The sequence below is a fragment of the Actinoplanes sp. NPDC051470 genome, assembly GCF_040682035.1.
Taxonomy (GTDB): domain Bacteria; phylum Actinomycetota; class Actinomycetes; order Mycobacteriales; family Micromonosporaceae; genus Actinoplanes.
The window spans coordinates 171,498-227,575 of record NZ_JBFBAA010000010.1 but is presented as its reverse complement, the minus strand read 5'-3'; the positions used below and the strand labels follow the sequence as shown (position 1 = coordinate 227,575).

The 56,078-nt window shown below is 71.8% G+C and carries 55 protein-coding genes (1 of these 55 only partly in view); 33 read left to right on the top strand and 22 right to left on the bottom strand.

Translation table 11 applies throughout. The features are described 5' to 3' along the window. Positions 1 to 281, top strand: the end of a protein-coding gene (locus tag AB0M54_RS19935) for a LacI family DNA-binding transcriptional regulator (protein ID WP_364319508.1). 712 nt of this gene lie to the left of the window's left edge; 281 of the gene's 993 nt are visible here — the last part of the coding sequence; its start codon lies off the left edge, out of view; it ends in the stop codon at positions 279 to 281. Between the two features lie 65 nt (positions 282 to 346). On the opposite strand, the gene AB0M54_RS19930 is transcribed toward AB0M54_RS19935, so the two are convergent. Then, entirely contained in the window at positions 347 to 628 is a 282-nt protein-coding gene (locus AB0M54_RS19930; RefSeq protein WP_364319506.1) for a hypothetical protein, read from the bottom strand. A 132-nt stretch (positions 629 to 760) separates the two neighbouring features. Here AB0M54_RS19930 and AB0M54_RS19925 point away from each other — a divergent pair, with 132 nt between their 5' ends. After that, the gene (locus AB0M54_RS19925; protein WP_364319504.1) at positions 761 to 1,486 is read left to right on the top strand and encodes a dienelactone hydrolase family protein; all 726 of its coding nucleotides are present in this window, start codon (positions 761 to 763) and stop codon (positions 1,484 to 1,486) included. A 68-nt stretch (positions 1,487 to 1,554) separates the two neighbouring features. Here AB0M54_RS19925 and AB0M54_RS19920 read toward each other — a convergent pair whose 3' ends face one another. From AB0M54_RS19920 to AB0M54_RS19910, 3 genes are read right to left on the bottom strand one after another with little or no spacing between them, the layout of a single operon-like run. Further along, the gene (locus tag AB0M54_RS19920; protein WP_364319502.1) at positions 1,555 to 2,124 is read right to left on the bottom strand and encodes a TetR family transcriptional regulator; all 570 of its coding nucleotides are present in this window, start codon (positions 2,122 to 2,124) and stop codon (positions 1,555 to 1,557) included. A gap of 4 nt (positions 2,125 to 2,128) precedes the next feature. Then, positions 2,129 to 4,438, bottom strand: coding sequence for a PEP/pyruvate-binding domain-containing protein (locus tag AB0M54_RS19915; RefSeq protein WP_364472943.1), 2,310 nt, complete (start codon positions 4,436 to 4,438; stop codon positions 2,129 to 2,131). 20 nt (positions 4,439 to 4,458) lie between these two features. Next, the gene (locus AB0M54_RS19910; RefSeq protein ID WP_364472941.1) at positions 4,459 to 5,022 is read right to left on the bottom strand and encodes a helix-turn-helix domain-containing protein; all 564 of its coding nucleotides are present in this window, start codon (positions 5,020 to 5,022) and stop codon (positions 4,459 to 4,461) included. Positions 5,023 to 5,111: 89 nt separating this feature from the next. On the opposite strand from AB0M54_RS19910, the gene AB0M54_RS19905 reads away from it, so the two are divergent. Together AB0M54_RS19905 and AB0M54_RS19900 are read left to right on the top strand one after the other, a co-directional pair. Next, positions 5,112 to 5,990 carry an SDR family oxidoreductase gene (locus AB0M54_RS19905; RefSeq protein ID WP_364319496.1) on the top strand — a complete coding sequence of 293 codons (879 nt, stop codon included), beginning with the start codon at positions 5,112 to 5,114 and terminating at the stop codon, positions 5,988 to 5,990. 68 nt (positions 5,991 to 6,058) lie between these two features. Further along, positions 6,059 to 6,295: a DUF6232 family protein gene (locus AB0M54_RS19900; protein WP_364319494.1), complete on the top strand. Its 237-nt coding sequence runs from the start codon at positions 6,059 to 6,061 to the stop codon at positions 6,293 to 6,295. A gap of 25 nt (positions 6,296 to 6,320) precedes the next feature. Here AB0M54_RS19900 and AB0M54_RS19895 read toward each other — a convergent pair whose 3' ends face one another. Next, positions 6,321 to 9,683: a CARDB domain-containing protein gene (locus AB0M54_RS19895; protein ID WP_364472939.1), complete on the bottom strand. Its 3,363-nt coding sequence runs from the start codon at positions 9,681 to 9,683 to the stop codon at positions 6,321 to 6,323. Between the two features lie 159 nt (positions 9,684 to 9,842). Between AB0M54_RS19895 and AB0M54_RS19890 the strand changes: the two genes are divergently transcribed. After that, positions 9,843 to 11,669 carry a Xaa-Pro dipeptidyl-peptidase gene (locus AB0M54_RS19890; RefSeq protein ID WP_364472937.1) on the top strand — a complete coding sequence of 609 codons (1,827 nt, stop codon included), beginning with the start codon at positions 9,843 to 9,845 and terminating at the stop codon, positions 11,667 to 11,669. A 7-nt stretch (positions 11,670 to 11,676) separates the two neighbouring features. Here the strand turns inward: AB0M54_RS19890 and AB0M54_RS19885 are convergent, their stop codons facing one another. Then, positions 11,677 to 12,930 (bottom strand): S8/S53 family peptidase, encoded by a 1,254-nt coding sequence (locus AB0M54_RS19885; RefSeq protein WP_364319488.1) that lies wholly within the window; start codon positions 12,928 to 12,930, stop codon positions 11,677 to 11,679. A gap of 21 nt (positions 12,931 to 12,951) precedes the next feature. On the opposite strand from AB0M54_RS19885, the gene AB0M54_RS19880 reads away from it, so the two are divergent. Continuing rightward, positions 12,952 to 15,570: a CHAT domain-containing tetratricopeptide repeat protein gene (locus AB0M54_RS19880; protein ID WP_364472935.1), complete on the top strand. Its 2,619-nt coding sequence runs from the start codon at positions 12,952 to 12,954 to the stop codon at positions 15,568 to 15,570. A gap of 95 nt (positions 15,571 to 15,665) precedes the next feature. On the opposite strand, the gene AB0M54_RS19875 is transcribed toward AB0M54_RS19880, so the two are convergent. Continuing rightward, positions 15,666 to 16,124 (bottom strand): hypothetical protein, encoded by a 459-nt coding sequence (locus AB0M54_RS19875; RefSeq protein ID WP_364472933.1) that lies wholly within the window; start codon positions 16,122 to 16,124, stop codon positions 15,666 to 15,668. Further along, the gene (locus AB0M54_RS19870; RefSeq protein WP_364319483.1) at positions 16,121 to 16,729 is read right to left on the bottom strand and encodes a sigma-70 family RNA polymerase sigma factor; all 609 of its coding nucleotides are present in this window, start codon (positions 16,727 to 16,729) and stop codon (positions 16,121 to 16,123) included. Before AB0M54_RS19870 ends, AB0M54_RS19875 begins: the two co-directional genes overlap by 4 nt. A gap of 94 nt (positions 16,730 to 16,823) precedes the next feature. On the opposite strand from AB0M54_RS19870, the gene AB0M54_RS19865 reads away from it, so the two are divergent. From AB0M54_RS19865 to AB0M54_RS19855, 3 genes are read left to right on the top strand one after another with little or no spacing between them, the layout of a single operon-like run. After that, on the top strand, positions 16,824 to 17,660 hold the full coding sequence (locus tag AB0M54_RS19865) for a P1 family peptidase (RefSeq protein WP_364319481.1): 837 nt from the start codon (positions 16,824 to 16,826) through the stop codon (positions 17,658 to 17,660). Next, a complete protein-coding gene (locus tag AB0M54_RS19860; protein ID WP_364472931.1) occupies positions 17,657 to 18,487 on the top strand; it encodes a M15 family metallopeptidase in 831 nt (276 codons plus the stop codon). Before AB0M54_RS19865 ends, AB0M54_RS19860 begins: the two co-directional genes overlap by 4 nt. 39 nt (positions 18,488 to 18,526) lie before the next feature. Continuing rightward, complete coding sequence (locus tag AB0M54_RS19855; protein ID WP_364472929.1) at positions 18,527 to 19,858, top strand: discoidin domain-containing protein; 1,332 nt, start codon at positions 18,527 to 18,529, stop codon at positions 19,856 to 19,858. Here the strand turns inward: AB0M54_RS19855 and AB0M54_RS19850 are convergent. Beyond that, on the bottom strand, positions 19,834 to 20,370 hold the full coding sequence (locus AB0M54_RS19850; RefSeq protein ID WP_364319475.1) for a GNAT family N-acetyltransferase: 537 nt from the start codon (positions 20,368 to 20,370) through the stop codon (positions 19,834 to 19,836). The genes AB0M54_RS19855 and AB0M54_RS19850 overlap by 25 nt on opposite strands. A gap of 68 nt (positions 20,371 to 20,438) precedes the next feature. On the opposite strand from AB0M54_RS19850, the gene AB0M54_RS19845 reads away from it, so the two are divergent. Further along, a complete protein-coding gene (locus AB0M54_RS19845; protein WP_364472927.1) occupies positions 20,439 to 21,377 on the top strand; it encodes an SMP-30/gluconolactonase/LRE family protein in 939 nt (312 codons plus the stop codon). Between the two features lie 22 nt (positions 21,378 to 21,399). Continuing rightward, positions 21,400 to 22,608 (top strand): serpin family protein, encoded by a 1,209-nt coding sequence (locus AB0M54_RS19840; protein WP_364472925.1) that lies wholly within the window; start codon positions 21,400 to 21,402, stop codon positions 22,606 to 22,608. A gap of 4 nt (positions 22,609 to 22,612) precedes the next feature. Here the strand turns inward: AB0M54_RS19840 and AB0M54_RS19835 are convergent, their stop codons facing one another. Continuing rightward, positions 22,613 to 23,443 (bottom strand): aminoglycoside phosphotransferase family protein, encoded by an 831-nt coding sequence (locus AB0M54_RS19835; protein WP_364472923.1) that lies wholly within the window; start codon positions 23,441 to 23,443, stop codon positions 22,613 to 22,615. 34 nt (positions 23,444 to 23,477) lie between these two features. Between AB0M54_RS19835 and AB0M54_RS19830 the strand changes: the two genes are divergently transcribed. Beyond that, complete coding sequence (locus tag AB0M54_RS19830) at positions 23,478 to 24,494, top strand: alpha/beta fold hydrolase (RefSeq protein WP_364472921.1); 1,017 nt, start codon at positions 23,478 to 23,480, stop codon at positions 24,492 to 24,494. Between the two features lie 44 nt (positions 24,495 to 24,538). After that, positions 24,539 to 25,186 carry a methyltransferase domain-containing protein gene (locus tag AB0M54_RS19825; RefSeq protein ID WP_364472919.1) on the top strand — a complete coding sequence of 216 codons (648 nt, stop codon included), beginning with the start codon at positions 24,539 to 24,541 and terminating at the stop codon, positions 25,184 to 25,186. Between the two features lie 224 nt (positions 25,187 to 25,410). On the opposite strand, the gene AB0M54_RS19820 is transcribed toward AB0M54_RS19825, so the two are convergent. Beyond that, complete coding sequence (locus AB0M54_RS19820) at positions 25,411 to 26,229, bottom strand: helix-turn-helix transcriptional regulator (protein ID WP_364319463.1); 819 nt, start codon at positions 26,227 to 26,229, stop codon at positions 25,411 to 25,413. A gap of 52 nt (positions 26,230 to 26,281) precedes the next feature. Next, entirely contained in the window at positions 26,282 to 27,202 is a 921-nt protein-coding gene (locus tag AB0M54_RS19815) for a sigma-70 family RNA polymerase sigma factor (protein WP_364319461.1), read from the bottom strand. Positions 27,203 to 27,223: 21 nt separating this feature from the next. Here AB0M54_RS19815 and AB0M54_RS19810 point away from each other — a divergent pair, with 21 nt between their 5' ends. From AB0M54_RS19810 to AB0M54_RS19800, 3 genes are read left to right on the top strand one after another with little or no spacing between them, the layout of a single operon-like run. Further along, complete coding sequence (locus AB0M54_RS19810; protein ID WP_364472917.1) at positions 27,224 to 28,336, top strand: hypothetical protein; 1,113 nt, start codon at positions 27,224 to 27,226, stop codon at positions 28,334 to 28,336. Further along, on the top strand, positions 28,333 to 29,235 hold the full coding sequence (locus AB0M54_RS19805) for an ABC transporter ATP-binding protein (RefSeq protein WP_364472915.1): 903 nt from the start codon (positions 28,333 to 28,335) through the stop codon (positions 29,233 to 29,235). Before AB0M54_RS19810 ends, AB0M54_RS19805 begins: the two co-directional genes overlap by 4 nt. Beyond that, positions 29,232 to 30,062, top strand: a complete 831-nt coding sequence (locus AB0M54_RS19800; RefSeq protein WP_364472913.1) for an ABC transporter permease — start codon at positions 29,232 to 29,234, stop codon at positions 30,060 to 30,062. The genes AB0M54_RS19805 and AB0M54_RS19800 overlap by 4 nt, the downstream gene beginning before the upstream one ends. Here the strand turns inward: AB0M54_RS19800 and AB0M54_RS19795 are convergent. Beyond that, positions 30,059 to 30,712, bottom strand: a complete 654-nt coding sequence (locus AB0M54_RS19795) for a GNAT family protein (protein WP_364319453.1) — start codon at positions 30,710 to 30,712, stop codon at positions 30,059 to 30,061. The genes AB0M54_RS19800 and AB0M54_RS19795 overlap by 4 nt on opposite strands. Before the next feature lie 89 nt (positions 30,713 to 30,801). Further along, positions 30,802 to 31,581, bottom strand: a complete 780-nt coding sequence (locus AB0M54_RS19790; RefSeq protein WP_364319451.1) for a phytanoyl-CoA dioxygenase family protein — start codon at positions 31,579 to 31,581, stop codon at positions 30,802 to 30,804. A gap of 369 nt (positions 31,582 to 31,950) precedes the next feature. Between AB0M54_RS19790 and AB0M54_RS19785 the strand changes: the two genes are divergently transcribed. Continuing rightward, positions 31,951 to 32,730 (top strand): SAM-dependent methyltransferase, encoded by a 780-nt coding sequence (locus AB0M54_RS19785; RefSeq protein ID WP_364319449.1) that lies wholly within the window; start codon positions 31,951 to 31,953, stop codon positions 32,728 to 32,730. 108 nt (positions 32,731 to 32,838) lie between these two features. Here the strand turns inward: AB0M54_RS19785 and AB0M54_RS19780 are convergent, their stop codons facing one another. Further along, positions 32,839 to 33,609 (bottom strand): lipase, encoded by a 771-nt coding sequence (locus AB0M54_RS19780; RefSeq protein WP_364319447.1) that lies wholly within the window; start codon positions 33,607 to 33,609, stop codon positions 32,839 to 32,841. Positions 33,610 to 33,865: 256 nt separating this feature from the next. Here AB0M54_RS19780 and AB0M54_RS19775 point away from each other — a divergent pair, with 256 nt between their 5' ends. The 3 genes from AB0M54_RS19775 to AB0M54_RS19765 all read left to right on the top strand — a co-directional run bounded on the left by AB0M54_RS19775 (position 33,866) and on the right by AB0M54_RS19765 (position 36,797). Further along, positions 33,866 to 34,786, top strand: a complete 921-nt coding sequence (locus AB0M54_RS19775) for a hypothetical protein (protein WP_364472911.1) — start codon at positions 33,866 to 33,868, stop codon at positions 34,784 to 34,786. Between the two features lie 117 nt (positions 34,787 to 34,903). Continuing rightward, positions 34,904 to 35,833 carry a hypothetical protein gene (locus AB0M54_RS19770; protein WP_364472909.1) on the top strand — a complete coding sequence of 310 codons (930 nt, stop codon included), beginning with the start codon at positions 34,904 to 34,906 and terminating at the stop codon, positions 35,831 to 35,833. Between the two features lie 64 nt (positions 35,834 to 35,897). After that, the gene (locus tag AB0M54_RS19765) at positions 35,898 to 36,797 is read left to right on the top strand and encodes a hypothetical protein (RefSeq protein ID WP_364472907.1); all 900 of its coding nucleotides are present in this window, start codon (positions 35,898 to 35,900) and stop codon (positions 36,795 to 36,797) included. Between the two features lie 306 nt (positions 36,798 to 37,103). Here AB0M54_RS19765 and AB0M54_RS19760 read toward each other — a convergent pair whose 3' ends face one another. Further along, the gene (locus tag AB0M54_RS19760; protein WP_364319440.1) at positions 37,104 to 38,123 is read right to left on the bottom strand and encodes a LacI family DNA-binding transcriptional regulator; all 1,020 of its coding nucleotides are present in this window, start codon (positions 38,121 to 38,123) and stop codon (positions 37,104 to 37,106) included. Positions 38,124 to 38,259: 136 nt separating this feature from the next. Between AB0M54_RS19760 and AB0M54_RS19755 the strand changes: the two genes are divergently transcribed. The 3 genes from AB0M54_RS19755 to AB0M54_RS19745 are packed head-to-tail and all read left to right on the top strand — an operon-like array spanning position 38,260 to position 41,341. After that, positions 38,260 to 39,408 (top strand): Gfo/Idh/MocA family oxidoreductase, encoded by a 1,149-nt coding sequence (locus AB0M54_RS19755; protein ID WP_364472905.1) that lies wholly within the window; start codon positions 38,260 to 38,262, stop codon positions 39,406 to 39,408. After that, positions 39,405 to 40,538: a DUF993 family protein gene (locus AB0M54_RS19750; RefSeq protein WP_364472904.1), complete on the top strand. Its 1,134-nt coding sequence runs from the start codon at positions 39,405 to 39,407 to the stop codon at positions 40,536 to 40,538. The genes AB0M54_RS19755 and AB0M54_RS19750 overlap by 4 nt, the downstream gene beginning before the upstream one ends. Next, the gene (locus tag AB0M54_RS19745) at positions 40,535 to 41,341 is read left to right on the top strand and encodes a sugar phosphate isomerase/epimerase family protein (protein WP_364319434.1); all 807 of its coding nucleotides are present in this window, start codon (positions 40,535 to 40,537) and stop codon (positions 41,339 to 41,341) included. The genes AB0M54_RS19750 and AB0M54_RS19745 overlap by 4 nt, the downstream gene beginning before the upstream one ends. 30 nt (positions 41,342 to 41,371) lie before the next feature. On the opposite strand, the gene AB0M54_RS19740 is transcribed toward AB0M54_RS19745, so the two are convergent. The 5 genes from AB0M54_RS19740 to AB0M54_RS19720 all read right to left on the bottom strand — a co-directional run bounded on the left by AB0M54_RS19740 (position 41,372) and on the right by AB0M54_RS19720 (position 45,209). Beyond that, positions 41,372 to 41,815, bottom strand: coding sequence for a DUF1877 family protein (locus AB0M54_RS19740; protein ID WP_364472902.1), 444 nt, complete (start codon positions 41,813 to 41,815; stop codon positions 41,372 to 41,374). Positions 41,816 to 41,833: 18 nt separating this feature from the next. Beyond that, the gene (locus AB0M54_RS19735; protein WP_364472900.1) at positions 41,834 to 42,898 is read right to left on the bottom strand and encodes an amidoligase family protein; all 1,065 of its coding nucleotides are present in this window, start codon (positions 42,896 to 42,898) and stop codon (positions 41,834 to 41,836) included. Further along, on the bottom strand, positions 42,895 to 43,563 hold the full coding sequence (locus tag AB0M54_RS19730) for a hypothetical protein (RefSeq protein WP_364472898.1): 669 nt from the start codon (positions 43,561 to 43,563) through the stop codon (positions 42,895 to 42,897). Before AB0M54_RS19730 ends, AB0M54_RS19735 begins: the two co-directional genes overlap by 4 nt. After that, on the bottom strand, positions 43,560 to 44,078 hold the full coding sequence (locus AB0M54_RS19725) for a SigE family RNA polymerase sigma factor (RefSeq protein ID WP_364319427.1): 519 nt from the start codon (positions 44,076 to 44,078) through the stop codon (positions 43,560 to 43,562). Before AB0M54_RS19725 ends, AB0M54_RS19730 begins: the two co-directional genes overlap by 4 nt. A 102-nt stretch (positions 44,079 to 44,180) precedes the next feature. Further along, positions 44,181 to 45,209 carry a LacI family DNA-binding transcriptional regulator gene (locus AB0M54_RS19720; RefSeq protein WP_364319425.1) on the bottom strand — a complete coding sequence of 343 codons (1,029 nt, stop codon included), beginning with the start codon at positions 45,207 to 45,209 and terminating at the stop codon, positions 44,181 to 44,183. Between the two features lie 116 nt (positions 45,210 to 45,325). On the opposite strand from AB0M54_RS19720, the gene AB0M54_RS19715 reads away from it, so the two are divergent. From AB0M54_RS19715 to AB0M54_RS19670, 10 genes are all read left to right on the top strand, one after another. Then, on the top strand, positions 45,326 to 46,540 hold the full coding sequence (locus AB0M54_RS19715) for an amino acid ABC transporter substrate-binding protein (protein ID WP_364472896.1): 1,215 nt from the start codon (positions 45,326 to 45,328) through the stop codon (positions 46,538 to 46,540). Between the two features lie 7 nt (positions 46,541 to 46,547). Next, a complete protein-coding gene (locus AB0M54_RS19710) occupies positions 46,548 to 47,432 on the top strand; it encodes a branched-chain amino acid ABC transporter permease (RefSeq protein WP_364319423.1) in 885 nt (294 codons plus the stop codon). Between the two features lies 1 nt (position 47,433). Continuing rightward, a complete protein-coding gene (locus tag AB0M54_RS19705) occupies positions 47,434 to 48,459 on the top strand; it encodes a branched-chain amino acid ABC transporter permease (protein ID WP_364319421.1) in 1,026 nt (341 codons plus the stop codon). Continuing rightward, positions 48,456 to 49,190, top strand: a complete 735-nt coding sequence (locus AB0M54_RS19700; RefSeq protein ID WP_364319419.1) for an ABC transporter ATP-binding protein — start codon at positions 48,456 to 48,458, stop codon at positions 49,188 to 49,190. Before AB0M54_RS19705 ends, AB0M54_RS19700 begins: the two co-directional genes overlap by 4 nt. Further along, a complete protein-coding gene (locus AB0M54_RS19695) occupies positions 49,183 to 49,926 on the top strand; it encodes an ABC transporter ATP-binding protein (RefSeq protein ID WP_364319418.1) in 744 nt (247 codons plus the stop codon). The genes AB0M54_RS19700 and AB0M54_RS19695 overlap by 8 nt, the downstream gene beginning before the upstream one ends. Next, positions 49,923 to 50,837 carry a LamG-like jellyroll fold domain-containing protein gene (locus tag AB0M54_RS19690; RefSeq protein WP_364472894.1) on the top strand — a complete coding sequence of 305 codons (915 nt, stop codon included), beginning with the start codon at positions 49,923 to 49,925 and terminating at the stop codon, positions 50,835 to 50,837. Before AB0M54_RS19695 ends, AB0M54_RS19690 begins: the two co-directional genes overlap by 4 nt. 51 nt (positions 50,838 to 50,888) lie before the next feature. Next, complete coding sequence (locus AB0M54_RS19685; protein ID WP_364472892.1) at positions 50,889 to 52,904, top strand: PQQ-dependent sugar dehydrogenase; 2,016 nt, start codon at positions 50,889 to 50,891, stop codon at positions 52,902 to 52,904. 57 nt (positions 52,905 to 52,961) lie between these two features. Continuing rightward, positions 52,962 to 53,462, top strand: coding sequence for a DUF402 domain-containing protein (locus AB0M54_RS19680; protein ID WP_364473006.1), 501 nt, complete (start codon positions 52,962 to 52,964; stop codon positions 53,460 to 53,462). 249 nt (positions 53,463 to 53,711) lie between these two features. Next, positions 53,712 to 54,542, top strand: a complete 831-nt coding sequence (locus AB0M54_RS19675) for a helix-turn-helix transcriptional regulator (RefSeq protein ID WP_364319743.1) — start codon at positions 53,712 to 53,714, stop codon at positions 54,540 to 54,542. A gap of 53 nt (positions 54,543 to 54,595) precedes the next feature. Beyond that, on the top strand, positions 54,596 to 54,985 hold the full coding sequence (locus tag AB0M54_RS19670) for an SRPBCC family protein (RefSeq protein WP_364319412.1): 390 nt from the start codon (positions 54,596 to 54,598) through the stop codon (positions 54,983 to 54,985). Between the two features lie 44 nt (positions 54,986 to 55,029). On the opposite strand, the gene AB0M54_RS19665 is transcribed toward AB0M54_RS19670, so the two are convergent. Further along, on the bottom strand, positions 55,030 to 56,070 hold the full coding sequence (locus AB0M54_RS19665; protein WP_364472890.1) for a hypothetical protein: 1,041 nt from the start codon (positions 56,068 to 56,070) through the stop codon (positions 55,030 to 55,032). Positions 56,071 to 56,078: the final 8 nt, after the last annotated feature.

Genomic DNA, 56,078 nt, shown 5'->3' with positions numbered 1-56,078 from the left:
ACGACGACGGCGAGGCCCGCACGGTCATGCGAAGCCTGCTCGCCGCCGCCCCCGACATCGACGCGGTGGCCGCCATGGGCGACCGCCTGGCCCTGGCCGCCCGGCCGCTGCGCGTCAGCGGCTGGGACGACTCGGCCATCGCCCGCGACCACGACCTGACCACGGTCGCCCAGTCCTTGCGGGAGCAGGGCGCGGCGTGCGCGTTGGCCGCCCTGGGCGAACCCGCCCCCGACCACCGCGACTCCTGGAGCGTCGTCCGCCGCGCCTCGACCGCGATCTGACGCCTGTGCCGGCTGCCCCGACCAGGCCCCGACCGCGGCTCGCTCATCCAGTCAGGCCGGCGGCCTTAGATCAGCTCGTCGGCCGGCCGGGCGTCATCGGCCTGCTCCGGCCGCAGCTCGACCCACCCGAGATCACGGCCGACCAGCGCGGCCGCCAGCCGGGTCAGCACCGGCGGGAACGGCCCCGCGTCATCGTCGACCTCGACGTCGAGATGCCAGCCGCCCGGCCACGTGCCCGCCCCCGTCACCGCTCCGTCCGGTCCGAGCGCCTCGGCCAGCAGCTCCTCGACGTCATCCCGATCGATGTCGTCCGGCAGCGCCCGTTTCCCGATCACCTCGACCAGCATCAGGTGATCTTAGGTTGGGCTGTCGACCGTGGACGGCTTGCCGGTGGTGGCGAGAACGCTGCCCCGGCGTCCGGCCACCCCGACGGCGCGCGGGTCCGCGGCCGGGTCGCTTCTTGCCGGTAGGGTCGCCGCGTGAAGCTGCAATCGTCGTCGGTGCGGATCGCCGACTACCTCAACGCGGTCGTGATCAAGCCGGTCGGTGACGGGCCGTGGCCCGGGGTGGTGCTCTACACGGACATCTTCCAGCTGACCGAGTCGACCTTGCGCACGGCGCGGCGGCTGGCCGCGTACGGCTTCGTGGTCGTTGTTCCGGAGATCTACCCCCGCACCTCGCTGGCCGGGGTCGCGCTGGAGTTCGACGACGAGGGCAAGCGGCGGGGGATGGCCGGCGCCGCCGAGACGACGGCGGCCTCGTTCGACGCCGACCGGGTGGCCGCGCTCGACTACCTGGAGAACCGGGACGACACGACCGCCCTGTACGCCACCGGCTTCTGCATCGGCGGGCATCTGGCGTTCCGGGCCGCCTTCGACCCGCGGGTCCGGGCGACCGTCTGCTTCTATCCGACCGGCCTGCAGAACGGCGCGCTGGGCCAGGATGCCGACGCCGGGTCGCTGGGCCGCGCGGCCGACATCCGCGGGCGGCTGCTGGTCGTCTTCGGTTCGCAGGACCCGCACGTGCCCGCCGACGCCCGCCTCAAGATCCTGTCCGAGCTGTACGCGGCCGGCCTCGACGACGTGGAACTGCACGTCTACCAGGGCGGCGAGCACGCCTTCATGCGCGACATCGGTCCGCGCCACGACCCCGTGCTCACCGACCTGGCCCTGACCGAGGCGGTGTCCTTCTTCACCGGTCGCTGAGCCGGTCGCTGAGCCGGTCGCTTCAGCTCGCTGAGCCGGTCGTTGAGCCGGTCGTTGAGCCGGTCGCTTCAGCGGTCGCTGAACAGCAGGTCGAGCTGCGCGTCCAACGCCTGGGTGGCCTGCTCGGGGGTGAGCTGGCCGCCGAGCAGGTAGAGGCCCAGCCCCTCCATCATCGCGACGAGCCCGGCCGCGCCCTCCCCGTTCCGGCCGGGCAGCAGCCCGGCGAAATGCTCGGTGAGCTGGGCGGTTTCGGCCCGCAGGGGAGTGCGCAGGCTGGGCCGCACCGCCGTGTAGGCCAGGAAGGCCAGCGCCACCCGTCCGAGGTCACGGGCGTCGTCGTCGAGGGGCAGAAGCGCCGCGATCGTCGTACGCAGAAGATCTCGAGCCGCCGGATCGTCACCCAGCGCAACCACCGCCGCGCTCACCCGCGCCTGGGTGCGGTCGCGCACCACCTCCATCGCGAACGTCATCATCTCGTCCCGGGTGCGGAAGTAGTGCTGCACCATGCCGGCCGACACCCCCGCCTCGGCCGCGACGTGCCGCAGGCTGACCGCCTCCAGCCCCTGCTCGGCGGCCAGCCGGGTGAGGGCGTCGGCGATCAGCGTCCGCCGCTCCTGATGATCGACTTTCCTGGGCATGCGGTCACAGTACGGTGACCACACCGCGGCCGCCGTCAACCTCCACCAGCTGGCCGGTGACGATCCGCTCGGTGGCGCCGGGCACGCTGATGACGGCGGGAATCCCGTACTCGCGGGCCACCGTCGGCCCGTGCGCCATGACCGCCCCGGTCTCGGTGACGAGCGCGGCCGCGGTCAGGAACAGCGGCGTCCAGCCCGGATCGGTGGTGGCCGTGACCAGCACCTCGCCGGGCTCGATGTGGGCCGTGGCCGGATCGTGCACGACCCGTGCCGGTCCGCGCGCCCGGCCGGCCGAGGCGCCGACGCCGCGCAGCTCACCGTCGCTGCCGGTGACGGGGAGCAGCGTCTCCACATCGGTCCCGTCCGAGAGCAGCGCCACCGGCACGTGGCGGCGCCGGGACTCGGCTTCGTAGGTGGCCCGTCGTTCCGCCACGCGCTGTCTGAGACATTGATGATCTTCGCTTGGCGCGCCGCCCCCACCCCCACCCCGGCACTGGGTGGGCGTCAACGTAGCGGCCGGGTGCGACGAAAATGACGGGTTATCCACAGGAATCTCGGCCATCTCGTCGAGAGTCAGGAACATCACGTCGTCCGGCTTGTCGAGCAGCCCGGCCGCGACCAGCTCCGCGCCGGCCCGAAGCAACCGCGCCCGTTCCGCCGCCAGCGGATACAACCCGGCGAACTTCCCCGCCTCCCGCAACCCGGCCAGCTCCCGGGCCCGCCCCAGCAACCACACCGCCAGCCGCCCCCGCACCGACCACCACCGCACCCGCCCGCCCAGCACCTCCAGCGCCGCCACGCCACGCGCCCCGGCTCGCGCGAACCGCACATCCGGCGACTGCTCCGGATCCGTCACCCGCAGCAGGTTGGCCAGCGCCGCGAACACCGGCGCCGGATCCTCGGCCCACCGCGGCACCCCGAGATCGGCCTCGGCCACGCCCCGGTGCCCGTAGGCGTCCAGGAAGGAAGCCAGGAGAGAGGCCGGGAGAGCAGCCGGCGGCGTCGACAGCACCAGCGCCCGCTCCGCCGAGGAGAGCGAGGTCGCGACCTTCCACAACGCCAGGTCCATCTCGATCGTCACGTTGTGCGGCACGCCGGCCAGCACGGCCCGGATCTCGTCCTCGGTGGCCAGACCTTTCAGCAGGGGTACGGGCAGAGCCGACGCGATCATGCCGGCCACGATGGGCCAGGTGATCGCCTCGCCCACCCGGGTCGCGTCGCCCTGGTCGCGGATCCGTGCGATGGCCGCGAAGACCCGTTGTCGCGCCGCGGCCGGCCGGATCAGCGCCCGCGCGACGCCGGCCGCCGCGGACAGCCCGGCGGTGAGCACCGGCCGCGGCGCCCGCCGGCCGTCGGGCGCGAAGCGTGGATCGGCCAGCACGTGCTCCATGGCGGCCTGGGCCCGCGGCCCGAAGTCCACCGCCATCAGCCGGACCAGCCGTTTCCGGGCGCGTGCGTCCCGCGCGTAGTCGGTCAGGTCGCCGTACAGCCGCCCGCCGATGTCCACGATCTCGGCCCGCATGCCGAGCGCGGCGACCATGTCGGCCACGGTCCGCCGGAGCGTGGACATCCCCATCGGCGTGACCGGCCGCAGCATGCCTTGCACGTGCCCGAACTCGAGATAGACCCGCAGGCCGGGCGTCGGTGGCGGCAGGGGGAACAGGGTGGTGATCGGCCGTGCCTGGAGGAGCCAGAGGGTCCCGTCGCGGTCCCGGGCCCATTCGATGTCCTGCGGCGCCCCGAAGTGCCGTTGCACCCGCTCGCCGACGGCGGCCAGGTCGGCGGGCGCGGCGGCACGGTCCACCGTGGTGGTCCCGTCGACGACCCCGGTTCCGCCGGCCGCTTCCGCCAGCATCGCGTCCCGCCGCCCGGTGACCGGGTCGGCCGTGAACAGCACGCCCGCCACCTCGGCATCGACCATGCGTTGCACCACGACGGCCATGTGTACGTCGTCGGCCGGCACGCCCCGCGTCGACCGGTAGGGGACGGCCCGCGAGCCGTGCAGTGAGGCCCGGCATGCCTCGACGGCGGCGAGCAGCGCATCGTCCCCGTCGACGCCGAGCACCGAGTCGTACTGCCCGGCGAAGCTGGCGTCGGCCCGATCCTCGGCCGTGGCGCTCGACCGCACCGCCACCGTGCCGCCGCCCAGCCGCGCGTAGGCGTCGAGGACGTCCGAGGAGGACGCCGATGGTGTGATCACGAAGCCGTCGGGCACCCGTTCGCCCAGCCGGATCAGCTCACCGAGCCCGGCCGCCTTACCGCCGACGACCGTGACGTCACGTGCTTCGGTCAGCGCAATGCAATACGACTGCATTGCAAAAGGCTAGCCGGGTTTCAATGCGACTGCAATGCAATGAGGCGGTCGAGGGCCGAGCGCATCTCGGCGGCCAGGTCGGTCTCGACCGGGGACTCGATCCAGCGGCCGAACGCGACCTGCAGAACGACGATCCCGGCCTGGGCGGCCAGGGAGGCGTCCGGTTCCGGTACGCCACGCTCCCGCAGCCCGGCCGCCATCGCCGAGCCCAGCGTCGCCATCTTGATCAGCTCGCGTTCCATCAGCTCGGGGTTGGCCGAGATGATCGCCTGCCGCCGGCGCGAGTGCTGGTGGTCGCGTCCGAGGAACGTCGTCGACACTTCCAGGGCAAGGCCCACCGCGGCCATCGGCGAGGCCGGCCCGGGCGCGTCCTTCAACGCGCCGACCAGGGCGTCGGCCAGGTCCGACGAGCCGGCGAAGAGCACCTCGCGCTTGTCGGCGAAGTGCCGGAAGAAGGTGCGCGCGGTGAGCCCGGCCCGCTCGGCGATCTCGGCCACCGTCGTCTGCTCGTACCCCCGCTCGGCATAGAGATCCATCGCCGCCGACCGCAACCGTCCCGCCGCGTCGCCCTCCCACCTCGCCATAGCGAGTGATTGTAGTCATGTCACACGATGACATCGCCGTGTTAGCGTGGTGATGTCATCACGTGACATCACCGGAAGAGGGAAAAGCCATGCGCATCTTCGTCACCGGAGCGTCCGGCTGGATCGGCTCGGGCACGGTCAAGGAGCTGGTCGGGGCCGGTCACAGCGTGCTCGGCCTGGCCCGGTCGGACGCGGCGGCCGAACGGGTCACGGCCCTGGGCGCCGACGTGCACCGCGGCGACCTGAACGACCTGGACAGCCTGCGGGCCGGCGCGGCCGCCGCCGACGGGGTGGTCCACCTCGGCTACCACCACGACTTCTCGCAGATCCCGGAGGCCGCCCGGATCGACCGCGAGGCCATGGCGGCGCTGGGCGCGGAGCTCAAGGAGGGTTCGCCGTTCGTCATCGCGGCCGGCGTGGTCGGGCTGTCCCGGGACGGCAGCGTCGCGACCGAGGAGGTCGAGGCCGACGCGTCCACGCACCCGCGCGTCGCGAACAGCCTGATCGTCCGCGACCTGGCCGAGCGCGGCGTACGGTCGGCCGCGGTCCGCTTCGCGCCCACCGTGCACGGCCGCGGCGATCACGGTTTCATCGCCGTGCTGGTCGCCATCGCCCGGCAGACCGGTGTCTCCGGCTACGTCGGTGACGGGGCCGGCCGCTGGTCCGCCGTTCACCGCGACGACGCCGCGACGCTGGTCCGGCTGGCCGTCGAACGGGCCACCCCGGGCGAGACCCTGCACGCCATCGCCGAGGAGGGCGTGCCCACCCGCGACATCGCCGAGGCCATCGGCCGCGGCCTGGGCCTGCCGGTCGAGTCGCGCCCGGCCGAGCATTTCGACTGGCTGGGCCGCTTCTTCGGGATGGACGCCGCCGCCTCCAGCGAGATCACCAGGAAGCGGTACGACTGGAACCCGAGCCGCCCGGGACTGATCGCCGACCTCGACGAAGGTCACTACTTCGAGCAGTAGTCCGATACGCTCCGCATGCGCAAACTTACTATCGCGGACCGGACGCGTTCGTCAGCAGCGTCCACTTCGTGTGGCGGACCGATCCGCCGCGCCAGTTCGTCCTGCATGACCTTCGAGGGTTCGAGGTGGTCGAGCTTTCCCGGGCGTTCTGGCGGCGGGGCCGGCGCTGGGAGATCACGGCCGTCCACCGGGGAAGCCGGACGACGATCTACTCGACCAAGGACAGGGTGACCTTCAACCAGGTTCGCCGGGCTCTGCTCCGGGCGACCGAGGGCCGCCCCAAAGGGCGGCCGGGCCGCTCCTGACAAGGGAGCGGCCCGACGCCGGTGTTCAGTTGCCGGTGATGGTGAACTGGGTGCCGGGCTCCCGTTCGATGTCGCCGTCGCGCGAGTTGGTGATCGTCACGTTGGACAACGTGGCGTTCCCTCGCGCGCCGCCCATCGCCAGGATGCCGGCGCCGTTGTTCGACCTGTCGATCCGGACATTCGTGATCGCGACGTTGGGCATGTTGCCGCCGCCGGTCTTGAACTGGATGCCGTCGTACGTGGAGTCGGAGATCTCGGTGTCCCGGATGGTCACGCCCACGATGTCCTTGGTGGACGGGAACAACGTGATCGCGCCGAACTCCTGATCCTCGTTCCAGAAGGCGCCACCGGTGCGGAACAGCCCGTTGCCCGAGATCGTGGTGGTGCCCGAGAACGGTAGCGGGCTGTGGTCGGTGGCCAGCATGATGCCCGGGTAGTTCGCGGTGTCGGCGATCAGGTTGTTCTCGATCACGTTGCCGTACCCGCCGTAGATCGCCGCGCCGTTGGCCCGCCACGGCAGCTGGATCGTGTTGTTGGTGAACCGGTTGTCGTGCCCGATGTCGACGTTCTGGTCCTTGACGTACGGGTTGGCCCAGACCGCCAGCGAGTCGTCGCCGGTGGTGCGGAAGGACGAGTTGAAGACCCGCGAGTTGCGCGTGCCGTTGGAGAAGTTGATGCCGTCGGCGTACGTGTCGCGGATCCGCATGCCGCTGAAGTCCAGGCCGTCACCCGGGTTCCAGTAGGCCGGCGTGTCCGAGTAGTCGCGGCCGACCCAGGCGCCGACGTTGACGTGCTCGATCCAGACGTTGCTGATCTTCGTGTTCTTCCCGAACCGCCCGTTGAGGCCGTGGCCGCGGTTGGCCCGGTTGGTGGTCATCCCGAAGATCGCGATGTCGCTGATCTGGGTGTTGTCGTCGATGTCGAAGCCGACGTTGCCCTCGTGCGGGTGGTTGATGTTGCCGACCACGTTCTGCGGCTCGGTGTTGGTGTAGAGCTGGGAGTACCACATGCCGGCGCCCTTGACGGCGACGTTGCGGATGCCCTTCTGGTTGTTGCCGTTGCGGGTCGGGTCGGGGGACAGGATCTTCTGCTCCTGACGCCACTGGCCGGCCGGGATCCAGACGCAGGAGATCACGCCGTTCTCGTCGTCGGTGACCGCCCGCTGGATCGCCGAGGTGTCGTCGATGCCGTCGTCCGGCACCGCGCCGTACTGGGTGATCGACGTGCAGCCGGACGGCTGGGACAGCTGGGGCGCGACCTGCTCGAGGTCGATCAGGTCGAGGTAGTAGAAGGACGCGTTGTCACCACTGTCAACTTGGAGTTTGAACTTCGTGCCCGGCGGATACGACGTGCCGAGCAGCGCGTGCGACTCGTCGAAGAGCCGGCGCGCGTTGGCACCGGGGCTGTTGGACAGGCTCTCGGTGTCGTCGGTGGTGCCGTAGAGCCAGGAGTTCCGCGACGACAGGGTCAGCTTCCGGTTGAACACCCCGTTGACGTACAGGCTGATCGTCGCCTCCTGCCCGCCGCCGCTCGCGGAGTCCGGGATGGAGTTGCGGACGACGATCGAGTTGGCCTGGGCGGCCGAGGTGGCCTCGACGTACTGCCCCTGTGCGGTGAGCCGGACCGACGCGCGGCCGGACGACTCGGTGCCGAAGTTGGTGTGCCCGAACGTCCGCAGCGCGTCCGCCGTGACCAGGGTGCCCTGGTAGCTGCCGGCCTCGGCCTCGTACTCGGTGTACGGCACCGCCGCGCCCCGCCCGACCACGATCGACCGGGTTCCGGTGTTGTTGTTCTCGTTCGTCTCGGCCACCGCGCCGGCCGCGTCCGCGGTCGCCGTGACCGTGACCCCGCCGGTGGTCGCGGTCCACGTGCCGGGGATGGCGACGGTGGCCGTGGCGCCCGCGGCGATCGCCGGGGTGCTGCCGTTGAGCGTGGTCGACCCCGCGGTCACCCGGGTCGTCGAGGCGCCGGCCTGGCTGGTGCCACGGTTGCGGACGGCCACGGTGAAGCTGACCGGGGCCCCGACGGCCGGGTTGGCCGGGCTCGGGGTGATCGACGCGATCTCCAGGTCGGGGCCGGGGGACTGGGCCACGACCAGGGCGGTCGGCGACGTGTAGGTGTTGTTGTCGTTGTTCGTCTCCGGCACGGTGTCGGCCGGGTCGACGGTCGCGGACACGGTGTAGCTGCCCTGCGCCCGCCGGCCCGCGGCCACGGTCACGGTGGCCGAGGCGCCGGCCGCGAGCGCGCCGACCTGCGCGGTGCCCACGGTGGTGCCGTTCAGCTTGACGTCGGCGGTGGTCGCGGCGGAGGCGGCGGTGCCGGCGTTGCGGACGGTTGCCGACACGCTGATCGACGAGGTCTCGTCGGGCGAGGCGGGCGTCCATGACGTACCCGTCACCGTCAGGTCGGGGTTGGGCGCCCAGGCGCCGATCACCTGGAACTCGGCGGCCTGCCCGCCCGGCGCCCCGCTGTTGGTGAAGAACTGCAGGCGGACGTCCGTGGCGCGGCCGCTGACCGGGATGGTGACGGTGTTCTGGTTCGACGAGGGGTTGAAGGCGTAGTCGGCGCGGGCCTTCAGCGAGGTGAAGCCGGTCGCGCTCTGCGCGCGCCCGGAAACCTCGATCGCCTGGGTACGCGGACCCCAGATCGGATTGGGGTTGAGCTTGACGACCACCGCGGTGACATCGGCGTTCGCCCCCAGCTTGGCGGTGAGCGTGGCGGGCTGCCCGGCCGCCTCCCAGTAGGTGCCGGTGTTGCCGTCGACCGCGTTACCGGCCACGAAGGACTGGGTGAACGACGACGCCTCGATCGGCTTGTTCACGGCCAGGTTGTCGCCGTCGACCGGCGGTGGCGGATCCCCCGGGTCGGTGCCGCCGGGACCGTAGATCTCGAACTCGCCGATCTGCCCGGCCGGCCACCCCGTGTTCGCGGTGATGGTGAGGCGAACGAATCGGACCGCGGCCGCCGGGAATCCGATCGCGACGGTGTTGCCGGTCGCCGGATCGAAGAACCGACCGGCCGAGGGGGACAGCGTGCTGAAGCTGCTGCCGTTGGTGCTGCCCTGGACCGCGATGGTCTGGGTCCGCGCGCCCCAGGCGGTCGACGGCGGCAGCTTCAGCGTGACCTGATCGACCTGGGTGGTGGATCCCAGGTCGATCTGGACCCACTGCGGGAACGAGCCGTTCGGGCTCTCCCAGTAGGTGTTCGGGTTCTGGTCGTTGACCAGGTTGGCGCCGAAGCCGCCGTTCGAGGCGCCGGCGGTGGCGGTCCGGCCGGGGGAGAGGTTGGGGCCGGCGGCCCGCGCGGGCGCGGAGATCAGTCCGGTGGCGGCGGTGAGGACGAGGGTGAGGATGCCGCCGGCCATCCGGCGGCGCAGCTTCCGTGACATGAGGCCCTCAGTTCATCTTTTGCGGAGCTATTGCCAAGTTCTTTCAGGACGGGGGATTCAAGATTGCAGATATGTGTCCGGTTCGTCAACGGCGGCATCAGTTGTTTCCGATCTGTGGCAACCTCCCGCAGCATCGACAAAACCCGATAGGGTGACCGCGTGCGTACGCGTCGTGCTGTTCTTGCCGTCCTGAGTTCCGTGCTGCTGGTCCCGATCGCGTCGCCGGCCTTCGCCGCGCCCGCCGGGCCGACCGAGCCGGTCCACGACTACGCCTCCGCCGTGCGCGAGCAGGTGTGGGTGCAGACCCCGGTGGACAGTGACGGCGACGGCAAGCGCGACCGGGTCGCGGTGCGCGTCATCCGGCCACGCGACGTCGGCCACAAGATCCCGGTGATCTTCCAGCCCAGTCCGTACTACGCCGGGCTGAAGGACGTGCCCAACCATGACGACATCGACCGCGAGGGCATCCTCCGGCGGGCCGCGCCGCCCGGCGCGAACCGGGCCGAGACGGTCACGTTCTCCGGTTATCTCGACAACTACTTCGTGCCGCGCGGCTACGCCGTGGTGTTCGCCGACAGCCTGGGCAGCGGCGGGTCCGACGGCTGCCCGACCTCCGGCGGCCGCAACGAGACGCTGGGCATGAAGGCGGTCGTCGACTGGCTCAACGGCCGGGCCAAGGGCTGGGACGCCGGCGGGGCCGAGGTCAGCGCCGACTGGAGCACCGGCAAGACCGGCATGATCGGTGTCTCGTACAACGGGACGCTGCCCAACGCGGTCGCCTCCACCGGCGTCGAGGGCCTCGAGACCATCGTCCCGATCGCGGCGATCTCGTCCTGGTACGACTACTACCGCGCCAACGGCGGTGTGGTCGCGCCCGGCGGCTTCCAGGGCGAAGACCTCGACGTGCTGGCCCGGGCCGTCCTCACCCGGCAGAATCCCGAGGTCTGCGCCCCGGTGATGGACGCGATCGAACGCGACCAGGACCGCGTCACCGGCGACTACAGCAAGTACTGGGCCGAGCGTGACTACACCCGCGACGCGTCCCGGGTGAAGGCCAGCGTGCTGCTGGTGCACGGCCTGCACGACATGAACGTGCGCACCGGCCAGGCCGGGCAGTGGTGGGACCTGCTCGCCGCCAACAACGTGCCCCGCAAGATCTGGCTGCACCAGGGCGCCCACTCGGACCCGTTCTCGATCCGCCGCGCCGAGTGGCTCGACACCCTGCACGCCTGGATGGACCACTGGCTGTACGGCATCGACAACGACATCATGAGCCGCCCGATGGCCGACGTGGAGGTCGCGCCGAACGTCTGGAAGACCTCACGCAACTGGCCGATCCCGGGCGCCCGCACCGCCGACTGGTACGCCGGTCAGAACGGCGAGCTGTCGCCGGTGCCCGAGCGGTCCCGCCGGGCCACCTTCGTGGACGACCCGGCGCGTACGGCCGAGAACCTGGCCGCGAACCCGGCCGCGGCCGACGGCAACCGCCTGGCCTTCCAGACGGCGCCGCTGACCGCCGAGACCCGGCTCTCCGGCACGCCCGAGATCACCGTCCGGGCCGACCTGAACGGCAAGTCCCCGTACCTGACCGCGCTCCTGGTCGACTACGGCGCGGCCAACCGGTTCGCCGGGCGCCGAGCCGTCCCCGGCCAGGACTGCGTCGGCCCCGGCATCCCCGAGGACCCCGGCTGCTTCAACCGCAGCGAGTACGTCACCGCGGAGACGCCGTACGAGATCGTCACCCGCGGCTGGGTGGACGTGCGCAATCGGCACGGCCGCAACGTCAGCGAGCCGATCACGCCGGGTGTGGCGTACACGGTGAAGTGGGATCTTCAGACCACCGACCACGTGTTCGCCCCGGGCCACCGGATCGGCCTGGTGATCATCTCGACCGAACGTGATCACACCCTGCGCTACCCGGCCGGCACCGAGGTCGGCGTGCGCCTCGGCATCTCCCGGATCAGCCTGCCGCTGGCCCGGCCCTAGCGAACGGTCAGTCGTTGTAGTTGATCGACGGCACCGCGATCGCCCCGAGACCGGGGATGGCGCCGTCCCGGGCCTGCCGGACCAGCTCGCGGGCGGCGTCCACCCCGTTCTCGCCGGTCTTCGACATCCGCGCCGCGGCCAGCCCGCAGACCACCGGGGTGGCGAACGACGTCCCGCTCCACTTGGCCATGCCCTTGTAGCGCATCTTGACGCCCTTGTTCGGCGGTTCCTCGCCGATGTAGGTACCCACCGGGAACGCGTTGACCAGGTCCTCACCCGGGGCGTAGACGTCGACCCAGCCGCCGAAGTTGCTGAACGTGGCCCGTTCCCGCTGCGTCGGGTCGAGCGCGCCCACCGACACCGTGTACGGCGACGCGGCCGGCCAGAACGGCTGCCGCACCCCGTCGTTCCCGGCCGCCGCGACCAGCAGGACGCCCTTGTGCAACCGCAACCGGCGGCGCCCGAACAGCTGGAGGCTGAGCAGGTCGCGGGAGTGGTGCGTCCAGGTGCCGGCCGAGAAGTTGATGATGTCGGGGCTGTCGTTGTCCAGGATGTCCATCAGCGCGTCGACCAGCTCGGTCTCGAACCGCGCGCCGCCCGGCTCGAAGCTGGCCCGCACGTGCACCTCGGCGGCCGGCGCCAGGCAGCGGATCACCCCGGCGATGAAGGTGCCGTGACCGGCGTACTCGGTCATCGGGTTCTCCAGGATGCCCCGGTCCAGGTCGCCGGTGACGCCCTTGAGCCACGGCGAGCGCTTGGTGGCCTCGGGGTCGAGGCCGGTGTCGGCGACCACGACGCGGATGCCCTGGCCCGCGGTCGTGTCCGGGTTGACGGCGGGCACCGGCGCGGTGTCCGGCGGGACCGGTGTCGGCTCGGAGGCCGGGCAGTGGCCGGCGTTGCCCGAGATGTGCACCAGGTGGTTGGCGGTGACCAGGCCGCGGCCCATCACCCGGTCGACCTCGCGGATCGCGGTCATCGTGCCGCCCGGCACGTGCATCACCCGGTAGCCGGGCGCGGCCGGCGAGCGGTCCTGCACGTCGCAGGTGATGTTCAGGCTCCACAGGTGATCCTGGACGGGCTTGACGTGCTGTTCCTCGACGAGCATGGCGGTCGGCTCGTAGTGGAACTCGACCCCGGTCTCCTCCCAGTTCTCCGGTCCGGGGGCGATGTCGATCCCCCGCTGCCGGAATCTCTCCCGGAGAACCCGGAGCTGGGCCTGCTGGCGGGTCTCCGGCTGGGAACCCGTTCGTTCGTCGGTCATCGTTTCTCCTAGTATGGGCGCGTGTCAGCTGGCGTGACGTCCGAGCGGCTGCTGTCCTTGGCGCTGTCCCGCCCGGCCGAGGCGTTACGAGAGGCCGACCAGATTCTGGCCGGTCGCCCTGACGCATGGGTTGCGTCGATCGCCCGGCAGGCCCGGGCCATCGTGTGGCGAGACGCCGGCCGCACCGCGGCGGCGATCACCGAGCTGCGTCGTGCGGTGCGCGACGCGCGGGCGTCCGGTCAGGCCGAGCGGGTCGCCGACGTGCAGGCGACGCTCGGTCTCACGTTGGGTTTCGCCGGGCGTACGCGGTCGGGCCTGGCGATGCTCGACGAGGCGGTGGCCGGCAGCCGGGGCGTCCCCAGCGGCCGCAATCTGATGCGCCGCGCCGACCTGCTGCGCGTGCTGGGCCGGCACGACGAGGCCCTGGAAGACCTGCGCCGCGCGATCTCCCTGCTGCGCCGCGGCGGGGACCGGCTCTGGGAGGCCCGCTCCCGCATGCACCGGGTGCTGGTGTTGTGTGCGATCGGCCAGACCGCCCGCGCCGACCGCGACCTGACCGAGGCCGAGCGCCTCTACCAGGACCTCGGCGGTCAGGACATGGAGCTGGTCAACGTCCTGCACAACCGCTCCGACCTGGCCTATCTGGCCGGTGACCTGGCCGGGGCGCTGGGCTACCTCGACGCGGCGGCCGACCGCTACGCCCGGCTCGGCGTGCACACCTACTCGTACGGGCTGGCCACCGACCGTTGCTGGGTGCTGCTCGCCGCCGGCCTGTTCACCGAGGCGATGACCGGGGCCGAGGAGACGATCCGCGACCACGCCGCGCGCGGTGACGCCACCCAGGCCGCCGACCTGCTGTTCGCCGCCGGTCAGGCCGCGTACGCCGCGGGTCGCCCGGCCCTGGCCGTGGAACGCGCCGCGGCCGCCCGCGACATCTTCCGCCGGCAGGGCCGCGAACGGTGGCACGCCCGCGCGTCCTTCGTGGTGCTCCAGTCCCGCTGGGCCGAGGGCCACCGGGACGGCCGGCTGGTCACCCGGGCCGGCCGGCTGGCCGACCGGCTCGACCAGCTCGACGCCCTGGAAGCGCCCGCCGCCCACCTGCTGGCCGGCCGGCTGGCCGCCGAGCGGGGCCGGCACGCCGACGCCGACCGGCACCTGGCCCGGGCCGCGCACTTCCGCAACCGCGGGCCCAGCTTCGGTCACGCCGTCGGCTGGCTCGCCCACGCGCTGCGGGCCAAGGGCCGTGGCGACACCAGGGCGATGCTGTCGGCCTGCCGCTTCGGGCTGCGCGCGGCCGAGAACCACCGCCGCACCCTGGCCGCTCCGGAACTGCTCGCGCACGCCACGGTCCACGGCATCGAGCTGGTCGAGCTGGCCCAGCGTGAGGCGGTCGCCCGCGGTGACGCGCGGATGTTGCTGCGCTGGAGCGAACGCTGGCGGGCCGGTGGTCTGGCCGTCGCGGCCGTCCGCCCGCCGGACGATCCCGAGCTGGCCGCCGAGATGACGGCGCTGCGCTCGGTCGAGGGGCGGCTGGCCCAGGCGCGTGCGGCCGGCCTGCCGGTGCGGCAGATCGAACAGGAACGCCGGGCTCTGGAGGGGGCGATCCGGGCGCGCACCCGCCGGGTCTCCGGCACTCACCCCACCACCGATCAGCCGGGTACGGACAGAGCGCCCGACCCGCTCTCGGCGCTGGGCGGCCACACCCTGGTCACGCTGACCTTCCTGGACGGCATCCTCTACGCCACGACCGTGGCCGGCGGGCGTGCCCGCACCCAGGAGGTCGGCCCGCTCGCCACCGCCGTCCGCGAGGTCGAGCTGGCCCGCTTCGCCCTGCGCCGGCTGGCCCGTGGCCGCCCGCCGATGGGCGCCGGACCGGCCCTGGAGGCGGCCGGCGCCGCCCTGGAACGCGCCCTGCTCGGCCCGGCCGCCACCCTGCTCGGCGCCGGCCCGGTGGTCGTCGTCCCGCCGGCCATCCTGCACTCGGTGCCCTGGGGCATGCTGCCCGCGCTGCGGGACACCCCGTTCGTGGTGGCGCCGTCGCTGGCCACCTGGCTGCGCGCCGGGCGCACCGAACACACCGGACGCCGCCGGGTGGTGCTGGTCCGCGGCCCCGAGCTGGACGGCACCGGGCTCGAGATCAAGCACATCGCCCGCACGTACCCGCAGGCCACGGTGCTCGAGAACGGCAGCGCGACCGCCGAGGCCGTGCTGTCCGCCCTGGACGGCGCGTGGATCGCGCACATCGCCGCGCACGGGGTCTTCCGCGGTGACAACCCGCTCTTCTCCAGCCTCGCCCTGGACGACGGGCCGCTCACCGTCTATGACCTCGGGCGGCTGAGGCGCGCGCCGGCCCGGCTGGTGCTCTCCAGCTGTGAGAGCGGCGTGGCCGCCCCGGTCAGCACCGACGAGCTGCTCGGCATGGTCAGCGCGCTGATCCCGCTCGGGACGCGCAGCCTGGTCGCCAGCGTGGTGCCGGTGAACGACGCGGTCACCAGCGCGCTGATGGCCGAGTTCCACGAGCGGCTCCGGGCCGGCCAGGGGTTCGGCGCCGCCCTGCGCGACGTACGCCAGGCCGCCGCCGGTGCGGGCGACGTGATCGCCCTGGCCACCGCCTGGTCGTTCGTCTCGCTCGGCCGCTGACCGTTCCCGCAGCGACAGCGCCGCTGAGCGTTCCCGCAGTGGTAGCTCAGGGCGGTATCCGGGCGCGAAATGGCGCGCTGGGCTACCACTGACCGTCACAGAATCACCCAGGACGTCACGAGCTTGGCGCCGCCCGGCAGGTCGCAGCGCAGCCGCACCGGGCCGCTGGCCAGGTCGCCGACCAGGAACCGGCCCAGGTCGTCGAGGTCGAGCGGGGTGGTCGCCCGGCCGTCGCTCTCGACCACCGCCTCGGTGCCCGGGCCCGCCCCGAAGACCTGGCCCATCATGGTCCAGCCGGCGCCCTCGGCGCGTACCGTCATCTCGACCTGGGTGCCGTCCGCCGCGAACGACAGCAGCCGCTCGTCGGTGGCCTGCCGGACCGGTTCGAAGTCGGCGTCCGCCGTCGAGTCGGCGATCAGTTCGGCCAGCTCGGCGTCGAGGTCGCGGGTCAGGAAGGCGGCGCGGGCCGCCTCGCGTACGTGCTGAGGCACCGGGTCGACCAGCGCGGCCAATCGGCGCAGGTCGGCGAGCAGTTCGTCATCAACAGAAGTCACGAGGCCACCGCCATGATGCGTCGCAGGGAATTGAGACAACGCTGCCGGGTCGGCCCGATGCCGCCGATCGGCATTTCCAGGGCGACCGAGACGGTCGCGTAGGTGGGCGCGGGGTCGGACATGAGGACGCGCAACAATGCCCGGCACTGGGCCGAGATCTGGCTGAACGCCCGCCAGAGCGCCTGGTCACGCTCGTCGCGCAGGACGCCGTCGTCCACCCCCGGGCCACCCTCGTCGGGGAGGTCGTCGAAATCTTCGTGCGGCACCGACTTGGTGCGCTGCCGCAGGATGGCGAGGCACTCCCGCCGGATCGTGGTGGACAGCCAGCCCGCGATCCGGTCGGGATCACGGATGGTGTCCAGTTTCTCCACCAGCCGCAGCCAGGTGGCCTGCACCGCGTCGGCGGAGTCGGCCTCGTTGAGCCGCATCGCCCGCGCCACCGACCAGAGCAGAGAGGTGTACTGCTCGGTCAGCTCGTCCCAAGCGGTCCCGTCGCCCGCGGCGGCCCGCGCGATCAGATCAGCGCCGCCGGTGTGGTCGGGTGCCTCCATCCATTCCTCACGTTCGCTCGGCGGGAAGAACCGGCTCCCCGCGTCATCCGCCACGATGTGATCCCGCAGCGCCCCGATACTTCCCTGAGCGCCCGCGCCGTTGGCTGATACGTCCGGAGTGCGACACAAGGACGCTAGATTCGGCCCTATGAGCCAGTTCCTGTCGGCACGGGCCGGCCACTGGACCGGCGACGGCACCGGGGTGACGGTGATCCTGCCACCGCCCGGCACCGTCGGATCCGGCGAGGTCCGCGGCGGTGCCCCGGCGACCCGCGAGTTTGCCCTGCTCGACCCGACCCGCCTGGTCAACCGGGTGGACGCGGTGGTGCTGTCCGGCGGTTCGGCGTTCGGCCTGTCCGCCGCCGACGGCGTCGTGGGCGCGCTCCGGGAGCGTGGGCAGGGCTTCGAGACGCCGGTGGGGCCGGTGCCGATCGTGGTCGGCCTGTCGCTGTTCGACGCGTCGGCCGGCGGCGCCCCGCCGACGGCCGATTCCGGCCGGGCGGCCTTCGAAGCCGCGCTGTCGGACGAGCCGCTGGCCGCCGGCCGGGCCGGCGCGGGCACGGGGGCGACCACCGGCAAGTGGCGTGGCCGCCTCGACGCCGGCGGCATCGGCGTGGCCGTACGCTCGGCCGGATCCGTGCGGGTGGCGGCCCTGATCGCGGTCAACGCCTGGGGCGATGTGATCGCCGGGGGCAGCGTCCCGGAGCCGCCGGCCGAACCGGGTCGCGGGTTCGAGATGCAGAACACGACGATCGGGGTCGTGCTGACCACGGCGGCGCTGTCGAAGACCGACTGCTACCTGCTGGCCCAGAGTGGCCACGCCGGTTATGCGCGGGCGATCCACCCGGCCCACTCGCGCTTCGACGGTGACGCCCTGGTCGCCCTGGCCACGGGGGAGTCCGCGGGTCCGGTCAACCTGGACCTGCTCCGGGCGGTGGCCACCGAGACCGTCGCCGAGGCCATCCGGGCCGCCGTGACGTCGTGAAGGCGCGCGTGCTGCTGGTGTGCGTCGTGCTTGCGGGCTGCTCCAGCCCGCAGCCGCCTCCCGCATCCTCTCCCGCGCCGTCCCCGGTGCCGTCTCCCGCGCCCGCGGTCTCGTCCGCCGCACCCGGTCCGGCCGGCGCCTCCGCCGCGCCGGCCTGGTTCGGGACGCGAAGGCTGCGGGTCGGGGTGGCCCAGGACACCCCGCCCGAGCTGCGCAACCGGTCCATCATCACGGTGGACGACCGCCCGCCCCCGGCCGACGGCGCCTTCCACGCCACGATCCAGGCCGTGCCGCCGGACGTGCTCGCCCGCTCGACGTGGACCAAGGGCTGCCCGGTGGCGGCCACCGACCTGCGCTACCTGACGGTCGGCTTCCGCGGCTTCGACGGCCGGGCGCACACCGGCGAGCTGCTGGTCCACCGGCGGGCGGCCGAGGCGCTGGTCAAGGTCTTCGGCACGCTGTTCGCCGAGGGATACCCGATCGAGCGGATGCAAGTGACCAGCAGCGCCGAGCTCAACGCCCCGCCGACCGGCGACGGCAACACCACCTCGGTCTTCGCGTGCCGGCCGGTGCGCGGTCAGAAGGCGTGGTCACAGCACGCGTACGGCCTGGCCGTGGACGTCAACCCGTTCCAGAACCCGTACCACAAGGGCAAGGTCCTGCTCCCCGAGCTGGCCACCGCCTACCTCGATCGGGGCGAGGTCCGGCCCGGCATGATCCGGCCGGGCGGTCCCGTGGTCCGGGCGTTCGCCTCGGTCGGCTGGGAGTGGGGCGGCGACTACCGCTTTTTGAAGGACTTCATGCACTTCTCGGCCAACGGCGGTTAAGATCGACGCGTATCAATGGCTGCGAGGTGGGCGGTGCTCATGCGTGTCCGAATCGGAATTCTCCTGGCCGTGATCGTCTCGATGGTGATGACCGGGGTGCCTTCGCCGGCCTCGGCCGCGGCCGGGCGTTCGGCCATCTACGGCGGTGGCCCGTTCTACAGCGGCGGGCAGGGCGTCATGGACACCCTGCGGTCCTCCGGGTTCACCACCGTCGTGCTCTGGGCCATCCACGTCCGGGCCGACACCGGCGACCTGTGGCTCAACGACATCCGCATCATCTCCAACGGGCAGTACGTGGGCGACTCGGGCTGGCCGGCCCGGCTCGCCACCCTCAAGCGGGCGCCCACGTCGGTCAACCGGATCGAGGTGTCGGTCGGGTCGGCCGGCCCCAACGACTGGGGCGCGATCAAGACCCTGATCGAGCGGGACGGCACCGGCTCCGGCAGCGTCCTCTACCGCAACTTCCAGGTGCTGCGCACGATCACCGGCGCCGACGCGATCAACGACGACGACGAGCAGCAGTACGACCTGACGACCACCACCGCGTTCGCCAACATGGTCATCGGGCAGGGCTACAAGTTCACCTTCGTGCCGTACACGAACATGGCCTTCTGGCGCAGCCTCAAGAACAACCTCGGCGCGGCCGTCGACCGGGTCTACCTCCAGGCGTACGCGGGTGGCGCTGGCAACAACCCGGCCACCTGGGCCCAGCAGCTCGGCATGCCGGTCGACCCGGGGCTGTGGAGCCGGCACGGCAGCGGCTGCGCGAGTGGCGACACCCCCGCCACCGTCGAGAGTCGCATGCGCGGCTGGGCCAGCTCGGCCGGCATCCCGGGCGGCTTCCTCTGGCTCTTCGACGACATGCAGGCCTGCGCCGCGCAGGGCACCCCCGCGCAGTACGCGGCCGCGGTCAACAACGCCACCGGGTCGACGACGCCGTCCCTGCCGCCGGGCAGCAACCTCGCGCTGAACCGCACGGCCACCGGCTCGGCGTCGTGCGCCACCACCGAGGCGCCGGCCAAGGCGGTCAACGGCAGCGTCTCGGGCGGCACCACCGACAAGTGGTGCTCGACCGTCGCCACCAAGCAGCTCCAGGTCGACCTCGGCGCCGGCCGGTCGTTGACCGGTTTCGTGGTACGGCATGCCGGCGCCGGCGGCGAGTCGGCGTCGTGGAACACCCGCGACTACAACATCGCGGTCTCGGCCGACGGAACCACCTGGACGACGGTCGTCCAGGCCCGCGGAAACACGGCCGACGTGACCACCCACCTCGCGAGCGCGACCGGCCGCTACGTGCGCCTCGACGTGCTGACCGCCGAGCAGTCCGGCACCAGCGCCGCCCGCGTCTACGAATTCGAGGTGTACGGCTGACCCGTCGCGTGGACGGCAACGGGCTGCTCGGTGCTCGGGACGATCGTGCTGAACTCGTACCCCAGCCCCAGCTTCTCCATCACCCGTGCCGAGCGCTCGTTGTCCACATGCCTGATGCTGACCACCCGATCGAGCCCCACCTCGTCGAAGCCGAACCGCAACGCGGCCCGGGCGGCCTCCGTGGCGTACCCATGGCCCCAGGCGCCGCGCACGAACCGCCACCCGATCTCGACCGCCGGCAGCACCTCGGGCAGAAACTCGGGCACCGCGAGCCCCGCCCACCCGACGAACTCGCCGGTCGAACGCAGGTCGACCGCGAACAACCCGAACCCGCGCTGCTCCCAGTCCCGCCGCCACTTCCGCAGCTTGTCCGCGCTCTGCCGCCGATCCAGCACCGACCCGTCCATGATGTAGCGCATCACCTCGGGGTCGGCGTTCATCGCCACGACCGCGTCGAGATCGTCGTCCCGCCAGCCCCGCAGCTCCAGCCGTTCCGTCCGCAAAGAGGTCACACCCGATCATATCGGTGGAGTCCGGTCGTCGGTTGGTCTAGTGTTTGGCCCGGAAAGGCGGTGGGGCAATGCGCTTCCGGCTCGTTGACGTGCCCGGCGAGGGCACCGAGGACGTCGTGGTGGCTACCGGCGGCGCGTACGAGGGCTCGATCTTCACCGGCACCAAGGACGGCGTTGTGCACCGGGTCAGCGCGGACGGCCGGCGGGTCGACGCGGTCGCGAACACCGGTGGGCGACCGCTCGGCATCGAGCTCTTCCCGGACGGGCGGTTGCTGATCTGCGACGCCGTGCGCGGGCTGCTGCTGGTCGACCCCGGTGACGGAGCGGTCGAGATCCTCGTGACGGCGGTCGGCGGCGTGCCGATGCGGTTCTGCAACAACGCGGCGGTGGCCGGCGACGGGACCGTCTATTTCTCGGACTCGTCGACCGTCCACCCGATCGCCGAGTGGAAGGCCGAGATGGTCGAGGTGACCCGCACCGGGCGGCTGCTCCAGTGGCGGCCGGACGGTGAGGTCGTGACGCTGCTCGACGGGTTGGCGTTCGCCAACGGGGTGGCGCTGGCCGGCGACGGGTCGTTCATCGTGGTGGCCGAGACGGCCACGCGTACGCTCATGCGCCGGTGGCTCACCGGGCCGCGGGCCGGAGCCGGCGAGGTCCTGGTGTCCGATCTTCCCGGCTACCCCGACAACCTGTCCTCCGGTGGCGACGGCTTGATCTGGGTCGCGCTCGCCAGCCCGCGCGACCCGCTGGTCGAGCGGCTGCAACGCGGTCCGATGTGGCTGCGGCGGGGCGTCACCCGGATCCCCGAGCGTCTGCAACCCTCCGAGCGGCGGACGATCCGGGTACAGGCCTACTCCACCGAGGGAACGCTGGTTCACGACCTGTCGGTTGACGATCAGGAGCATCTCGACCGGTTCCACATGGTGACCGGCGTCCGGGAGCACGACGGCCGCGTGTGGCTCAGCAGCCTGCACGAGTCCGCGATCGCGGTGCTGGAACCGTTCTGAACCGAGCCGCGTCCAAGTCGCCGTGCGGGTCAAAGCCTTACTTCTGGTCATCGTGCTGGTGCTTGCCGGGTGTGGTGGGCCGGGCACGCCGGGGGACGCGGCTCGGATCGATCCCGAGCTGGTCGCCGAGCTGGCGCCGGGGGACGCCCGGACGGTCGGGCAGTCGGTCGACGAGTTCGCCTTCGAGCTGTTCGACCAGGTCGACGACAAGCGGCAGAACACGGTCACGTCGCCGCTGTCGATCACCGTGCTGCTGGCCATGTTGCTGGCCGGCGCCGATGGTGCGACCGCCGACGAGATCGCCGACGTGCTCCACCTCCGCGAGCGGCGTGACGTGCGAGTGGGCGCGTTGCTGCGGGAGCTGGCCGCGACCGACGACGTGACGCTGTCGGTGGCCGACTCGCTCTGGGCCGGCCAGGGTGTGCCGCTGCAGAAGGACTACCTGACCTTCGCGCGCAAGGCTTTCGGGGCGACCGCCGAGCAGCGTGACCTGGGCTCGCCGGAGACGGCCGAGGAGATCGACGCCTGGGCCGCCGAGAACACCAACGGCCGCATCGACAAGATCGCCGCCGACCTGGGCCTGCCCGATCCCCAGGCCGTCATGGTGCTGCTCAACGCGGTGTATTTCCTCGGCGAGTGGAAGACCGAGTTCGACCCCGCCGCCACCCGCCCGGCCAGATTCGGCGCCATCGGCGATGTCCCGACCATGCACAAGAGCAACGCGACCTTCGGGTACGCCGAGCGCGACGGCTACCGCATGCTGCGCCTGCCCTACGGCGAGGACGGCCGCTACGGCATGGAGATCATGCTGCCCGACGAGGGTGAGCAGATGCCCCGCCTCGACGGCGCCGAATGGCGGACGGCCGTGGACAGCATCGAGGAGGAGCGGATCGACGAGGTGGCCCTGCCCAAGTTCGAGCTGCGCTGGAAGGGCGAGCTCACCGACCAGCTCAAGCAGCTGGGCATGCCCACCGCCTTCGCACCCGGCCAGGCCGACTTCCGCCCGCTGTCCCCGCAGGCGACCGCCCTGAGCAAGGTCGTGCAGAAGACCTACATCCGGGTCGACGAGAAGGGCACCGAGGCGGCCGCCGTCTCGGGCGGCGCGATGGCCACCTCGGCCCAGGTCGGCCGGCGCGTCTTCCGCGTCGACCGCCCGTTCATGTTCACCATCTCCGACCGGCCGACCGGCACGATCCTGTTCCTGGGTTCGGTGACCGACCCGCGTGGCTAGGCCGCTAGGGCAGAAGCCCGGCCCACGGTTCGGGCGGCGCCGTGAAGAACCGCATGATGCCGAACAGCCGCGCGTACGGCGACGCGGTCCAGTGCCGCCCCGCGGGCACCGGGGTGGGGCTGGCGAGCCGCCCGAGGGCCCAATGCAGGTGGTGCCCCAGGACCCGGGCGGGCCAGTCGCCCAGGTCGGCGGAGCCGAGGTAACCACGGAGGGCCTGATCCACCGACGGCAGCGGCAGTTTCGCGAAGTCGGTGGCCGGGTCGGCGAGCCGGGCGTCACCCCAGTCGACGAACCCGGTGAAGCGCCCACCGGCGTCCACCATCAGGTTCTGCGGCGCCACATCACCGTGGACGAGAACGACCGGCAGCGGCGGGCGTCGCAGTTTCTCGAACCACGCGGTGAGCCAGTGCGCCGTCGCCGGGTCGATGAGCCCGTCGCCCGCATACGTGTTCACCAGCGCGAGGGGGTCGTCGGGGGCGTCGGCGGGGAGCCCCGGCACGGACGTGACCGTATGCAGGGCGGCCAGCCCTTCACCCACCAATTCGTAGAATTCAGCCGAGACGGGCACGTCCACGGCGTCCGCGCCCGGAACCCGGGTGACGATCATGTGATCGCCGGTGTACTCGACGATCGACGACGTCGGCACCCCAGCGGCGATCGCGTACGGGATGACGACCGCCTCGCGCGCCAGATCAGCCGCGGCCGAGGCGTCGCGGGGAACCCGCAGAACGAGCGAGTCGCCGAGCGCGTAACACCGGTTGGCGTCACCGCCCGGCATCGGGTGAACCGGAAGCGCATACCGCCGGCCGACGGCCTCCGGACCCTGGAACGGCATTTGGACGATCTTAGTCCGGGGTGATAATCGCCTGGTGCGGCAGCGGCTTGATCAGGTGGTGTTGGGGGATGGCACCGCTGTGGCCTACGCCGTGGTCGGGAGCGGGCGGCCGCTGGTCTATGTGATGGGCTGGCTCACGCACCTCGAGCTGGGATGGGAGCTGCCGGCCGAGCGGGCGCTCTACGAAGGGCTGGCCCGCGACGGCCGGCTGGTGCGGTACGACCGGGCCGGGTGCGGGCTGTCGGCGGGCACGGGGCGGGCGGCCTCGCTGGAGTTCGAGCTCGAACAGCTGGGGGCGGTCGCGGCCACGCTGGGTGAACCGTTCGATCTGATGGGCACCTCGATGGGCGCGCCGGTGGCGGTGGCCTGGGCCGCGGACCATCCCGAGACGGTGCGGCGGCTGGTGCTGTACGGCGGCTGGGTGCGCGGCGACGAGTTGTCCGCGCCGGGCGTACGCGATCATGTTCTGGGGTTGATCGAATCGCACTGGGGGCTGGGGTCCGACGTGCTCACCGACATCTTCGCGCCGGACGCCGATCGGGCCACCAGGGCCGAGCTGGCCCGGTATCAGCGGGCCTGCTCCAGTGCGGCGACCGCGCGGGCGTTGCTGGCGCTCAGTTACCAGCTCGACGTGACCGACCGGCTGGGCCGGGTGGGGGCGCCCACCCTGGTGGTGCATCGGACGGGAGATCGGGCGGCGCCCGTGGCGCAGGCGGAAGCGCTGGCCGGCGGGATCGGCGGCGCCCGGCTGGAGCTGGTGCCGGGGCGGTCGCATCTGCCGTACGCGGGGGACCGGGACGAACTGATCCGGGTGGTCCGGCGGTTCCTGGGTTTGCCCGTCCCGCGGCGACGGGCCGACGGGCTCACGGCTCGCCAGCGGGAGGTGGCCGACCTGGTCCGCCAGGGGTGCACGAACCGGGAGATCGCGGCGCGGCTGGGGATCGACGAGCGCTCGGCCGAAGGGCATGTGGAACGGATCCGGCTGCGGCTGGGGTTCCGGTCGCGCGCGCAGATCGCCGGCTGGGTCAGCGAAAACCGCACACTGGGGTAGTTCCACGCCTGACAGGCCGGCGGGCGGCGCGCAGAGTGGCTCCCGTGACAGACATCAGGACCGGCTTCGAGGTGCATCGGGCGCGCGGGGCCTTCAACGCCGCCTTCTTCAGCGTCATGGGGCCGTACATCGAACGGAACGTGCGGCGGCACAAGCGGCGGGTCTACGCCGGCCTGCCCGCGACCGTGGTCGAGCTGGGGCCGGGGGTGGGCGCGAACCTCCGCTACCTGCGGCCGGGGTCGACCCTCATCGCCATCGAGCCCAACGTGCCGATGCACCGGCGGCTGCGGGCGGCGGCCGAGCGCCGTGGCGTACATCTGGATCTGCGTGACCGGCTCGCCGAGCGCACCGGCCTGCCGGACGGCAGCGCCGACTGCGTGATCTCGTCGCTGGTGCTCTGCACGGTGGCCGACCCGGCCGAGGTCCTGACCGAGGTCCGCCGCATCCTGCGTCCCGGCGGCACCTTCCGCTTCGTGGAGCACGTCGTGGCGCGGGACGGCGCCCCGACGCGCGTGCTTCAGCGGGCGCTGCGCCGGCCGTGGGCCTGGACGTTCGAGGGCTGCTCGTGCGAGCGCGACCTGGCCGGCCTGGTGCGCGCGGCGGGGTTCGCCCGGGTCGAGATCGAGCCCTACCGGCTGCACAGCCCGTTCGTCACGTTCAATACCCAGGTGGCCGGGATCGCGTCAGCGTGACGCGGGGCGGTAGGCGGCGTTGCGGCCGGGGCGGCGGGGCTTGTGCTTCCAGCGGCGGGGGGACTGGACGACCACGCAGGCCTTGGGGTCGGTGGCGGGCGGGGGTGTCGGCGGCGCGGGCGGGTGACAGCGGTCGGACCGGCAGAACATGGGCGGGGTCTCCTAGGTCTTGTCTCAAATTCAATCCCAGTTGTTCTGCCCCGAAAGCGAATTTGAGACAGGACCTAGGGGGTGAGGATCGCCGAGCTGAGGAGGGCCAGTTTGTCGGCGGCGGTGGTGCCCGGGTCGGGGTGGTAGATGACGAGCATGATGCCGTCCGTACCGCTGATGTGGAGCTTTTCGCGGTTGAGGCGTAGCTCACCCACCTGCGGGTGCTGGAAGGGGACGACCGCGCTGCCGCGGGGGCGTACGTCGTGGCGGGCCCACAGGGTGCGGAACAAGGGGCTGGCCAGGGACAGCTCGCCGACCAGCTCGATGAAGCGCGGGTCGTCGGTGTCGGTGCCGACGGCCTCGCGGAGGCCGGCGACGATGCCGGCCGCGGCCACCTCCCAGTCGGGGAACAGGGCCTGCTCGGCCGGCTCGAGGAACACGTCGCGGACCCGGTTGCGGCCCGGGACCAGCCGTGGGGACAGGGCCGTGGCCAGCGGGTTGGCGGCCAGCACGTCGAGGCAGCGGCCCTCGGCGAAGGCGGGCAGCGGGAGCATGGCGACGAGCTGGGCGGTGCTGGGCGGGAGGGTCTCGGTGCGGCGGCGGCGCACCGAGCGGGGCTTGTCGGCGGCCAGGCTGAGCAGGTAGGCCCGGGCGTCGTCGTCGAGCCGCAGAACCCGGGCCAGCGACTCGAGGACCTGCACGGATGGGCTGCGGTCGCGGCCGCGTTCGAGCCGCAGGTAGTAGTCGGCGCTGATGCCGGCCAGCATCGCGACCTCCTCGCGGCGCAGGCCGGGCACCCGCCGCACGCCGACGACCGGGACACCCGCCTGCGCGGGCGTGACGAGTTCGCGGCGGGCGCGGAGGAAGGCGCCCAGCAGGTTCTCCTCGGTCATGCCTCAACCGTAGGCATGATCGGGCCCCGGTGAGGAGGCCCTGACAATCCCCCTATGCCGGTGCGGGGTGAAGGGGCAGGCCGAACAGTGCGGCCTGGTCGTCGCCGAGGAAGGACGTTATGGATTCGATGCGGTCGCCGGCCACGGTGAACACGTTGATCGACCAGAACCGGCCCTCGAGGTAGGAGGCGACCGCGGGCTGGCCGTTGGCCGCCACCGGGCGGTGCTGCCAGCGGCCGCACGAGGTCAGCGGGACCTTGATCGCGAAGTCGGTCACCGCGCCGAGGCCGGCGTACCAGTGGGCCATCGGCGGCATCGACCAGGTGACGTCCTTGGTCAGCAGGGCCACCAGGCCGTCGGCGTCACCCTGCTCCAGCGCGTCGGCGAAGGACGTGACCAGCGACCGTACGCCGGCGTCGCCGAGCTTGCGGAGGACCTGCTGCTGCGTACGCGACGGAAGCTTGGCCGACCGCGCCCGCTGCAGCGCGCTGTTGACCGACGCGGGCGTGGTGGCCATCAGCTCCGCGACCTCCGCGGCCGAGAAGCCGAGCACCTCGACGAGCAGCAGCGCCGCCCGCTGGTTGCCGGGCAGATGCTGGAGCGCGGCGACGAAGGCCAGCTCGACCGACTCGCGCTCCTCGGCGCGCAGCCCGGCGTCCGGGTACGGGCCCAGCCACGCCACCTCGGTCACCGGCGCGTCGGTGAGCACCGTGTGATCGCTGGCCGGCCCCAGGTCCATCGGCAGCGCCCGCCGCCCGCGCTTCTCGATCAGGTCCAGACAGGTACGGGTGGCGATGGTGTAGAGCCACGACCGCGCCGAGCCGCGCCCCTCGAAGCGGTCCATCCCGCGCCACGCCCGGACCAGGGCCTCCTGCACCGCGTCGTCCGCGTCGTGGCTCGAGCCGAGCATGCGGTAGCAGTGGGCATGGAGTTCCCGGCGCAGCGGCGCGACGAGATCATCGAACGGGATCACGCGAGGTACCTTTGCTTGACAATGCAACCAACGACGGTGGTCAGCGGGCAGGCGTGGCGACGATGGGTCGCGGTCGCCGCCGTGGTCGTCGTGCTCTGCAGCGTACCCATCGTGTTGAGCCTGAGGCCCGCACCGGCCGCGACCACCGCCGACCCGCAGACCCTGCGTGACCGGATGGTCGCGTCCGCCGGTCAAGCTTTTCAGGGGTACGCGCAGAGCAGCGGCCTGCTGCCGTTGCCGCCGCTGCCCAACCTCACCGAGATCACCCGCCCGCTGTCCAGCCGCACCGAGATGCGGGTCTGGTACGCCGGCCCGGACAGCTGGCGGGTGGACGTGATCGACGGCGCCACCGAGCGCGACACCTACCAGTACCAGGACAGTCAGTTCATCTGGGACTTCGGCGACAACCGCCTCACCCAGGTGGTCGGCGAGCAGCCGGTGCGTCTGCCCCGGCCGGCCGACCTGGTCCCGCCCGAGCTGGTGCGGCGGCTGCTCAAACTCTCCGCCGGCGATCGGCTCGTGCCGGTCGAGGGCAAGCGGGTGGCCGGGATCCCCGCCGCCGGCCTGCGCGTCCTCCCGGCCGGTCCGGACACCACGATCGACCACGTCGACGTCTGGGCCGACCCGTCGACCGGGCTGCCGTTGCAGGCCGAGGTGACCGCGAAGGGCGGCGAACGCCCCGTGTTCACCACGCGGTTCTTCTCCGTGACGATGACCGCTCCGGCGGCACGGACGGTCACCCCGCCGTCCCTCGACGACGTGCAGGTCACCGACGCGCCCGACCTGCTCGGTCAGATCTCGCGGCGGCGGCGCGGCGGCGACCTGCCGGCGACGCTGGGCGGCGAGCAGCGCAACACCGCGGTCGAGGGCCTCACGTCGGCCGCGTCCTACGGCGACGGCCTGGCCCAGTTCGTGGTGATCACGCTGCCCGGCCGGTTCGGCGACCAGGCGTTCGACCGGATCGGCACGTACGGCGCCGACGTCCATCTCGACGGCGGTCACGGGGTGGTCCTCGGCACCGGGCTGCTGACGATTCTCGCGGTCAGTACCGACCGCGTCTACCTGGTCGCCGGCTTCGTCCAGCCGGCCGTGCTGCGCCGCGTCGCCGCCGACCTCGCGAGGAGCGCGCGATGATCACGACCAGGGGCCTTGTCAAGACGTACGGGAAGGTCACCGCCGTGGACGACGTCGATCTGGACGTGCGCGAGGGCGACCGCTACGGGCTGCTCGGCCCCAACGGCTCCGGCAAGACCACGCTGGTCCGGATGCTGCTCGGTCTGGTCTTCGCCACCCGCGGCGAGATCGAGGTGCTGGGGTTCAAGGTCCCCCGACGGGTACGCGAGGCGCTGCCGCGGATCGGCGCCATGGTCGAGGGGCCCGGCCTGTACGCGCACCTCAACGGCCGGGCCAACCTGACGCTGATGGACGCCGCCGGCCCCGGTGGCAGCCGTTCCGACCGGAAGCGGCGGGTCGGCGAGGCGCTGGAACGCGTCGGCCTGGCCGGCATCGACCGGCGCCCCGTCAAGGCGTACTCGCTGGGCATGCGACAACGCCTCGGCCTGGCCGCCGCCCTCCTGCGGCAACCGCGGCTCCTGGTCCTGGACGAGCCGACCAACGGCCTCGACCCGCGCGGCATCCGCGAGATCCGCGACCTGCTGGCCGAGCTCAACGCCGAGGGCACCACCGTCTTCCTGTCCAGCCACCTGCTCGGCGAGATCGACGCGCTGTGCTCGCGGGTCGGGGTGATGGACCGCGGCCGTCTGGTGCTGCAGGACGAGCTGTCCGCGCTGCGCGCGCCGACCGGCCGGGTTCTGGTGGGTACGCCGGAGCCGGATCGCGTGGTGGCCCTGCTGAACGGCCGGGTCGAGAAGCGCGACGGCTCCCGGCTGACCGTGCGGCATGCTGATCCGGGCGACCTCAACACCGAGCTCGTCCAGGCCGGGATCCGGGTGACCTCGATCGGCGCCGAGCGGCGAACTCTCGAACAGGTGGTCCTCGAGGCCACCACGACCAGTTCGGACCGTGTCTCATGATCCGTGTCGAGATCGCGAAGCTGTTCCGGCGGCCCCGCACGTACGTCATCGCGGGTCTGCTCTGTGCCCTGCCCTTCGTGGTGGCGGTGTTCCTGGCGACCACCCGGATCCCGCCGCCACCCGGGCAGGGCGGTGCGTTCCTGTCGGCGGTGCTGAGCAACGGCTCGCTCTATCCGGCGGCGGCGATGGCTCTGGTCATGCCCGTGTTCCTGCCGGTCTCGGTGGCCGTGCTGGCCGGCGACTCGGTGGCCGGCGAGGCGTCCCAGGGCACCCTGCGCTACCTGCTGATCCGGCCGGTCGGGCGCACCCGCCTGCTGGTCGCCAAGCTGGTCGCGCTGATCGTGTTCGTGCTCTTCGCGATCGGCGCGGTGCTGCTCACGTCGTTCCTGACCGGCATCACGATGTTCGGCGGCGAGCCGGCCGCCGGCGTGGCCATCCCCGCCGACGTGACGTCGCTGTCCGGTGTCACGATCACGCCGTTCGGGCTGGTCATGCGCCTGCTGGCCACGGTCGCGTACATCGTGATCTCGATGCTCTCGGTGGCGGCGATCGCGCTGTTCCTGTCCACCATCACCGACTCGGGCCTGGGCGCGGCCATGGGCGCGCTGGCCGTGCTGGTGACCAGCCAGGTGCTGGTCACCCTGGACGCGGCCGCGGCGATCCGGCCCTACCTGCCGACCCGCTACTGGCTGGCCTGGGTCGACTTCTTCCGCGACCCGATCCTGTGGCGCGACATCGAACGCGGCGCCGGCATCCAGCTGGTCTTCCTGGTGGTCCTGCTGGGCGCGGCCTGGGCCAACTTCATGACCCGCGACATCAGCGACTAGCTCTCGCCCGTGATGCTCAGGACGGGCAGGCACTCCTCGACGCCGGTCAGCTCGATGTCGTCCCGGCGGACGCGCTCCCACGCGTCGCGGGTGAGCAGCCACTGCTGGATCCGGCCGGGCTCGCCGCGGCGGGTGTCCCAGTCCAGGCCGTTCGGTTCGTAGCCCAGGCCGCGGGAGATGCGGTTGGACGCCTCATTGTCGACGAAGGCGTCGCTGCCGGCCTCGCGCGCGCCCAGCCCGGCGAAGGCCAGGTGCAGGATCGCCGCCCGCATCTCCTTGCCCAGCCCCTGTCCGCGGCGGCCGGGGGCCAGCCACGAGAAGCTGGACACCGTGCCGAACGCGGTGAAGTTCCGGCCGACGAGGTCCTGCATCCCGACCGGCTCGCCGTCGACCAGCACGGCGAAGTAGAGCCGCCACGCCTCCGGGCTCATCCGGGCGCGACCGGCCCAGACGCCGCGCAACCACCGCCATTCACGCTCCGGGCTGTCGGCGTAGAACGACGTCGGGTCGTCGAACGGCCACGGCTCGACATCGGCGATCCCGGCCCGTACCAGCGGCACCAGCCGTTCCAGCAGCTCGTCGGACGCGCCGGCCAGCGTCAGACGCGGCGTGCGGACTTCCACGTTCAGCGGGGGATAGGTGTGTGCCACGTCCGGACGGTAGCCAGCCGGCCCGGCCGCCGCACGCGATTTCACCGGTCCCGGAGCTGACTGGTGCCGGTCACGCCTTCGAGGATGGTTCACCCGTCCCGGAGCTGGCTGGTGTCGGTCAGGCCCTCGACGATGGCCCGGGCGACCGGCGACGGGTCGGAGCCGTCGAGCGCGAAGCCGTCCGCGACGTGGATGGCGGGCTGGGCCATCATGCGCGGCTGGGTGCCGCGGTGCGGCCAGGTGGCGGTGTGCACGATGAACGGGTGGCACAGGTAGACGTCGCCCGCGGCCCCGGTGGCCTCGGCCGTCGTCCGGACGAGGGTCGACGGGCGCAACAGGCCGGGCACGTCCCCGCCGGGCATGCCGGCCTCGCCCCGGGTGGCCAGGGCGGCCGCCGCGTAGCGGTGTGAGCCCAGGACGAGCCGGGTCGGCGCATCCTCCGGCCCCACGTCCGAGAACAGGAACAGGGCCAGCAGGCCACGCGCCCGGGAGGTCACGTCGGCCCACCACTCGCCATCCTTCCACCAGGAGCCCTCGATGTGCCAGCCGACCTCACCGGGGTACTCCTCGGCCGGGAACCGCACCGGCACCGTCCCGCCGACGTCGGGCCGCCGGCTCCACCGCCCCGCGCCGATGAGCTCGTCGTACGCCGCTTCGAGAGCCGGCGACCCCGCGGCCGTCCGGAACGGCTCCCCGTCCGGGGTGTCGATCCGGATCGACGGCCGCTGCCAGGTGTCCCGGTCGTCGGCCCGCACACCCTGCTCGGCGAGCACGTCCCAGATGATCTGCCGGCAGCCCGCGGCCGTGGCGGCGTCGAACGCCCCACGGACCACGACATAGCCGTCGCTTACGAAGCCCCCGACATCCATGCCGCCATGGTCGCCGTTTTCCGGCCCGGGGCCCAGCCAATAAAGTGGCGCGCTCGATCAGGCCGAACTCACCCGTGCCCTCGCCGCGGCCACGACCGCGCTGATCGCCGAAGTCGGGCTCGCCGACCCAGCCCTGGCCGCCCGCCTCGCCCCTGTTCTCGGTGCCGGCCTGTCCGGCGGTCAGGCGCCGGACACCCGGCTCAGGAACGCGACGGTGTCGGCGACGGCCCGCGCGCAGCTCCTCGGCCGAGTCGGGCGTGGTCGCGCTCCGGCCGGGGCCGCGCCGGAGGACCGCGTCTCGTCGACCGACTTGATCACCCGTGGCGGCGCAGCCTGGACGACAGCGCGTCCACAGAGGAGCATGGGCGGGTGGCTGATGAAGAGATCGACACCTCGGTCCCGCAGACGGCGCGGATCTGGAACTACCTGCTCGGCGGCACCGACAACTTCGAGGTGGACCGGGCGGTCGGCGACCAGATCCTGATCGCGCAGCCTCAGCTGGCCGAACACGCCCGGCTCAGCCGCGCCTTCCTGGTCCGCGCGGTGCGGTTCCTGGCCGGGGAGGCCGGTGTCCGGCAGTTCCTCGACCTCGGCAGCGGGCTCCCGGCCGTGAACAACACCCACGAGGTGGCCCAGGCGGTGGCGCCGGCGAGCCGCGTCGTCTACGTCGACAACGATCCGCTGGTCCTCGCCCAGGCCCGGCGTCTGCTCACCAGCCGGCCCGAGGGCGCGACCGCCTACCTCGCCGCCGACCTGCACGACATGGACCACGTGCTGCGCGAGGCCGGCCGGACGCTAGATCTCACCGAGCCGGTCGCGGTGCTCTTCATGGGCGTCCTGGGGCACATCGAGGACGACGCGGTGGCCCAACAGCTGGTGCGTACGGCCATGGCCGCGGTGCCCGAGGGCAGCTACCTGGCGATCTACGACGGCACCGACATCACGCCGGAGATCGTCGAGAGCGCGCGGCTGTGGAACGAGTCGGCCGCCCTGCCCTACCATCTGCGCAGCCCCGAGCGCCTGGCGCGGTTCTTCGACGGCCTCGAGTACGTCGAGCCCGGCCTGGTCTCGGTCACCCGCTGGCGGCCCGACGCCGACGGCCGCGAGATCGATCAGTTCTGCGCGGTCGGCCGCAAGTCGTCGACGTGAAGCCGGCGGCGGGGGACCGCTGAGGTGGCCCGCGCCGCCGCCTTCCTGGCCTCCGACCACGCCAGCGCCATCACCGGCTCGATCACCAACGTCACGTGCGGCGAGCGGTCAGACCGGGCAGGACGTGGGCGCGGCGAGGGGCTCCGTGCCCAGGGCGGCCAGCACCACGGCGGTCACGGCCGGGTCGGTGGGCAGCGCGCCGTGCGGGATCCGCGACGACGGGCAGATGCTCTGGATCTGCAGGTTCACCGCGCCGTCGAGGACCGCGGACTCGGGCGGCTGGACGGTCTCGTCGTTCGCCGTCCAGATGCTCAGCCAGGGCAGGCCCTCGGGCAGGTCGGCGTCGTCGATGCCGGCGAGCAGGTCGCTGCCCGGCGCGAGCTGGCGGCACGCCTGCGGGCAGGCGCCGGGGGCGAGGGCGGCGCCGGCGCCGGCCAGGTTGGCGCCGTGCAGCGGAGAGCCGAGCGTGATGATGCGCCGGGCCACGGTGGCGCCGTCGTGCCGGTCGACCCAGAGGCGGGTGACCACGCCGCCGGCCGAGTAGCCGATCACGTCGACCGAGGGCGCGCCGCCGTCGAGGGCCGCGCGCACCGCGGTGTCCAGCGTGTCGGCCTGTTTCAGCAGGTCACCGGTGCCGCCGTCGGGCAGCGAGAGCACGGTCGCGGTGCGGCCGGCGGCGGTCAGCACCTGCGCCAGCCGGCTGAGCGAGACCTGGCTGCCGCCGTACCCGGGAACCAGAATCACCGTGCCCAGCGCGCCCTGATCGGGCCTCTCACCGGAGTCGCCGCGCCCGAGGACCAGGCGCAGGCCCACGACGAGCAAGACCGCGGCGACGAGTACGCCCACAGCCATGACCAGGATCCGTCGGCGCGGTGACACACCTCCATCATGCCGCGCCTGATCACGCGGCAACCCACCTGCACCCGAACGGCAACCCGATCGTGTTGACGCTCCGTGATCGAGGCGGGCATCGTTGAGCACGGTCCGAATGCCCGACATCTCCGCCCGTAGGGCTGGCGACCCGGGTGGCCGGGCCGGATCGCGACCGGCCGCGGTGTGGACGAAAACGTCGTGTTCCGTCCGATGTGGAGCTCATTACAGTCACGTTCATAGATGTCTTGTACATTGCCGAGACATGCGAACTCTTCTGCGCGCGGGGGTCCTCGCGCTCGCGGCCGGGACCACCCTTCTCGGCAGCGCCGTGGCGGTCCAGGCGGCGCCGCCCTCCGTCTCCGACCAGATCGTCATGGAGCCCGGTGCGTACGGGCACACCGGTCGCCTCCGGGTGACCTTCCACAACCCCAGCAACGACGTGCAGTGGGTCAGCTTCCGGGTCACCGAGCCCATCCGCGACAGCCTGCGGACCGGGGAAGACGTCAATTGCCTCGCGGTCGGCCGCGAGCCGGACGGCCGTGCGGTCAACGCCTGCGACCTGTGGGACGGCATCCAGCCCGGAGCCACCAGGATCGTCGACCTCCGCTTCGCCTCACCGTCCAAGCCCGAGGCATTCGCCCAGATCACGCCCGACCCGGCGGTCCTGGACCTCGGTGGCGGGACGCCGATCCGGGTCCCGACGGTGTTCCGCTCGACCACCGGCTCGCTGGCCGACCCGGTCCCGTACCAGCAGGACACCGTGGCCGACGTGTCGCTGACCGCCGGCGACGTCACGCTGACCCGGCAGGCCGACGGCACGTTCGAGGGCCGCGTCCCGGTCACCGTCCGCAACAACGGCGATGCCCAGAACTGGGGCGCCGTGACCGAGGTGGCGCTCCCGGCCGGCCTCGACGAGTGGCCGGGCCTGGAGTCGCTGGAATCCTGCGTCAAGGCCGGGACCCTGCCTCCGCCGCCGGGCGGCGAGACCTACCAGTGCGACGTGACGGGCGGAATGCTCAACGAGGGCGAGTCGCGGACCGCCCAGTGGGTGCTGCGCGCGCCCGAGGGCACCCCGGCCGGACCGCTCGGCAAGGCCGACGCGCTCGCTCGGCTCGGCGGTGCGCTCGAGGGCCAGCCCGGCGACGCCAACCGCGACACGTTCGTCATCACGGTCGCCCGCTGACCGGTTCGCCCGCGCGCGGACAGTGAGCCGTCCTGTGTGGATTTAATCACCGTGACGGTCGTCGATGTCACGCTAGGGTGGTTCCGCAACTACGGGGATCAAGGAGAAAAACCACCTATGCGTACGCTTCTGCGCGCGGGCGTCCTGACGCTCGCGGCCGGCTCGCTGCTGCTCGGCAGCACCGTGGCCGCCCAGGCCGCACCGGCCGGCACCATCACCATCAAGGCCGACACCCGGCTCGTCCTGCAGCCGGCCGAGTTCGGCCACACCGCGCTGTTCACCGTCTCGTTCCACAACACCTCCGACCAGCCCTACTCGGGCGACGTGACCTTCACCGAGCCGATCGCTCAGAGCGCCGCCGTCACCGACCAGCTCGGCGCCTGTGGCCTCGGTCAGACCCCGGACCGCCGGACGATCTACAACTGCGGCCTCGACCCCATCCAGCCCGGCGAGACCCGCCTGGTCGAGCTCCCGTTCGTGGTGCCGGCCAAGCCGCAGCCCTTCGCCCAGATCGCGCCCGACCTCGGCACGATCGAGGCCGGCGGCTCGACGGTCTCGTTCGCCGCGATCTTCCAGTCGACCACCGGCTCGACCAGCAACCCGGTGCCCTACGAGCAGGACACCACCGCCGCGCTCACCGTGACCGCCGGCGACGTCGTGCTGCGCCGCCAGGCCGACGGCACGTTCCAGGGCCTCGTCCCGGTCACCGTCCGCAACAACGGTGACGCCCCGCACCACGACCTGGACGCCGAGATCGCCCTGCCCGCCGGCATCGAGGACTGGCCCGACCTCGACGTGGCCGACGGCTGCACGGGCGGCGGCGTCCTGCCCCGCCCGCCGGGCGGCGCCACGAACGGCTGCTCGGTCATCGGCGGCAAACTGGCCGAGGGCCAGCAGCGCAACCTCGTCTGGACCGTCAAGGCGCCCGCCGGCAGCGTTCCCGGCTCACTGGGCGCCGGCACCGCCCTGGTCCTGCTGAACGGCGGCGCCGCCCGCCAGACCGACGGCGGCGACCAGGACACCTTCACCGTCACGATCGCCCCCTGAGCGTCGCCACGAATGACCGATTGATCCCTGGTGGAAATGCGATTCCACCAGGGATCATCACTGAGTGCGACGGCTCGACTGGTACTCCCGACTGTTCCTGATGCTCGCGGCCATCCACGTGACGGGCGAGTTCCTGAGCCTCCCGCTGTTCCCCTACAGCGGCCCCGCGGCCGTCATCGCCCTGGCCGGCCTGATCTGGAGCCGCCCCCTCCCTCGCGCCGCGGCGTGGTGGACCAAGCCGGCGCTGCTGGCCGGGCTGGCCCTGCTCGCGGCCGTGATCGATCTTCCGGACCGGTCCGGGTACTACGCCGAAGGCCTCACGACCGCCGCCTGCGCGCTGCTCGCGGCCGGTGTGCTCGGCCGGGCCCGCCTGGGTCGCTGGGCCAAGCTCGGCGCCGGCCTGATCGCGGTCCTGATCGTGCTGGTGGCCCGGGACATCGCCCGCAACCCGATGGTCATGCCCTGGGAGGCCGCACCGGACACCACCGCCCGCCTGGTCGCCGTGGTCGTCCCAGCCTTCGCGGTGGTTCTGGCCGGGGCCGCGGCGATCGCGGCGTTCTCCTCGCCCGGCGGCCTGCGCTGGGCCGGCTTGGGGCTGCTGCCCGTGCTGGTGCTCGGATTCGGGGTGCTGCCCGCGCTGATGGCCGAGGACCGCTTCGCCCCGAAGGACGTGCCCGGCTACTTCGACGAGTACGCCATCGCCGTCACCCTCCGCCCGCTCAACCTCGCCGAGGCCGAGCGCGGGTTCGACGCGGGGGCCGGGCCCGGCGCGCTGGGATCAATCCAGGGGCCCCGTCTCAGGTCTCCGGCTCCAGCGGTCGAGGAAGAGCCGTGGTCGCCGGCCAAGGCGGTGGCCCAGGAACTGCTGGAGATCAAAACCGACCTGGGCGCGGCGCTGAGAACGGGCGTCATCCTGCTCGGCCTGGCCGCGATGGCCACCGCCCTGTTCCCCTACCGCGAGTGACGGCTGGAGGGCCGACGGCCGGGACTGGCGGCGGGGGTGGCGGCCGGGTCGGACGGTGGCGAGGCGCGACGCCGGTGCGGGATGCCAAGGATGACCGATTTGCGCAGCTTCGTCCGAAGCGAACGCGCCGCCACCTCCCCCGCCCGTCACTGGGTGGGCGGTCAATGTAGCGCGCGATTTCGACGGTCGTGAGAACTATCCACAGGGCGGCGGCGTCCGACGGTGGTGGGGGAATGACGCCGGTGGGGGAATGACGGCGGTGGGGGAATGACGGCGGTGGGGGAACGACGGCCGGGCCGGCGATCGTCAGCCGCGCGGAGCGGTGCTGTCGCGCAGGACGAGGGTCGCGGCAGCGTGTTCGACCTGGGGTTCGTCGTCGGCCGGCCGGGCTCTCAGGGCCAGCGACATCGCCTGGACGCCGATCTGTTCCAGGGGCAGGCGGACGGTGCTCAGGGACGGCGTGACGTCGACCGAGATGGGCATGTCGTCGAAGCCGATCAGGCTCACCCGGCGGGGCACGTCGATGCGCCGGGAGCGCAGGCAGGCCAGGGCGCCGACGGCCATCGAGTCGTTCAGGGCGGCGATCGCGGTCAGGCCGGGAACCCGGTCGAGCAGGGTCGCCGCGGCCGCGGCGCCGCCGTTGCGGTCGAAGCCGGCGTACTCGATGTGCTTCGTGGTCAGGCGGTGGCCGTGTGAGCGGGCCGCGCGGCGCAGGCCGGAGAGGCGGTCGGTGGTGGTGGTCAGGTGGCGGGGGCCGGCGATCACCCCGATCGTCGTGTGCCCGAGCCGGTAGAGGGCGTCGCCGGCCAGCCAGCCGCCGTGCTCGTTCTCGGGCACGATCGCGTCGCCGGCGTGCTGGTGGCGGCCGATGACCGCGACCCGGCCGCCGGTGTTCTCGTAGAGGCGCAGCTTGCGGTCGAGCCGCGCGGTGATCGGGGCGTCGTGGTAGCCCGACCCGGCCAGCACGATCGCGGCCGTCTGGTGGGCGTGCAGCAGGTCGACGTACGCCAGCTCGCGCTCGGGGTCTCGATAGCTGTTGCAGATGATGACCAGGCGGCCGTGCTCGGTGGCGACCCGCTGGAGCCCGCGGGTGATCTCGGCGAAGTACGGGTCGGACACGTCGTGGACGATCACGCCGACCGCGGTCCGGTCGGCGCGCGCCAGCTGTTGCGCGTTGGCGTTGGGCACGAACTGGAGTTCGGCCACCGCGGCCAGGACACGCTCGCGCAGCGCCTCGCCCACCGGCTTGGGGCTGTTGTTGATGATGCGCGAAACGGTCGCGGTCGACACCCCGGCCCGCCGCGCCACGTCCGCGAGAGTTGCCACGGATGCACCCTACGACCTGTTTCAGAGTCAATCCCAGTCGGAGCGCCCAGGAGGCGAATGTGAATCAGGTCGTAGCGGAATTGGCAAAAAGCCCGGTAACGTCTCAGGAAAGCGCTTACCTCTGGAGGTTCGGCCGATGGCGACGCGCGTACCGATCGGGATCCTGCTGAACGGCGTGACCGGGCGGATGGGCTACCGCCAACACCTGGTCCGGTCCCTGCTCGCCATCCGGGAGCAGGGCGGCGTGCTCCTCCAGGACGGCACCGCCCTGTGGCCGGAGATCACCCTGGCCGGCCGCAACGAGGCCAAGCTGCGTGACATCGCCGACCGGCACGGCCTGACCGAGGTGACCACCGACCTCGACGCGGCGCTGGCCCGCGACGACATCGCGATCTACTTCGACGCCCAGGTGACCAGCGAGCGCGAGAAGGCGATCGTCGCCGCGATCGCCGCCGGCAAGCACATCTACACCGAGAAGCCGACCGCCACCACGCTGTCCGGCGCGGTCGAGCTGGCGCGGAAGGCGGACACGGCCGGGGTCAAGCACGGCGTCGTCCAGGACAAGCTGTTCCTGCCCGGTCTGCTGAAGCTGAAGCGGCTGGTCGACGGCGGCTTCTTCGGGCGGGTGCTGTCGGTGCGCGGCGAGTTCGGCTACTGGGTGTTCGAGGGGGACTGGCAGGCCGCGCAGCGCCCGAGCTGGAACTACCGGTCGCAGGACGGTGGCGGCATCACGGTCGACATGTTTCCACACTGGCACTACGTGCTGGAGCAGATCTTCGGCGAGGTGCGGGCGGTCACCGCGCACGTGACCACCCACATCGGCGAGCGGTGGGACGAGGCGGGGGAGCGGTACGAGGCCACCGCCGACGACGCGGCGTACGGCATCTTCGAACTGGGGGGCGGCGTGGTCGCCCAGATCAACTCGTCCTGGGCGGTCCGCGTCTTCCGCGACGAACTGGTCGAGTTCCAGGTGGACGGCACCGAGGGCAGCGCGGTCGCCGGTCTGCGCCGGTGCCGGGCCCAGCACCGCTCGGCCACCCCCAAGCCGGTGTGGAATCCCGACCTGCCGGCCACCCACGACTTCCGCGACCAGTGGACCGAGGTGCCGGACAACGAGGAGTTCGACAACGGCTTCAAGGCGCAGTGGGAGATGTTCCTGCGCCACGTGGCCGAGGACGCGCCGTACACCTGGGATCTTTGGGCCGGCGCCCGCGGCGTGCAACTGGCCGAGCTGGGGCTGCGCTCCGCCCGCGAGGGCCGCCGCATCGAGGTGCCGTCGCTGTGAGCGCCTCGGTCAACCTCCCGGACGGGCGGTTCGAGCTCAGCGGGTCCGGCGCGGAGTTCGCCGATACCAGGACCACGTTCAAGAGCAGGGTGGGGTACGCCGCGGCGCACGTGGTCGCCGATCCGGCGGCGGAGAACGTGCCCGGCGCCCCGCCCGTCATCGACTGGGACGCCACCCTGGCCGCGCGGCGGCACCTGTGGTCGTACGGCTTCGGGGTGGCCGAGGCGATGGACACCGCCCAGCGCGGCATGGGCCTGAACTATCCGCAGGCCCGCGAACTGATCCGGCGCTCGGCGGCCGAGGCCGAGGGCCCGATCTGTGCGGGCGTGGCCACCGACCAGCTGGCGCCCGGCCCGCATCCGCTCGGCGACATCGTCGCGGCCTACGCCGAGCAGCTCGCCGACGTCCAGGAAGCCGGCGCGAAGCCGGTGCTGATGTGCAGCCGCAATCTGGCCGCCTCGGCGTCGACGGCAGGCGACTACCTCGACGTGTACGGCCGGCTGCTCGCCGAGTCCGGCGAGCCGGTGATCCTGCACTGGCTGGGCCCGGCGTTCGACCCCGCGCTGGAGGGCTACTGGGGCTCGGCGAACCCGGCCGACACCGTGGTCGAGCTGATCGCGGCCGATCCGTCCAAGGTGGACGGCATCAAGCTCTCGCTGCTGGACTACGACTTCGAGGTGGCTCTGCGCCGCCGCCTCCCCGACGGGGTGCGCCTCTACACCGGCGACGACTTCAACTACCCCGCGCTGATCAAGGGCGACGACGAGGGCTATTCGGACGCGCTCCTCGGCATCTTCGCCGCGATCGCCCCGCCCGCCGCCGCCGCGTTGCGCGCGCTCGACCAAGGCGACCTCCCGGCGTACGACCAGATCTTCGAACCCACCGTGACCCTCGCGCGCCACCTCTTTGGCCGTCCCACCTGGTTCTACAAGACCGGCATCGTGTTCCTGTCCTGGCTGGCCGGACGGCAGGAGCATTTCACGATGGTGGCCGGGGCGCAGAGCGGCCGCTCGCCCGTTCACCTGGCCGAACTGCTGCGCCTGGCCGACGCGGCCGGCCTGCTGCCCGACGCTTCCCTCGCGGCGGCCCGGGCACGAGCCTTCTTCACGACCGCCGGGGTGGCCCAGTGATCGGCCGTTTCTCGCTCAACCAGGCCACCACGAAGTACTGGCCGCTGCCCGCGCTGGCGGCCGGCTGCGTGGCGGCCGGCGTGACCCAGGTCGGGCTCTGGCGAGAAGACATCCAGGGGTACGGGGTGGAGAAGTCGCGCCGCCTCATGGACGACCACGGCCTGACCGTGACCTCGCTGTGCCGCAGTGGCTTCTTCCACACCGACGGCTGGCTCGACGAGAACAAGAAGGCCATCGACGAGGCCCGTGCCGTCGGCGCGCCGGTGCTGCTCCTGGTCTCCGGCGGCCTGCCACCCGGCAGCCGTGACATCGACGGCGCCCGCGCCACCGTCGGCGCCCGCATCGGCGAGCTGGTCGAGCATGCTCTGGCCGCCGGCGTCCGCCTGGCCATCGAGCCCCTGCACCCGATGTTCGCCTCCGACCGCTGCGTGGTGTCGACCCTGGCGCAGGCCCTCGACCTGGCCGCCCCTTACCCGCCGGCCGCGGTCGGGGTGGCCATCGACACCTACCACCTGTGGTGGGACGACACGATCTGGTCGGCGATCGCCCGGGCCGGCCGCGAGGACCGCATCGCCTGCTTCCAGGTGGCCGACTGGGTCACCCCGTTGCCGGCCGGCGTCCTCCTCGGCCGGGGCCTGCCCGGCACCGGCGCGGTCGAGACGCGCCGCTTCCGCGAGGCCGTCGACGCGACCGGCTACACCGGCCCGATCGAGGTCGAGGTCTTCGACGAGGCCCTGTGGCAACGCCCGGGCGACGACATCCTCGCCGACACCCTGACCGCCTTCCGCACCCACGTTCTCTAGGAAACAGTGAGGGTCGTGGAAGGGAAACGGTCAGTCGAGCCAGCAGAGCACCGCGTCACCGGCGGCCGCGGCGGCGGCGAAGAACTCCTGGGCCGGCGGCAGCTCGGCGGCCACGTCGAGGAGGTCGTCCGGGTGGAACGAGTAGCGATCGGCCGCCGTGACATCGTCGGGGGTCACGCCTCGGATCAGGTCGGCGGGTGACAGGGCGGCCAGCGCGCGAGCGGCCTCGGCCACCCGCTCCGGGGTCAGGTAGGTCGGCGGCCCGTACCCCCAGGTTCCTTCGCTGAACTCGTCACCGGGCGTCGTACCCGGAAAGGTCTCTTCTCCGAAGACGATGTCCACCGGGAAGCCACGCCGCCGCAGCAGGTAGTCGAAGCCGGCCCAGTTCTTGTCGGTGCTGATCGACCGGTCGGCCGGCGGACGGCGCTCCGGCGAAAGCTCGGCCGCCGCCACCCGGGCCCAATTGCCACTCATCCCCATGGGATACGCAGACTAGCGGTCGCTCAGCGTGCTCGCCGCCAGGTGCAGCAACGTCTCGACGGCGGTCGCCGGGTCGCTGGGCGGGTCCGGGAACGGGACGTCGGTCGCGCAGCGGTCGAGCAGCAGCTCGACGATGGCGGCGCGGGCCACGATCTCGTCGGCGGTGATCGCGCCGGGCAGGATGCGGACCTCGACCGTGTCGCGCAGCGGCGTGTCGGTCAGCACCTGGGTCAGGTTGACGTCGAAGTACTTGCTGATCTCGCCCTCCTCGCCGGCCCGCCGCAGCGCCTGCTCGGTCGGCTCGTGGCCGTCGGCGACCTTCACGAGGGGGTCGGGCAGGGGAGCGAGGCGGCGGCAGTTCGGGTTGGTCTCGAGCAGCGTACGCAGCGGATCACGCCAATGCGCGAACAGCCGCACCAGGTTGGCCAGGGCCCGCGGCGACCGGAACGGGCCACCGTCGACGTGCAGGTGCACCGCCGCCTCCTGCGGCACGGTGAAGCCCATCTCGCGGGCCGGCCCGAGCAGTTCCTCGAGCGCCTCGTGGTGACCGGCGGCCAGCGGCGGCGTGACGATCTCGCAGGGGCGTTCCCGCCCGCCGCCCTGGGGCGCGGCCAGCGCGATCGTGACGTCGTTCCGGTCGTCCACCCGGTAGACGTCGCCGTGCTGGGTGACCTTGGTCCGCCAGAGCAGCGCGGTGGCGTCGAGCGCCTTGCCGATCGTGGTCGCGGGGTCGGTGTGCAGGGCGATCAGCCGCAGCAGCCGGGGGTCGTCGGTGAGAACCCGGAACCAGCCGGGCAGCGGCGGGAGGCGGGGGTCGAGGTCGGCCAGCAGCGTGACGTCGTCGACCAGCGTGCAGAGCAGCTCGCCGCCGGCCCGGCGTACCTCGAAACCCTGGGTGAGGTGGCGGAACCGTTCCAGGCCGGGGACCAGGGACGGCTCGCTGTCGTGGTGCCACACCGGCCGGACCTGACCGCCGGTGCGGGCGGCCAGATCTTCGGCGAGGGCGAGCCGGCTGCGGCCGGCCGGGGCCAGCAGCTCGATCTCGAACCCGATCCGCCGGTGTAGTTCGGGGGTCACGGCTGGATCGGCAGCGTCTCGCCGGCCATGATCTTCTTGCCGGCGGCGACCTTCGCGTCCCACGGGGTGGGCAGCTTCCACAGCCTGGCGAGCCGCTCCGCGTCGTCGAAGTCGTAGCCCTTGTCGAAGAACGCCTCGGCCTGGGCCTCCTGGGCGGTCGACGGCAAGCCGGGCGGGGCGACCGGCGGCTTGATCGGCAGCTTCTTGCCGTCCAGCAGCATCTGCCCGGCCCGGGTCTTGGCCGCGGTGATGTCCGTCTTCCAGATCTTGGCCAGCTTCTCGCCGTCGTCGAGGCCGTAGCCCTCGTCGAAGTACTTGTTGCGGGCCTTCTCCTCGGCGTCGGTGAACTCGGGGTCGTCGTAGCTGGGCTCGACCGACGGCTCGGCCGGAACCGGCGACGGGGCGGCCGACGGGGTCGAGGGGGCGGCCGGCAGCACGACCGTGCTGCCGCCGTTGTTCTGACCGCCCACCAGGTGGGGGATCTGGAAGGCCCCGGCGATGACCGCGACGCCGAGCACGGCGCCACTGGCGGTCTGGGCGACCAGCCGGCGCCGGCGGTAGGTCTTCGCCAGTTCCTGTACGCGGGCGTACACCGCCGCAGGCTCCGGCGCGAGGTGCTCGTGGGCCACCATGGCCTCGCGGAGCTGGTCACGGTGCTCGATCACGACTTCTCCTCGACGGGGATGCGGTTCGGCCGGTCCGACGAGAGCCGGAGCGTCTTCAGGGCCCTCGACGCGTTGCTGCGGACCGTCGCGGGCGAGCATCCGAGCAGATCAGCGATCTGGTCGTCGTCGAGTTGCTCGTAGTAGCGCAGAACCAGCACGGCGCGTTGCTTGCGGCCCAGCACGGCGAGCCGGTTCCACAGCTCGTCGGCCTCGACGACGTGGTTGGCGTGGTCGCCGATGCCACCGCGGGCGTCGTCCAGCTCGACCAGGCGCTCACCGACCGCGTGCACGTTGCGCGCCGCCCAGCTCCGCCGCCACGACAGGTACTCGTTGAGCACCATCCGTCGCACGTATGCCTCGGGCGAGTCGGCCTCGCTGATCCGCTTCCACTTGACCTGCGCCCTGGCCAGCACCTCTTGCACGACATCCTGTGCCAGGTCACGATTGCCCGTGAGGACGATCGCGTAGCGCAGCAGGCTGGGGAGCCGGGCCACCGCGAAATTCTCGAAGGTCACGTCCCCTATGACACACGCCGGGAGCAAACTGTGCACTCTTCTGAAGAACTTTCTCAGAACCTGTGAGGATGTTGCTGAGGGTGGGTGAGATGTTGCCGAATGTCAGCGGGGCGCGCCGGTCGAGTCCCGCACGATCAGCTGATGTCCGGTGGAGCGGCGGCGGGCCCGGGCCGCCCGGGGCTTGAGCGCCAGTTCCAGGGCCATCCGGCCCATATCGGTCATCGGCAGCCGGATCGTGGTCAGCGCGGGCGCCAGGTCGGCCGCCACCGACACGTCGTCGAAGCCGACCACCGACATCCGCCCGGGCACCGCGATCTCCCGCTCGCGCAGCATGGACAGCACGCCCATCGCCATCGCGTCGTTCAGCGCGATGATCGCCGTGGTGTCCGGGTGGTCGCGCAGGATCCGTTCGGCCGCGTCCCGCCCGCCCTCCCGGATGAAGTCGGTGTGTACGACCGGCAGATCGTCGATCGACAGCCCGCGTGAGCGCAGCGCCGCCGCCACCCCGGCCAGCCGGTCGGCCACCGTGGTCAGTGCCCCGGTCCCGGCCACCACCGCGATCCGGGTGTGGCCGAGTTCGAGCAGGAACGAACCCAGCGCCTCACCGCCGGCCTCGTTGTCCGGCAGCACCGCGTCGACGCCGAGCGAGTGCCGCCCGATCACCGCGACCCGCCCGCCCGCCTGCTGGTAGGCGTCCAGCTCGGCCTTGGCCTCGGCCTCCAGCCGGGGGTCGCTGTAGCCCGATCCGGCGATGATGATGATGCCCACCCGCTGGGCGATCAGGTGTCGGATCTGGCGCAGCTCGTGGTCGGGGTCGCGGCCCGAGTGGCAGATCTGCACGAGCAGGCCCTGCTGGTCGGCGAGCTGGATGACGCCGCCGGCGATCTCCGAGAAGTACGGGTCGTCGACCTGGTGCACGACCAGTCCGACGGTGGTGCTGGCGCCGCCGGCCAGGGTGCGGGCGAACGGGTTGGCCACGTATCCCAGCTCGCGGGACACCGACCGGACCCGGGCCGCCACTTCCTCGCTCACGCCGTCGCGGCCGGCCAGGGCGCGGGACGCGGTGGCCAGCGAGACGCCGGCGCGCTGGGCCACGTCGACGAGCCGCAACCTCGGGCCGGGCTTGGGCATCGTTCACTCCCCGGAAACATCGCTGTACGCCTATTGCCAGTCACGCACCGCACAGCATAGATTGCGAAAGCGCTTTCGTAAGCGCTTTCGTTCCCCGACACGAGGAGCGTCCGAGGATGTCGAACACTTTCCGGCGGGTCGCCGCGCTCGGCGCCGCCACCATACTTCTGACCAGCGCGTGTTCCAGCGACGGCGACGGCGGTGGTGCCGCCGAGGACAAGATCACGGTCGGCATCTCGCTGCCGCTGACCGGTGATTTCTCCGAACCCGGCAAGGGCGTCCAGCAGGGCTACCAGGCCTGGGCCAAGATCGTCAACGACAAGGGTGGCCTGCTCGGCCGCCAGGTCGAGCTGAAGATCCTGGACGACCAGTCCAACGCCGACCGGGTGGTCGCCGACTACGAGCAACTGATCGGCAAGGACCAGGTCGACCTGGTCGTCGGCCCGTTCTCCACCCGCCTGGTGGTGCCCGCGGCCCGGGTCGCCGAGGAGTACGACATGCTCTTCGTCGAGCCGGCCGGCGCGGCCAAGGCGGTCTTCGAGCAGGGCTTCAAGAACCTGTTCTACGCCGCCCCGGCGGTCGCCAACGACCACTACAACCACCTGGCCGAGGCGATCCTCGCGATGCCGGCCGACCAGCGGCCCAAGACCGTCGCGGTGGCCTCGATGGACGACCCGTTCGCCCAGGGGACCGCCTACGGCCTGCGCGACAAGCTGAAGGCCGGCGGGCTGACCATCGTGGCCGACGAGGTCTACCCGCCGAACACCACCGACTTCAACCAGATCGCGGCCAAGATCGCGGCGACCAAGGCCGACGTGCTCATCGGCGGGTCGCAGTACCAGGACGGCGTCAACCTGATCGTCGCCCTGCAACAGCTGCGGTACCAGCCGAAGCTGGCCGCCTTCTCCACCGCGCCGACCGAGCCCGAGTTCGCCAAGGCGATCGGCAACAAGACCGAGGGTGTGCTCTCGCCGACCGGCTACAGCCAGGACGCGCCGTACCCGAGCAACAAGGAGTTCGTGGAGAAGTACAAGGCCCAGTTCGGCCGGGATCCGGAGGAGGACCAGGCCAACGCGTACACCACGGGTCAGGTCGTCGAGGCCGCGGTCAAGGCTGCGAACTGCGCCGAGCAGGGCGAGTGCCAGAAGAAGCTGGTCGACTTCGTCCGCAAGAACAAGATCGAGACGGTGGTCGGCCCGCTCACCTGGGACGCGACCGGCAAGCCGCAGGGCGCCCACATGATCCAGCAGTGGGTCGGCGGCGAGATCAAGATCGTGTTCCCGAAGGAGACCAAGGAAACCGAGTTCGTCTACCCCAAGCCGGCTTGGTGACCGGACGATGGACGGTGCCCTGCTGTTCCAGAGCGTCATCCTGGGTCTGCTGCTGGGCGGGCTGTACGCCCTCCTCGCCGCGGGCCTGACGCTCTACTTCGGGATCATGCGGGTGGTGATGATCGCCCATTCGGCGTTCCTCATCCTCGCGGCCTACCTCGCCTGGTGGACGCACTCCCGGCTGGGCATCGACCCGCTGCTGTCGATGCTCGTCACCGTCCCGCTGTTCTTCGGCGCCGGCGTGCTGCTCCAGCGCGGGCTGCTGTCCCGGCTGCGCCCGGTGACCCTGACGATGATGTCGGTGCTGCTCACCTTCGCCATCGCGGTGCTCATCGAGGGGCTGCTCGGGTTCGCCTTCACCGGCACCCAGCGCCGCGTCCAGCTCGGCTACGGCTCGGAGAGCATCGGGCTGTTCGGCGCGCGGATCGCGGTGGTCAAGCTGATCGCGTTCGGCCTGGCGGTGGTCGCGCTCGGCGGGCTCTACCTGCTGATGAAGCGTACGCAGTTCGGCTGGGCGCTGCGGGCCACGATCCAGCACCAGGACGCCGCGCGCCTGGTCGGCATCGACACCGGCCGGGTGGCCGGGTACGGCTTCGGCCTCGGCCTGGCCACCGCGGCGATCGGCGGCACCGCGCTGTCGCTGGACACCACGATCTACCCGTCGCTGCACTGGCACTGGATCGGCCCGCTGATGGCCATCATCGTGGTCGGCGGGCTGGGCAGCGTGCCCGGCGCGGCGGTCGCGGCGATGGTCCTCGGCCTGGCCCAGGGCGTGCTGCAGATCCCGCTCGGCACCACCTGGGCCCAGACGGTCTTCTACCTGGCGCTGTTCGCCACGCTGGCCTTCCGGCCGCAGGGATTCTTCGGAGGCCGCCTTGCGCAACGCTTCTAGGGTGGCGACGCTCGGCGCCGCTGTGGTGCTCGCGGCGGCTCTCCTGCTTTTCCCGTCGGTCGCGCCGAACCCGTACGTGCTCTCGGCCGGCATCGTCGTGCTCAACTACGCGGTGGTCGCCACCTCGTGGAACTTCGTCGGCGGCTTCACCGGCTACATCTCGCTCGGTCACGGCGCGCTGGCCGGCCTCGGCGGGTACGCCACCGGCCTGCTGGTCACCAAGGCCGGCCTGGCGTCGTTCCTCGCCCTGGCCGTCGCGGCCGTCCTGATCGCGCTGCTCGCGGTGCCGCTGGGGATGGCCGCCCTGCGGGTCCGCGGAGCGTCCTTCGTCATCGTCTCCATCGCGATCGTGCTGATCCTGCTGCTGGTGTTCCAGAGCTGGGCGTCGTTCACCGGCGGCTCCCGCGGCCTGGTGATCCCGCGGCCGTTCCCCGACCTGTCCCGCCCCGAACACCATCGCGCCTTCTGGTACCTCTACGCCGGCCTGCTCGCGCTCGTCCTGATCGCCTGGTGGCTGATCGACCGGTCCCGCTTCGGGCTGGGCCTGAAGGCCATCCGGGAGGACGAGGACAAGGCCGAGGCGCTGGGTACGCCGACCTTCGCGTACAAGCTGATCGTCTTCGTGGTCTCGGCCTTCTTCACCGCGCTCGGCGGCGGCCTCTACGCGCTGTGGTTCGGCGACCTCGACCCGGTGTTCCAGTTCTCCATCCTGAGCGGCTCCTACCTGGTGCTGATGGCGCTGCTCGGCGGGGTGCGCAACCTGTTCGGGCCGGTGGTCGGCGCGGTCGTGGTCGGTGTCGCGCTGGAGTACTTCAAGGTGTCCTTCGGCGACACCCAGCTGCACCTGGTCGCGACCGGCGTGCTGCTCGGGCTGGTCGTGATGTTCATGCCGGACGGGGTGCTGCCGGCGCTCGGCTCGCTGGTCAAGCGGCTGCGCCCGGACGACACGGCGTCGATCCGCGAGGAGACCGCCTCGGAACTGCGCGACCAGCGGCTCGCCTCGTCCACGGCGGGAGATCGGCGATGACCAAGAGCCTGGAGACGCATGAACTGCGGAAGGCGTTCGGCGGGGTCACCGCCCTGGACGGCGCCAGCGTGAGCTTCCGGCACGGGCGGGTGAACGCGCTGATCGGGCCGAACGGCTCCGGCAAGACCACGTTCTTCAACTGCGTCACCGGGATGATCCGGCCGGACAGCGGCACGACCACCTACCAGGGTCAGGACATCACCCGGAAGGCGCCGCACAGGATCGTCCACGCCGGGATCGGGCGCACCTTCCAGCTGTGCCGGGTGTTCCCGCGGATGACCGCGCTGGACAACGTGCTCGCCGCGGTCCGGCCGGTCGGCGTCACGCGGGCGCTGCTCGGCGCCCGGCACCGGTCCGAGGTGGACCGGGCCCGGAGCTGGCTGACCCGGCTCGGCATCGAGCACCTGGCCGGCGTCGAGGCCCGGACCATGTCCTGGGGCCAGCAGAAGCTGCTCGAGCTGGCCGGGGTGCTGAACGCCGGGCCCGAGACGATCCTGCTCGACGAGCCGGCCGGTGGCGTCAACCCGGCCCTGCTCGACCGGATCGGCACCCTGGTCCGCGAGCTCAACGCCGAGGGACGGACGTTCGTCATCGTCGAGCACAACATGGACCTGGTGATGAGCATCAGCGACCACATCGTGGTGTTCGACCGCGGGCGCCCGATCGCCGAGGGGCCACCGCAGCAGATCCGGACCGACGAGCGCGTGCTGGGGGCGTACCTTGGTGTCTGATCTTTTCACCCTGGACAACGTCGTCGCCGGTTACGGCCGGGCGGCGCCGGTGCTCCGCGGCTTCAGCGTGAGCGTTCCGCGAGGCTCGATCGTCTGCCTGGTCGGGCCGAACGGCGCCGGGAAGTCGACCGTGCTCAAGGTGGCCAGCGGGCTGCTGAAGCCGCGCGAGGGGCGGATCCTGATCGACGGCCGGGACGTCACCGGGCTGGGCCCGCAGAAGATGCTCAGCTCCGGAGTGTCACTGGTGCTCCAGGGACACAGCGTGTTCCGCGAGATGACCGTCGAGGAGAACGTGCGCCTGGGCGCGTACACCATCAGTGACAAGGCGAAGATCGCCGAGCGGGTGGAGTTCGTCAAGGAGATCTTCCCGGTGGTCGCCGACCGCTGGGGCGCGCTGGCCGGCCTGCTCTCCGGCGGCCAGCAGAAACAGGTCGAGTTCGCCCGGTCGCTGATGGTCGACCCGTCGGTGGTGCTGCTCGACGAGCCGTCCATGGGCCTCGACCCCAAGGCCACCAGCACCGTCTTCGAGCAGGTGGTGCGGATGCGCGACGCCGGCACCGCGGTGCTGCTGGTCGAGCAGAACGCCCGCCGCGCGCTGGAGACCGCCGACCTGGGCTGCGTGCTCGACCTGGGCCGCGTACACATCTCCGGCCCCGCCTCCGATCTGCTCGCCGACCCGCAGCTCGGCGAGCTCTATCTCGGAGGACGACCCGCTTCGAAGGAGGCACAGTCATGAACCGAGCCGCACGTGTCGCTGTCGCTGTCGCCGCGGTCCTCGCGGTCGGCGGGGCGGCGGCGCCGGTCAGCGCGGACCCCACGGGTCCCAGCGACGTCCATCCCGCCTTACGCGGCGACCTCGTCGCCTTCTACGACTTCGATCACCCGGTGCCCGGCGACCCGGCCCTCGAACGCGACCAGGGACGCTCCGGCACCGAGATCGAGCTGATCAACGGGGGAGCGGGGCAGCGGGTCGCCGACCGCGCGTACCCCGGTGGTCGCAAGGTCCTACAGACCGGCCCGAAGGGCGGCGCCAACGACGACTGGAAGGCCGGCATCTGGTCGGCCAGCGGCGTCCGCACCCTCCGCGCGTTCAACGCGACCGAGGGTGCCACCACGATGGGCTGGTTCAAGCGCGACATGGACGGCCCGGCCGCCGGGTTCAACGCGATCGGCCTGACCGGGGTGCTGACCGGCGACTCCGACGGCCACGCCGTACGCGCGCTGCTCGAGCTGATCGACGTCAACGGCACCCTGCGGCTGGTCGCGCTGGGCCGGCGGATCGACGGCGGCAACTCGCAGACCTTCGCGGCCACCGAGGACTGGCGCACCCTGCTGCCCAAGGGGGAGTGGGTGCATCTGGCCGCCACCTTCGACTTCGCCCACGGCACCATGGCGCTCTACCGCAACGGTCAGCCGGTGCCCGGCGCCTACACGCGCAACGACGACCCGTGGCTGGTCAACGGCCCGGGACCGCACGTCACCACGGCCACCGACCCGCGCGGCATCAAGATCGGTGGCAGCTTCCCCTGGCAGGGCTCCGCCGACCGGAACCCGTGCGACTGCCGGATGGACGCGCTCATGTTCCTCGGCCGATCGCTGTCCTCGCGTGAGGTTGCGAACCAGTACCGCTTCATGATTCGGGGGTAATCCGTGCGCCGCCTAGTCGTCCTCGCTGCCACGCTCCTTCTGTCCACTCTGGTGGGTGTCCCCGCTGCGCATGCCGCGGACGCACCCGTCTACGACCCGGTGCCCACCGAGCCGGTCACCTCCAAGCTCGGGCTCGTGCTCTCCGAGTACGCCCAGTTCCCGCAGTCGTTCACCAACCCGCCGCTGATCGACCAGCGGCTCAACCGGATCGCCCGGATCAACACGATCATGGAACTGCCCGACGGCTCGGGGCGCCGGGCCGTTCCCGATCTGAACGGCAACCTCTACCTCGTCGAGAACGGCGTCCCGCACGTCTACCTCGACGTGGCCGCCACCTTCGCGCCCGAGTTCTTCTCGGGCCGCGGGCTCGGCCAGGGCTTCGGCTACGTCACGTTCCACCCGGAGTTCCGGCGCAACGGCACCTTCTACACGATCCACACCACCGCCGTGGCCAACGCCACCCGGACGCCCGACTACGCCCAGGCCAACACGATCTACCAGGCCATCATCACCGAGTGGAAGGCCACCGACCCGGCGGCCGGCACCTTCTCGGGCACCCACCGCGAGGTGCTGCGGATCGGCTTCGGCGGGCAGATCCACGGCGTCCAGGAGATCAACTTCAATCCGTACGCCAAGCGCGGCGACCCCGACTACGGCCTGCTCTACCTGGCCGTCGGCGACGGTGGCCAGGGCGTCGGCAACACCGACCCGCAGAACCTGGCCATCCCGCACGGCAAGCTGATCCGCATCGACCCGAAGGGCACCAACGCCCCCAACGGCCGCTACGGCATCCCGGTCGACAACCCGTTCGTCGGCCAGGCGGGCAAGGCCGGCGAGATCTACGCGTACGGCTTCCGCGACCCGCACCGGTTCAGCTGGGACAAGGCCACCGGCAAGCTCTACCTCGGCCACATCGGCGAGCACGCCGTCGAGTCGATCTACGAGGTCCAGAAGGGCGACAACCTGGGCTGGAGCGAGCGCGAGGGGCGGTACCGGTTCGACCGCGCGCCGGCCAACCCCTGTGACCGGCTCTACCCGCTGCCGGCCGACGACGCCGGCTTCGTCTACCCGGTCGCCGAGTACGACCACAACCCCGCGCCCGGCTGGAACTGCACCTCCGACGTCGGCGTGGCCGTCGCCGGCGGCTTCGTCTACCGCGGCGCCGCGATCCCCGCCCTGCGCGGCAAGTACATCTTCGGCGACCTGGTCAGCGGCTGGGTCTTCTACACCGAGGCGTCCGAGATGAAGCGCGGCCAGGCGCCCGCCACCATCCACCGGCTCAACCTCTTCACCGCGGCCGGCACCCCGATCCGCATGCAGGACATCTCCGGTCCCGGCTCGGTCGGCGACCCCAACCGGGTCGACCTGCGCTTCGGCACCGACCGCTCGGGCGAGCTCTACATCCTGGCCAAGGCAAACGGCAAGATCTGGAAGGTCACCGGCACCAGGACCTTCGCCGCCGGCCCGGTCGGCACGACCAGGGTCGCGGACACGCTGCGAGGCACCAACTGGCGTCCGGTCACCCCGTCGAAGTGGCAGTTCACCGGCCGCGAGGTCATCCTGGCCGAGGCCGGCGTGGAGCGGCCCGGGCCGCGGCGCCCGTTCGAGTACGCCATCCTGACCGCCGGCCCGGTCATGTCGTCGGTCGAGATCAAGGCCGACGTACGGCTGGACACCCCGGTCGAGATCACCAACCGTGACGTGATCATCGTGTTCGGCTACAAGTCGGACACGGAGTTCTACTACGCGCACGTCTCGACCGACAACACGATCCTGCCGCACAACGGCATCTTCAAGGTCAACAACGCCGACCGGGAACGCCTTGACTACCAGTGGAACGGCCGCAGCCGCGGCGCCAACCCGGCCATCACCGACAGCGCCTACCACGAGGTACGGGTCAAGCACCTGCCCGCCACCGGTGAGATCGCGGTCTACCTGGACGGCGCCAAGGACCCACTGATGACCGCCCGCGACACGACCTTCCAGAGCGGCCGGGTCGGCTTCGGCTCGTTCGACAACGTGGGACGGACCAACAGCTTCAAGGTCACGGGTACGCCGGCGGCCTGACTCTTCCGTGGGAGGGGCGGCCTGGCCGCTCCTCCCACTACGTTGGTCGGTGTGGAGATGCGATTCACCAAGTGGGGCGGCAAGCTCCACTGGCACTTCCCGGTGACGCCGCTGGGCACCGACGAGTGGGGCAGCTGGTACGGCACCCCGCAGGGCGCGCGCATCCAGCGCGGCCACGAGCCGGCCCAGGTCCAGGAGCACGACTTCGTCACCCTGATCCCGGCCGAGGGCTGGTACGTGGCCGCCTTCAACACCCACGCCAACTGGCGGATCGACCTCTACATCGACATCAGCACCCCGCCCACCATCACCGGCGACCTGATCGAGGCCGTCGACCTCGACCTGGACGTCCTCCGGGCCCGCGACGGCCGCGTGATGCTGGACGACGAGGACGAGTTCGCCGCGCACCAGGTCCGCTACGGCTATCCGCCGCATGTGATCACGGCGGCCCAGACCGAGGCCGACCGCCTGATGGCCGAGGTGACCGCCGGCGCCGAGCCGTTCACCGCGGTCGGCCGCGCCTGGCTGGCCCGTTACGCCGCGTCCGGCGCCCGGTAGGAGCGCTCCGGATACCTGGTACGCCTGGTTGGTGGTGCCTAGTCCCTCCGGCCGGTGCAAATTGCACGTTGGACCGGTCTATGCTTGCGCCGATCTTCTCTGTCACCTGATCGAGGGATGCTGACGTGGCCGTTGCCTCCTTGCCGCACTCATCCATGATGGACCACTCCTCCATCATGGATCTGAGCCTGCCGCAGGAAGCCTGACGTGGCCGGAACACAGCAGAACGGCGGCCCCACCGTCCGGCGGATGCAGCTGGGCGCCCGCCTGCGTAACCTCCGGCAGGCCAAGGGCATCACCCGTGACCAGGCCGGCTGGGCCATTAGGGGCTCCGAATCCAAGATCAGCCGGATGGAGCTGGGCCGGGTCGCGTTCAAGGAGCGTGACGTCACCGATCTGCTCCGGCTCTACGGCATCGAGGACGAGAGCGAACACGCCCGGCTGCTGGCGCTGGCCCGCGAGGCGAACACGCCGGGCTGGTGGCACGCGTACGGCGACGTGCTCACCACGTGGTTCCAGAACTACCTCGACCTCGAGCAGGCGGCCGAGCTGATCCGCACCTACGAGATCCAGTTCGTGCCGGGCCTGCTCCAGACCGACGCGTACGCCCGGGCCGTCATCATGCTCGGCCACGGCTCCAAGGCGCAGGCCGAGATCGCCCGCCGCGCCGAGTTCCGGATGGCCCGCAAGCAGCTGCTGACCCGCCCCGACCCGCCGCGGGTGTGGGCGGTGCTCGACGAGGCGGTGCTGCGCCGTCCGATCGGCGGGGTGGCGGTGATGCGGGAGCAGATCGAGTACCTGCTCGAGGTCAGCAAGCTCCGCAACGTACGCCTGCAGGTCATGCCCTTCCGGTCGGGCGGGCACGCGGCCGCCGGCGGTGCATTCTCCATCCTGCGTTTCGGCCACTCCGACGTGCCCGACGTGGTGTATATCGAACACCTGACCAGCGGCCTCTACCTGGACAAACGCGAAGACGTCGACCAGTACGCCGAGGCCATGGGCCGGCTGTCGATCGAGGCGGAGCCGCCGCAGCGTACCCCCGAGATCCTCCGCCAGGTCCTCATCGACCTCGGCGAGTAGGCCTGTCCGGTTTCGTCAAGACGGCGTGATCGGTCGGCGGTAGCTTCGCCGGTATGGAATCCCGTCATGTCAGCGCACACATCGACCGCCCGTTCGGGGAGGTCTACGACTACGCCTCCGACCCGTCGCACCTGCCGGAATGGGCGCCCGGCCTGCTCAATTCGATCGAGCCGGCCGACGGGCGCTGGGTCGCGGAATCGCCGATGGGACGCGTCGTGATCGACTTCACGCCGCGCAACGAGTTCGGCGTCCTCGACCACGACGTGACCGTGGCCTCGGGGGAGACCTTCCACAACCCGATGCGCCTGCTTCCGGACGGCGACGGGTGTGAACTGGTGTTCACCGTCCGCCGCCGCCCGGAGATGAGCGACGAGGAGTTCGACCGCGACGCCGAGGCCGTACGCGCCGACCTTCTCACGTTGAAGAACCTGGTCGAGGCGTAGGCCGTGTTTCGTAGCCCGACCTACGCCTCGTTACGAAATACGGCCTAATCCTCGGGGCGGGGCGCGACCTTGTCGAGGCGGGCCAGTTCGGCCAGTTCCGAGCGGTACGGGTTGTAGGTGTACGTCCGGGACACCGCGGCCGGGATGGTGAAGTACTCGGTGACCAGCCTCGCCGGGTCCGACGCGAGCTCGCCGCGGGCGGGCACGTCGTTGCCGTCGTCCCAGCCCCACGGCGAGTTGGCCGAGTTGGTGCCGCAGGAGTAGGTGCCCTGGCCGCAGCCTCCGCTGGTGTCGCCGGCGAAGGTTCCCAGCGAGGCGAACAGGGCCGTGTTGGTGCGCTGCGCCCACAGCCCGCCCGGGGCGAAGATGTCGACCAGCTGGTACCGCACGTCCCGGTCGTCGCCGTTGGCCGGCGCCTCGGCCACCGTCGACGGGTAGTAGACGATGCCGTCGCCGTTGATGTTGTACTGCGGGTACGCCTTCAGCCCGTGCCCCTTGGCCTCCTGCGCGGTCACCGGGTGCTGGAACGAGTCGTGCGGCGACGACTGCGTCTGCAGCGTCCCGTCGACCGACTCGCGCCCGCTCGACCAGGTGCTCCCGACCGGCGTGTACGAGTAGAAGTCACTGTGCGCCACCGTGACCGCCGAACGCAGCAGCCCGTAGTCGGAACCGTCCCGCTCGACCGTGAGCAGCAGGCCCTCGCCGTCGTTCTCGTGCTCGGTCTCGAAGAACGGGTGATCCACCCAGTCCCGCGGGTGGTAGAAGAAGTAGGTCAGGTACCAGTGGCTGCTGGTCTCCACCACCGAGTAGTAGGCGGTGGCGGCCATCGACCCGGCGCCGGTCCGGTCCCAGTTGTTCCGGCCGGACAGGTCGCCGTCGAAGTCGTACGCGGTGATGTAGTCGGACCGGCCGCCCAGGGCGTGGTCTCCGGTGGCGTCCACGTCCTGGTAGTGGATCGGCGCCCAGCGCAACGCCAGCTGTTCCCGGCTGACCGCCGCATGGGCCGGCGCGGCCGGCCCGACCCCGGCCAGCACCCCGGCCAGCACCCCGGCAATGACCAGGGCGATCCTGCTGCGACCTCGCATGATGCTCT

Coding starts and splice junctions, on each gene's coding strand:
- AB0M54_RS19930 (WP_364319506.1), bottom strand. CDS start 628: ATGCTGGTCGAGGTGATCGGGAAACGGGCGCTGCCGGACGACATCGAT.
- AB0M54_RS19920 (WP_364319502.1), bottom strand. CDS start 2,124: ATGCCCAGGAAAGTCGATCATCAGGAGCGGCGGACGCTGATCGCCGAC.
- AB0M54_RS19915 (WP_364472943.1), bottom strand. CDS start 4,438: ATGCAGTCGTATTGCATTGCGCTGACCGAAGCACGTGACGTCACGGTC.
- AB0M54_RS19910 (WP_364472941.1), bottom strand. CDS start 5,022: ATGGCGAGGTGGGAGGGCGACGCGGCGGGACGGTTGCGGTCGGCGGCG.
- AB0M54_RS19905 (WP_364319496.1), top strand. CDS start 5,112: ATGCGCATCTTCGTCACCGGAGCGTCCGGCTGGATCGGCTCGGGCACG.
- AB0M54_RS19895 (WP_364472939.1), bottom strand. CDS start 9,683: ATGTCACGGAAGCTGCGCCGCCGGATGGCCGGCGGCATCCTCACCCTC.
- AB0M54_RS19885 (WP_364319488.1), bottom strand. CDS start 12,930: ATGACCGACGAACGAACGGGTTCCCAGCCGGAGACCCGCCAGCAGGCC.
- AB0M54_RS19865 (WP_364319481.1), top strand. CDS start 16,824: ATGAGCCAGTTCCTGTCGGCACGGGCCGGCCACTGGACCGGCGACGGC.
- AB0M54_RS19855 (WP_364472929.1), top strand. CDS start 18,527: ATGCGTGTCCGAATCGGAATTCTCCTGGCCGTGATCGTCTCGATGGTG.
- AB0M54_RS19845 (WP_364472927.1), top strand. CDS start 20,439: ATGCGCTTCCGGCTCGTTGACGTGCCCGGCGAGGGCACCGAGGACGTC.
- AB0M54_RS19835 (WP_364472923.1), bottom strand. CDS start 23,443: ATGCCGTTCCAGGGTCCGGAGGCCGTCGGCCGGCGGTATGCGCTTCCG.
- AB0M54_RS19820 (WP_364319463.1), bottom strand. CDS start 26,229: ATGACCGAGGAGAACCTGCTGGGCGCCTTCCTCCGCGCCCGCCGCGAA.
- AB0M54_RS19810 (WP_364472917.1), top strand. CDS start 27,224: ATGCAACCAACGACGGTGGTCAGCGGGCAGGCGTGGCGACGATGGGTC.
- AB0M54_RS19805 (WP_364472915.1), top strand. CDS start 28,333: ATGATCACGACCAGGGGCCTTGTCAAGACGTACGGGAAGGTCACCGCC.
- AB0M54_RS19800 (WP_364472913.1), top strand. CDS start 29,232: ATGATCCGTGTCGAGATCGCGAAGCTGTTCCGGCGGCCCCGCACGTAC.
- AB0M54_RS19790 (WP_364319451.1), bottom strand. CDS start 31,581: ATGGATGTCGGGGGCTTCGTAAGCGACGGCTATGTCGTGGTCCGTGGG.
- AB0M54_RS19775 (WP_364472911.1), top strand. CDS start 33,866: ATGCGAACTCTTCTGCGCGCGGGGGTCCTCGCGCTCGCGGCCGGGACC.
- AB0M54_RS19770 (WP_364472909.1), top strand. CDS start 34,904: ATGCGTACGCTTCTGCGCGCGGGCGTCCTGACGCTCGCGGCCGGCTCG.
- AB0M54_RS19755 (WP_364472905.1), top strand. CDS start 38,260: ATGGCGACGCGCGTACCGATCGGGATCCTGCTGAACGGCGTGACCGGG.
- AB0M54_RS19740 (WP_364472902.1), bottom strand. CDS start 41,815: ATGAGTGGCAATTGGGCCCGGGTGGCGGCGGCCGAGCTTTCGCCGGAG.
- AB0M54_RS19720 (WP_364319425.1), bottom strand. CDS start 45,209: ATGCCCAAGCCCGGCCCGAGGTTGCGGCTCGTCGACGTGGCCCAGCGC.
- AB0M54_RS19715 (WP_364472896.1), top strand. CDS start 45,326: ATGTCGAACACTTTCCGGCGGGTCGCCGCGCTCGGCGCCGCCACCATA.
- AB0M54_RS19710 (WP_364319423.1), top strand. CDS start 46,548: ATGGACGGTGCCCTGCTGTTCCAGAGCGTCATCCTGGGTCTGCTGCTG.
- AB0M54_RS19700 (WP_364319419.1), top strand. CDS start 48,456: ATGACCAAGAGCCTGGAGACGCATGAACTGCGGAAGGCGTTCGGCGGG.
- AB0M54_RS19690 (WP_364472894.1), top strand. CDS start 49,923: ATGAACCGAGCCGCACGTGTCGCTGTCGCTGTCGCCGCGGTCCTCGCG.
- AB0M54_RS19680 (WP_364473006.1), top strand. CDS start 52,962: ATGCGATTCACCAAGTGGGGCGGCAAGCTCCACTGGCACTTCCCGGTG.
- AB0M54_RS19675 (WP_364319743.1), top strand. CDS start 53,712: ATGCAGCTGGGCGCCCGCCTGCGTAACCTCCGGCAGGCCAAGGGCATC.
- AB0M54_RS19670 (WP_364319412.1), top strand. CDS start 54,596: ATGGAATCCCGTCATGTCAGCGCACACATCGACCGCCCGTTCGGGGAG.
- AB0M54_RS19665 (WP_364472890.1), bottom strand. CDS start 56,070: ATGCGAGGTCGCAGCAGGATCGCCCTGGTCATTGCCGGGGTGCTGGCC.